Here is a 56,004-nt window from a genome sequence, read left to right on the forward strand (position 1 = left end):
GCTTCCTTGTCGGTGATGAACTTGATCTTGACCCCGGTCTTGGCCGTGTAGGCGTCGAACACCGGCTTGATCAGCTCATCGATGCGCGAGGAGTACACCACCACTTCGTCCGCCGCCTGCACGGTGCCGCCGAACAGGGTCAGGGCCAGGGCGGCCAGTAGGTGCTTGCGTGGCAACATCGGGTATTCCTCGCGGGTGATTGAGCTGCGAATGGTAGTGAATACCATTAAGCAGCTCACCCGCTGAGCAGTTACCAGATGTTGCAGTCAGGGCCGGGCCAATTCCGGCAGATCGCCAGACAAGCCCAGCGCCTGCCGCACGAACAGCGCCTTGGCCTCAGGCAACTGCTCGACCAGCTTCAAACCACTGTTGCGCAGCCAGCGCAGCGGCAACGGATTGGCCTGGAACAGCCGCTCGAAGCCCTCCATGGCCGCCATCAGCGCCAGGTTGTGCGGCATGCGCCGGCGCTCGTAGCGGCTCAGTACCTTCACATCCGCCAACCGCTCGCCGCGCTCGCAGGCCCGTACCAGTTCTTCGGCCAATACGGCGGCATCAAGAAAGCCCAGGTTGACGCCTTGCCCGGCCAGCGGGTGAATCACGTGGGCGGCATCGCCGATCAATGCCAGACCTTCAGCCACATAGCGCTTGGCGTGGCGCTGGCGCAGCGGCACGCAGACCCGAGGGTCAACCTCAAGGACCTGACCCAGACGCCCCTCAAAGGCGCGCTGCAGCGCCTCGGCGAAGACGGCATCATCATGCCTCATCAGTTGCTCGGCCTGCTCTGGGGTAGTCGACCAGACGATCGAGCACCACTGCTGGCCGCCATCACGCGCCAGCGGCAGAAAGGCCAGCGGCCCCTCGTCGGTGAAGCGCTGCCAGGCGGTGGCCTGGTGCGCCTCGCTGCAGCGCACGCTGGTGACGATGGCCTGGTGCAGGTAATCCCACTCGCGGGTCTCGCAGCCGGTCAGGTGGCGCACCGCCGAGTTGGCGCCATCGGCAGCGATGACCAGTGGCGCGCGCAGGCGACGGCCATCGGCCAGGGTCAGCAGCCACTCATCACCGGAGCGGCGCATCTGCTCCAGGCGGGCATTGGCCAGCAGGCCGATGTCGCTGTCGAGCAAGCGCTCCAGCAGGCCGTCCTGGACTACCCGGTTTTCGACGATGTGGCCCAGCAGGTCGGCGTGCACACTGGCCGCCGAGAAGTGGATCTGGCCGGTGCCGCTGCCGTCCCACACGTGCATGTCGGTGTACGGCGACAAGCGCCGGGCGACGATGCCATCCCAAGCGCCGAGGCGCTCGAGGATGCGCTGGCTGGCTGCCGACAAGGCACTGACCCGCGGCTCGAACGCGGCTTGCTGGTCAAACGGCTTGACCGACAATGGGCCGCCGTCGAGCAGGACAACTTGCAGGCCGCTGTGGCGCAATGCCAGGGCCAGGGCGCTGCCGACCATACCGGCACCGACAATCAGTACATCTGCGCGCGTTTCCATGCCTTACGCCTGCCTCACTTGCGGCTTGAGCCGTACATAAAGAGTTTTATCGACCCGCGCCACCAGTTCACCGGCACCGTCGCGGATGTCGACCTGCAGCCGCGGCAGGTACTTCTTGCCGCTGGCGGTCTGCTGGCGAATCTCGGCCAGCAGCGCGTCATCGACGTTGAACTCGGCATACACCGGGCCTTTGCCCGGCGAGATGAAATCGATGCTGGCGGCTTTGTCCCAGACAATGTACTCGCTGCCCAGACGCTCGATCAGCAACAGCATGTAGAACGGGTCGACCATCGAATACAGGCTGCCGCCGAACTGGGTGCCGACGTAGTTGCGGTTCCAGCGGGTGAGCTTCATGCACACTTTGATGTGGCTCATGTCGGGGCTGATCTGCTGCACCCGAATACCAGCACCCAGGTACGGCGGGTAGATATTCAGCAACCAGCGCAGCATGCGGGCCTTGCGCGCCAGCCGACGCGAATCGCTCACAGGCGGCCCCGCAGATCGCTGCGGGTGCCCAGGCCCATCGCCTGGCGGGCGAACCAGCGCTTGGCCGGTGGCAACAGATCAAGGCCAAGCAAACCCAGGTTGCGTCCGGTGGCCAGCAACGGCTGGCTGCTGCCGAACATCCGCGTGACCTGATCGGAGAAGCCGATGGTCAGGCTCTGGTCGAGTTGCTGCCGCTGCTGATAGGTCTGCAGGGTCGCCAGGTCGCCGGGGTGCTGCGGGCCGGCCAGCAAGCCTTCAGCCAGCGCCTGCACATCGCGTAGCGACAGGTTGAAGCCCTGCCCGGCAATCGGGTGCAGGCTGTGCGCGGCATTGCCGAGGACCACCAGATGCGGGCGCACCTGCTCGCTGGCAGCCACCAGCGCCAGCGGGTACAGATGCCGCGCGCCAACCTGGCGCAGTGCGCCGAGGCGGAAGCCAAAGACCTGCTGCAGCTCGGCGAGGAAGTTGCGCTCATCGATCTCGGCCAGGCGCTTGGCGTCCATCCCCTGGCGGGTCCAGACCAGCGCGCAGCGGTTGTCCGGCAATGGCAGCAAAGCCATAGGCCCCTGTTCGGTAAAGCGCTCGAAGGCCTGACCGCCGTGGGCCTCACCGGGGGTGATATTGGCGATCAAGGCACTCTGCTGATAAGGCCGGCGCTGCACATGGATGCCCAACTGCTCGCGCAAGCCCGAGCGACCACCGTCAGCCAGCACAGCCAGGTCACACTCAAGGCTGGTGTCGTCATCCAGCTGCAAGCGGTAACCGCCTTCGATCGGCTGCATCGCCTTGACCTCGGCCGGGCATCGCCAGCTCACCACTTCCGGGTCCAGACCCTGCCACAGGCACTGGCCGAGCCAGGCGTTTTCCACCACATAGCCCAGCGCCGGCACGCCTTCTTCGCTGGCGTTCAGGCGGGTGGCGCCAAAGCGACCGCGGTCGGACACGTGAATCTGCAGAATCGGCTCGGCGCGCTGGCTGATGGCCGGCCACAGGCCCAACTGCTGGTAGATCTGCCGGGTGCCGAACGACAACGCCGACGAGCGCGCATCGTAGCTTGGCTGAAACGCATCGCCAGGGGCGAACGGCTCGATCAGCAGGATTTTCCAGCCACGCGCCTTGGCCCCAGCCTGCAGCGCCAGCGCCAGGCTGGCGCCGACCAGGCCGCCGCCGATGATTGCCAGGTTGACCCGGCTCATGCCGCCTGCTCGCGGGCAGCGGCCATCAGCGCCTCGATCTCGGCAACCGTCCGCGGCACGCCGGAGGTAAGAATTTCACAGCCCTGCCTGGTAACCACCACGTCGTCCTCGATCCTGATGCCGATACCGCGCCACTTCTTGGCCACGGCCTGATTGTCGGCGCCGATGTAAATGCCGGGTTCGACGGTCAGCGCCATGCCCACTTCGAGCACCCGCCACTGGCCGCCGACCTTGTACTCGCCGACATCGTGCACATCCATCCCCAGCCAGTGCCCGGCGCGGTGCATGTAGAACGCGCGGTAGGCCTCGCTGTCGATCAGCGCCTGCACTTCGCCCTTGAGCAAGCCCAGCCGCACCAGGCCTGCGGTAATCACCCGCACCGTCGCCTCATGGGCGTGGTTCCAGTGCTTGCCTGGGGCGATCTCGGCAAAGGCCGCAGCCTGGGCTTCGAGCACCAGCTCGTAGATGGCTTTCTGCTCAGCAGAAAAACGCCCGCTGACCGGGAACGTGCGGGTGATGTCGCTGGCATAGCAGTCGATTTCACAGCCGGCATCGATCAGCACCAGGTCGCCGTCCTTGAGCACGGCGTCGTTCTGCTGATAGTGCAGGATGCAGCCATTACGCCCAGCAGCGACGATCGAGCCATAGGCCGGCATCTTCGCCCCGCCCTTGCGAAACTCGTAATCGAGCTCGGCCTCCAGGCTGTATTCGTAAAGCCCCGCCCGGCAGGCCTGCATCGCCCGCACATGGGCCCGTGCAGAAATCGCCGCAGCGGCGCGCATGACCTTCACTTCTGCTGCCGATTTATACAGGCGCATGTCGTGCAGCAGATGATCCAGCGCAACGAACTCGTTGGGCGGCTGCGCACCGAGGCGGGCCTTGGAGCGAATCAGGTTGATCCAGTCCATCAAGCGCCGGTCGAACTCAGGGTTGCTGCCCATCGCCGTGTACACCCGCTCGCGGCCTTCGATCAGGCCCGGCAGGATCTCGTCGATGTCGGTAATCGGAAATGCATCGTCCGCGCCATACTCGCGCAGGGCACCTTCCTGACCGGCACGCAAGCCGTCCCACAACTCGCGCTCCGGGTTGCGTTCACGGCAGAACAGCACGTATTCGCCATGCTCGCGACCGGGGATCAGAACAATGACCGCCTCAGGCTCGGGAAAGCCGCTGAGGTACTGGAAGTCACTGTCCTGACGGTACACGTGCTCGACATCACGGTTGCGAATGGCAACCGCAGCGGCGGGCAGGATGGCGATGCTGTTGGGGACCATCTGCGCCATCAGCGCCTTGCGCCGACGGGCATACTCGGCCTTGGGTATGTGGCTCATGGGCAGACGACCCCGATTGATCAGTGCAGCGATGGCTTGGGGGCAGGCGCAACTGGCGCGGCCAGCTCGGTGAACAGCAGCAGCGGCGCGACGCGCAGGTACTCGGTGACCTCCATGTAGTCGCTCTCGCCGTCCTCGGATTCTTCCAGGGCGTCTTGCACCTGCGAAATCGCCACCAGGTCCTGCAGCACTTCCTTGGCTTCGGTGGACAGGTCCTTGCCACCGGCGTTCAAGCCGAAGCCGGCGATGAAGCCCTGGCACCATTCGCCAAGGGCGGCGGCACGTTCGGTCAGCGGTTGTTCATCACCCGGCAGCAACAGCACCAGAGCGACGTCATCGCCGGTGAGTTCGGCCTTGACCATCTCCTGCAGGCCGATCAGGGCGTTGCGCACAGAGTCGTTCGGTTCGACCTCGAGGGCGTTGGCGGCGTCGGCCAACCAGGCCTCGGCATCGAAGCCTGCGCCGGCGCAGCTGCGGCCAATCAACAGGCCGTGCAGCTCGGCGGGGGAGACAGGGTGACCATTGCTCGAGAGCAGTGCGGCGAAAGCGGTGTACGGCGATTGAGTATTAGGCATGGGCTGCTAGGCGCCAGACGGCGCAATGTCTAGAATGAAGACCTTGTATCCTAGCACCGGCAGGCGCGCCAAGACCATCGGCACTGGCCGCCCAAGGCCCGGCACCGGCATCATGGCCAGGCCGTAAACGATGGAGCGAAACGAGTGCCCCCCATGCAAGACAACGACCTGCAAGCGCTGATGAGCCGTTTCGAGCTGCTGATCGAGCGCGTCGAGCAACTTAAACGGCAAAATGCACTCCTATTAGCGCAGGAAACTTCCTGGCGCGAAGAGCGCGCCCACCTCATTGAAAAAAATGAGATCGCAAGGCGTAAGGTCGAATCCATGATCTTGCGGCTCAAGGCCCTGGAGCAAGACTCATGAGTTCAAGCAATAGCGTCACCGTACAGATCCTCGACAAAGACTACTCGATCATCTGCCCGCCCGAAGAGCGCAGCAACCTGGTCAGCGCCGCGCGCTATCTGGATGGCAAGATGCGCGAGATCCGCAGCAGCGGCAAAGTCATCGGCGCCGATCGCATTGCGGTGATGGCGGCCTTGAACATTACCCACGAAATGCTCCACCGCCAGGAAACCCCTGAAGTGGCCAGCGGCGGTACTACCCGCGAGCAGGTGCGTGACCTGCTCGAGCGCGTCGACAGCGCATTGGCCGACGACACGGGTACCAAAAACGGCTGAGATCGGTATACTGGCGTCACTCCCTGGGAGATGCGCCAGTCGGTTATGTCCCTGAGCCGATACGCACAACCACGGGGGTTGCACGCTGGGGCCGGTGTGCATGTCCGCCCGACGGAAAGCCTTAACGCCCCCTGCAATCTCCACCTTGAACTTTCGGGTTCAAGGGCTACGCCGATAGCGGTCTTATCGGGGAGCCTGAATTCTGCATTGCTCGCCTGCTCTGGCGGGCAACTGGTCTGGCCGCCACGGCGGCCGACACCTCCGGGACCTCTGTGCCATGACCGACACCGCGCCCCTCACCCGCCCGCAACTTCGTCGCCAGCTGCGTAACGCACGCCGCGCCCTTACGCCTGCACAACAGCGTCAGGCGTCTCGCGGCCTGTACCGTCAGCTGGCCCAGCATCCGTTATTCCGCCGCGCCCGCCACATTGCCCTGTACCTGCCCAATGACGGCGAGATCGACCCGCGCCTGCTGCTGCGCGAGGGCCATCGGCGCGGCAAGCGGATCTACCTGCCGGTGCTGCACGCCTGGCCGGCCACACGCATGGTGTTTCAACGTTACGACCAGGGTGAGGTGCTCAAGCGCAATCGCTTTCGCATCCCGGAGCCGGTAATCGAGCGCAAGCGGCAACGGCCAATCTGGGCGCTGGATTTGATCCTGCTGCCGTTGGTCGGGTTTGACGAAGTGGGTGGCCGCTTGGGCATGGGGGGCGGGTTCTATGACCGCAGCCTGGCCTATCAAAGCCGGCGCAAGACCTGGAAGAAACCGCTGCTGCTGGGCCTGGCGCATGAATGCCAGAAGGTCGAGCGTCTGGCGCAGGCCAGTTGGGATGTACCGCTGCAAGGCACGGTCTCGGACCGCCACTGGTACCTGGCGCGCAATTGAGCGCGCAATGACTTCAGCGCTGCTGTGGCGCTTGCTCGACGGGGGTCTGGTAGGCGACGTCCATCTTTCGCTCCAGCAAACTCTGCGCATAACCGGTGGTAACGACCCCAAGACCGAAGATAAAGGCCAGGATCCACAGCAGGTCCGGTTTGCGTTTGTTCATTGATTGCCCCCTGGCAACTGATTCGGGCTTGCCAGCTTTTTCAGTGCTGACTGAGCATAGTGCTTAAAATCGGCGCATTTTCCGCCAACCGGAGCCGACACGCAAACGTTGACGTCAACCGGCTGTCGGTTTCATGCAACTAGTTATTTCAGACTTTGTTAGGAGCAGCGTCCATGGCCTATTGGCTGATGAAATCCGAGCCGGACGAATTGTCCATCGATGACCTCAAACGCCTCGGCGAAGCGCGCTGGGACGGGGTGCGCAACTACCAGGCGCGCAATTTCCTCAGGGCCATGGCGGTTGGCGACGAGTTTTTCTTCTATCACTCAAGCTGCCCGCAGCCGGGCATTGCCGGTATCGCCAAAATTGTTGCAGCGGCGTACCCCGACCCTACGGCACTTGACCCGCAGAGTCACTACCACGATGCCAAGGCCAGTGCCGACAAAAACCCCTGGAGCGCCGTCGATGTCGCCCATGTGCGCACCTTCAAGCCTTTGCTCGGGCTGGGCTTGCTCAAGCAGCAGGCAGCTCTGGAGGAGATGCCGCTGGTGCAAAAAGGCACGCGCCTGTCGGTGATGCCGGTGACCTTGAAGCAGTGGGCTGCGATCCTGACCTTGGCCAAGTAGTGGAAAGCAGAGGGGGCTGCTTTGCAGCCCTTCGCGGGTAAACCCGCTCCCACAGGGATCACAGCGGTTTTGAAACCGAATTTCGACAAACGCCGCTGAACCCTGTGGGAGCGGGTTCACCCGCGAAGGGCCGCAAAGCGGCCCCGGTTGGCTTTACTGCACGATCAGGTTATTGAACAGCAGGTCCTCGACGATCGGCTTGCCTTCCTCGTTCTCCATCACCTGCTGTACCTGCTTCAACGCTTCCTGACGCAGGCGCTCCTTGGCCTCGACGTTACTCATGCTGTCCACGGTCTGCTGGGTGAACAGCGCCACCAGCTGATTACGAATCAGCGGCTCGTGGTGCTTGACCGCCGCCGCAGCGGCATCGCCGGTCACGCGCAGGGCCACGTCAGCCTTGTACACGCGCAGCTTGCTGTTGCCATCCAGGGCGTAGTTGCCGACAAAGGGCGGGCTCAGGCTGATATAGGCAACCTTCGGCGCGCCTTCTGCGGCTTCCTCGGCCATAGCCGCCATTGGCAGCATCAGCGCCATAACCATCAAGATCCACGCTTTCACGAATTCGCTCCTCACATACAGTTGGCGCCAGCTTACCCAGCACGTCGCGCAAACCCAAGCCCGGGCTTATGCCGGACCATCAGGGCCGAGCATGCTCGTTGACCGGGCAAGCAGTCCTCCTACACTTATCGGCCATCACCTGCAAAGGAATAGCCCCGATGAAAGCCGTGTTGTGCAAAACCCTGGGCCCGGCGCGCGATCTTGTGCTTGCAGACGTCGCCAGCCCCCAGCCGAAGATCAACGAGGTCCTGCTCGACGTGCACGCCGCCGGGGTCAACTTCCCTGACACGCTGATCATCGAAGGCAAATACCAGTTCCAGCCACCGCTGCCGTTCTCGCCGGGTGGCGAAGCGGCCGGGGTGGTTGCGGCGGTGGGCGCCAAGGCCGGCGCGTTCGAGGTGGGCCAGCGGGTCATGGCGCTGACCGGCTGGGGCGCGTTTGCCGAGCAGGTCGCGGTGCCCTACTACAACGTGCTGCCAATCCCCGACAGCATGGACTTCACCACCGCCGCCGCGCTGGGCATGACCTACGGCACTTCGCTGCACGCACTGCGCCAGCGGGCCAACCTGCAGCCTGGAGAAACCCTGTTGGTGCTGGGCGCTTCCGGTGGCGTCGGCCTGGCCGCCGTGGAGATCGGCAAAGCCATGGGTGCCAAGGTGATCGCCGCAGCCAGCAGCGCCGACAAGCTGGCGGTAGCCAAGGCTGCCGGTGCAGATGAGCTGATTGACTACAGCACAAGCTCGCTCAAGGATGAAATCAAGCGCCTGACCGGCGGCCAGGGCGTCGACGTGATCTACGACCCGGTCGGCGGCGAGCTGTTCGACCAGGCGGTGCGCGGCCTAGCCTGGAACGGCCGGCTGCTGGTGGTGGGCTTTGCCAGCGGCGTGATCCCACAACTCCCGGTCAATCTGGCGCTGCTCAAGGGCGCGGCGGTAGTGGGAGTGTTCTGGGGTGCATTTGCCCAGCGTCAGCCACAGGACAACGCCGCCAACTTCCGTCAACTGTTCGCCTGGCACGCCGAGGGCAAGATCAAACCACTGGTGTCGAAAACCTACCCACTGGCCGAAGCCGGCAGCGCCATAGAGCAACTGGCGCAGCGCAAGGCGGTGGGCAAGCTGGTGGTACAGACCCGTTGAACGAAGCCTGCGCGGGGGTCAAACCTCGCGCAGGTTATGGCAGCGGCGAAAACGCGCTTCCAGATTGCGATCAGGCATCTGGTGGCTGCGCAGCGCGTTCAAGGTCTGCTCGACATAATCGCGGGTGGTGCCGAAGCGTCCGCTGGCGCTGGCCAGGATCTGGCTCAGCAGCCCATCCGGCAGGTCGCCGGCGTAACACGGCAAGTGCCGCTCCAGCACGAAACCCAAGGCTTGCACCTTGCTGCCATTGTCGAGCCGGCAGGTCAGCCAGTGCGGGCGATAGGCCGGGTACGGCATCTCCCGTTGCCACAGGGCCATCAGCGAGTCATCCAGATTGCTGTCGTCCAGCCGGTAGGCAAAGCCGCTGCACGAGCCGCCGCGATCCAGGCCAAACACCAGCCCCGGGCACTCCGGTGTGCCGCGATGCTCATGCGACCACAGGTACAGCCCGCGATGATAACCGTGCACGCGCGCGCGCTGACGTTCGACCGAGTTGCACTCCGGCCGCCAGATCAGCGAACCATAGGCAAACAACCACACTGGCCCGCCACGGTGACGCGACATGGTCGACTGCATAGAAACTGACAGTTGCTCGCGCGTGAGTTGCTGACCAAAGTCCAGCGACGGCGGATAGGAAACTTTCCAGGATAGACTTTCAAGTGCCGACATAAGCTGCCGCCATTATTCCCCGAGAACTTACAATGAGCGCCACTGTAACTCACTGGCGCTGCGCTGGACTTACCGTACGGCAGAAAGGCACCGTATTACAAGCCCTGACGCAGGCAGGAGCAGCCGCAACATGGGTACTGCAGGCGAATGTGCAGTGCTGTTGCGAGTATAGATAAAGTTATTGGCAAGGGCGGTAAGACTTACCGCCTTATAATCAAGTCGAACAACTTTGGTTATTAGCGATCAACCACGCGGGGCGTAGGCAAATACATCTGCGCGCATGCGATGGGCGTCCATACCGGCTTCGACCAGAGCATCCAGCGTGGCATAGACCATGTTGGGCGAGCCGCTGGCGTACACGTGAACGTCATTGAGGTCAGCGATATCTTCGCAAACCGCCTCGTGGAGCATGCCGCAGCGCCCTTCCCAACCACACAGGTCGCTGACCACCTTGTGCAGGAACAGGTTGGGCAAGCGCTGCCACTCGTCCCAGTGCTCGAGCGCGTAGAAGTCCTCAGGGCGACGCACGCCCCAGTACAGGTGCACCGGGTGCTTGAAGCCGTTGGCCCGGCAGTGCTCGATCAGGCTGTGCATCTGGCCCATGCCGGTGCCGGCGGCGATCAACACCAGCGGCCCATCCGGCAGCTCGGCCAGGTGGGTGTCGCCAAACGGCATCTGAATACGCGCCAGGCCGTCGCGCTGCAATTGCTCAATCAATGCCACCGAGCTGGGCTCGCGAGCCAGTACGTGCAGCTCCAGATCCCGCCCGGCATGCGGTGCCGAGGCCAGCGAGAAGGCAGCCTTGTCGGCGCCATCGCGCTCGATCATCAGGTATTGGCCGGCGTGGTAGCGCAGTGGCTTGCCGGCCGGGGCACGCAGGCGCACGCGCCAGACATCACCGCCAACCTCGATGCACTCGCTGACCGTGCAGGCCAGCGTGCGCAGCGGCAGCTCGCCCAGGGCCAGAACGCCGTCCCAGAGCAGCACGCAGTCTTCCAACGGCTCGGCAATGCAGGTGAACAGCTCGCCGTGATCGCGCACTTCACCGTCCTGGCGCACCCGGCCTTCGACCAGCAGTGCCGCGCAGACATGGCAGTTGCCATTGCGACAGCTGCTCGGGCAGTCATAGCCCAGGCGCCGCGCACCATCAAGAATCCTTTCACCGGGCTCCAGCGCCAGTACCGCCCCGGAGGGCTGCAACGTTACCTGCATCAATCTATTCCCAACTGATCCCACAGCTCATCGATACGGCGGGTGACGGCATCGTCCTTGACGATGACCCGGCCCCATTCGCGTGTTGTCTCGCCCGGCCACTTGTGTGTGGCGTCCAGGCCCATCTTCGAGCCAAGCCCCGACACCGGTGAGGCAAAATCCAGGTAGTCGATCGGCGTGTTGTCGATCATCACCGTATCACGCTTGGGGTCCATGCGCGTGGTGACGGCCCAGATCACGTCGTTCCAGTCGCGGGCGTTGATATCGTCGTCGGTGACAATAACGAACTTGGTGTACATGAACTGTCGCAGGAACGACCACACACCGAGCATTACCCGCTTGGCATGGCCTGGGTACTGCTTCTTGATGGTCACCACCGCCATACGGTACGAGCAGCCTTCCGGCGGCAGGTAGAAGTCGGTGATCTCCGGGAACTGCTTCTGCAGGATCGGCACGAACACTTCGTTCAGGGCCACACCCAGAATCGCCGGCTCATCCGGTGGCCGGCCGGTATAGGTGCTGTGATAGATCGGATTACGCCGATGGGTGATGCGCTCGATGGTGAACACCGGGAAGCTGTCGACTTCGTTGTAGTAGCCGGTGTGATCGCCATACGGGCCTTCCGGGGCCATCTCGCCAGGGTGGATAACCCCTTCAAGGATGATTTCCGCCGTGGCCGGCACCTGCAGGTCGCTGCCGCGGCACTTGACCAGCTCGGTACGGTTACCGCGTAGCAGGCCGGCAAAGGCGTACTCGGACAAGGTATCCGGCACCGGCGTGACCGCGCCAAGGATGGTCGCCGGGTCGGCGCCGAGCGCCACCGCCACCGGGAATGGCTGGCCCGGGTGCTTCTCGCACCACTCGCGATAGTCCAGCGCGCCGCCTCGATGGCTCAACCAGCGCATGATGACTTTGTTGCGGCCGATCACCTGCTGGCGATAGATGCCCAGGTTCTGCCGCTCTTTGTTCGGCCCGCGGGTGACGGTCAGGCCCCAGGTAATCAGCGGCGCAACGTCGCCCGGCCAGCAATGCTGAATCGGCAGCTGGCTGAGGTCGACGTCGTCGCCCTCGATCACCACCTCATGGCACACCGCGTCCTTGACCACCTTGGGCGCCATCGACACGACTTTCTTGAAGATCGGCAGCTTCGACCAGGCATCCTTGAGGCCCTTGGGCGGCTCGGGCTCCTTGAGGAAGGCCAGCAGCTTGCCGATCTCGCGCAGCTCTGCAACCGACTCGGCGCCCATGCCCATGGCGACCCGCTCCGGTGTGCCGAACAGGTTGCCCAGCACCGGGATGTCGAAACCGACAGGCTTTTCGAACAGCAACGCCGGGCCCTTGGCACGCAAGGTGCGATCGCAGACTTCGGTCATTTCCAGGACGGGTGAAATCGGAACCTGGATGCGCTTGAGTTCGCCGCGCTGCTCCAGGCCACGGATAAAGTCGCGCAAATCGCGATACTGCATGCGTAAGCCTCGTGTTGGCCGTATCGGTCGGGGTGCAGAGTGTAGCGCCGATCAGGCTTTTGTAGGATGCCAAAATGACTTGGGGCCGCTGCGCAGCCCTTCGCGGGTAAACCCGCTCCCACAAGGTTCGATGTAATCCCTGTGGGAGCGGATTTACCCGCGAAGGGGCGCGCAGCGGCCCCAAATCTTCAGCGTATTAAGCGCGAAGCTTACTTGCGCTTCATCGACAGGAAGAACTCGTCGTTGGTCTTGGTCTGCTTGAGCTTGTCGATCAAGAACTCGATAGCGGCGATCTCGTCCATCGGGTGCAGCAGCTTGCGCAGGATCCACATGCGCTGCAGCTCGTCATCAGCAGTCAGCAGCTCTTCACGACGCGTGCCCGACTTGTTGATGTTGATGGCCGGGAACACACGTTTCTCGGCGATACGACGGTCCAGAGGCAGTTCCATGTTACCGGTACCTTTGAACTCTTCGTAGATCACTTCATCCATCTTCGAGCCGGTTTCAACCAGCGCGGTGGCGATGATGGTCAGCGAGCCGCCTTCTTCGATGTTACGCGCAGCACCGAAGAAGCGCTTTGGCTTCTCGAGCGCATGGGCATCGACACCACCGGTCAGGACCTTGCCGGAGCTCGGGATGACGGTGTTGTAGGCACGAGCCAGACGGGTGATCGAGTCGAGCAGGATGACCACGTCTTTCTTGTGCTCAACCAGGCGCTTGGCCTTTTCGATGACCATTTCGGCAACCTGCACGTGGCGGGTTGGCGGCTCGTCGAAGGTCGAAGCAACCACTTCGCCGCGCACGGTGCGTTGCATCTCGGTAACTTCTTCCGGGCGCTCGTCGATCAGCAGAACGATCAGGTGGCACTCGGGATTGTTACGGGTGATGTTGGCAGCGATGTTCTGCAGCATGATCGTCTTGCCCGCTTTTGGCGGAGCGACGATCAGGCCACGCTGGCCCTTGCCGATCGGCGCGCACAGGTCGATCACACGCCCGGTCAAGTCCTCGGTGGAGCCGTTGCCGGCTTCCATCTTCAGGCGCTTGTTGGGGAACAACGGCGTCAGGTTCTCGAAGAGGATCTTGTTCTTCGCGTTTTCTGGACGGTCGTAGTTGATCGTGTCGACCTTGAGCAGCGCGAAGTAACGCTCCCCTTCCTTTGGCGGGCGAATCTTGCCAACGATGGTGTCACCGGTACGCAGGTTGAAGCGACGGATCTGGCTGGGCGAGACGTAGATATCGTCAGGGCCGGCCAGGTAGGACGCATCAGCCGACCGCAGGAAACCGAAACCATCCTGGAGAATCTCCAGCACGCCGTCACCCGAGATCTCTTCGCCGCTCTTAGCGTGTTTTTTCAACAGGGCGAAAATCACGTCCTGCTTGCGCGAACGGGCCATGTTTTCAATGCCCATCTGTTCGGCCATTTCTAGCAGATCAGTAATCGGCTTTTGCTTGAGTTCAGTCAGGTTCATAAGGGGAGTGGACGTAATCATGTAAGAAGGGAGAATTAAGCTTCTGGCTTAATGAAGCCGCGCCGCAAGAAGGCGACAGGATCGCGTACTGATTCGAATTGGGATGCTTCGGCGACGGCGTGCAGGGGGCACTTGAAGAAACAGTGCGAGGCCGAATGTAACACTTGCTTTTTTGCGCGTCTAGGGTTCGCAAAAAGAAAAGCCCCGGATTTACCGGGGCCTTTTCACATCACAGGTTGGCGTCGATGAACGCAGCCAGTTGTGATTTCGACAGCGCGCCGACCTTGGTTGCCTCGACGTTACCGTTCTTGAACAGCATCAGCGTCGGGATGCCACGCACGCCGTGCTTGGCCGGGGTTTCCTGGTTGTCGTCGATATTCAGCTTGGCGACGGTCAGTTTACCCTCGTAGGTAGTGGCGATGTCGTCCAGGACTGGAGCGATCATCTTGCATGGGCCGCACCATTCAGCCCAGTAGTCGACCAGCACCGGGCCTTCTGCCTTCAGGACTTCAGCCTCGAAGGTGGCGTCGGTGACATGTTTGATCAGGTCGTTGCTCATGGATATCTCCAGGTGGAAAGCAAAATCGTGGCCCATCATAGCTGCACCGGCTGGCTACAGGAAGTCGCGGACGATTGAGTGTAACTATAGTGGAGCAAGACACCCCGCATCGAAACTGTCACATAGGTGTCATACGATCCGTGCGCACCTTGCTTTGCATCAAACCTTGCCCAGCCACGCGTTGGCGTATGCCCGCGTTCGTGGCAGGATTGCCAGGTAACCGACCGAGAATCTCGAAAATCATGCCGCAGAACTCCGCGAAGAACCTATCCCTGATCGCCGCCATCGACCTGGGCTCCAACAGTTTCCACATGGTCGTGGCCAAGGCCCACCACACGGAAATCCGCATTCTTGAGCGGCAGGGCGAGAAGGTTCAGCTGGCCGCCGGTATCGACGAAGAGCGCCGCCTCAGCGAAGAAGCCATGCAGCGCGGCCTGGAGTGCCTCAAGCGCTTCGCCCAGCTGATCAACGGCATGCCCGATGGCGCCGTGCGCATCGTCGGCACCAACGCGCTGCGCGAAGCGCGCAACCGCAACGAATTCATCCAGCGCGCCGAAGCTATCCTCGGCCACCCGGTCGAGGTCATCTCCGGCCGTGAAGAAGCGCGCCTGATCTACCTCGGCGTGTCGCACACCCTGGCCGACAATCCGGGCAAGCGCCTGGTCGCCGACATTGGTGGCGGCAGCACCGAGTTCATCATTGGCCAGCGCTTCGAGCCGTTGCTGCGCGAGAGCCTGCAAATGGGCTGCGTCAGCTATACCCAGCGCTACTTCCGCGACGGCAAGATCACCCCGGCGCGCTACGCCCAGGCCTACACCGCTGCGCGCCTGGAGCTGATGAGCATCGAAACCGCCCTGCACCGGCTGACCTGGGACGAAGCGATCGGCTCGTCCGGGACCATTCGCGCCATCGGCGCGGCGATCAAGGCTGGCGGCCTGGGCAACGGTGAGGTCAATGCCGAAGGCCTGGCTTGGGTCAAACGCAAGCTGTTCAAGCTGGGCGACACCGACAAGATCGACTTCGAAGGGGTCAAGCCTGACCGCCGCACGATCTTCCCGGCCGGCCTGGCGATTCTCGAAGCCATTTTCGATGCACTCGAACTGCAACGCATGGACCACTGCGACGGCGCCCTGCGTGAAGGTGTGCTGTTCGACCTGCTTGGCCGCCATCACCACGAAGATGTGCGCGAGCGCACCCTCAATTCGTTGATGGAGCGCTACCACGTCGACCACGGCCAGGCCGCGCGGGTCGAACGCAAGGCGCTGCACGCGTTTGATCAAGTGGCCAAAGACTGGGATCTGGAAGAAGGTAACTGGCGCGACCTGCTGAGCTGGTCGGCCAAGGTCCATGAGGTGGGCCTGGACATCGCCCACTATCACTACCACAAGCACGGCGCCTACCTGATCGAGCACTCCGACCTGGCCGGTTTCTCGCGTGAAGACCAGCAAATGCTCGCGCTGCTGGTGCGCGGCCATCGCCGCAACATTCCCAAGGACAAATTCGCCGAGTTCGGCGATGAAGGCAGCCAGCTGATTCGCCTGTGCGTACTGCTGCGCTTTGCCATCCTCTTCCACCACATCCGCGGCACCCAAGAGATGCCCAAAGTGGTGCTGCAAGCCCACGAAAATAGCCTGGAAGTAGTATTCCCGGACGGTTGGCTGGAACAGCACCCGCTGACCCAGGCCGACTTCGCCAACGAGGCGGAGTGGCTGGCCCGGGTCGGCTTCGTCCTCAGCGTACGTTGAGGACCGGGTTGCTCAGGCGCTCCAGCAGGGTCGCCTGGGCACTGCGCGGGTTCTGGTTGCCGGTTGGCGTGCTGCGCACGTAGCGGCCGTCGGACTGCAGGATCCACGCCTGAGTGTTGTCGGTCAGGTAGCTTTCCAGCTCCTTCTTGACCCGCAGCAGGTGCTTCTTGCCCTCGACGGGGAAGCAGGTCTCGACGCGTTTATCGAGGTTGCGCTCCATCCAGTCGGCACTCGACAGGAAGATCTGCTCTTCGCCGCCATTGAGGAAGTAAAACACCCGCGTGTGCTCAAGGAAGCGGCCGATGATCGAGCGTACGTGAATATTGTGCGAAACCCCGGCGATGCCCGGGCGCAGGCAGCACATGCCACGCACCACCAGATCGATACGTACACCTGACTGGCTGGCCTTGTACAGCGCGCGGATGATCTTCGCGTCGGTCAGCGAGTTGAACTTGGCGATGATGTGCGCCGGCTTGCCGTCGAGCGCGCACTGGGTCTCGCGGGCAATCATGTCGAGCATGCCCTTCTTCAGCGTGAACGGCGCATGCAGGAGCTTTTTCATGCGCAGGGTCTTGCCCATGCCGATCAGCTGGCTGAACAGCTTGCCAACGTCTTCGCACAGCGCGTCATCCGAGGTCAGCAGGCTGTAGTCGGTATACAGACGGGCGTTGGCGGCGTGGTAGTTGCCGGTGCCGAGATGCGCGTAGCGGACGATTTCGCCCTGCTCGCGACGCAGGATCAGCATCATCTTGGCGTGGGTCTTGAAGCCGACTACGCCGTAGATCACCACCGCGCCGGCCGCCTGCAGGCGGCTGGCCATCTGCAAGTTGGACTCTTCGTCGAAGCGCGCGCGCAGCTCGATCACCGCAGTGACTTCCTTGCCGTTACGCGCTGCGTCGACCAGTGCGTCGACGATCTCCGAGTTGGCGCCGCTGCGGTACAGGGTCTGGCGCACGGCGAGCACGTGCGGGTCTTTGGCTGCCTGGCGCAGCAGGTCGACCACCGGGGTGAACGACTCGAAGGGGTGCATCAGCAGGATGTCCTGCTTGCTGACCACGCTGAAGATGTTTTCGGCGTTCTGCAGCAGCTTGGGGATCGCCGGGGTGAACGGCAGATACTGCAGTTCCGGGTGGCTTTCCAGGCCGGTGATGCTGAACAGCCGGGTCAGGTTGACCGGACCATTGACCTGATACAGCTCGTTCTCGCTCAGACTGAACTGCTTGAGCAGGTAGTCGGACAGATGCTTGGGGCAGGTGTCGGCGACTTCCAGGCGCACCGCATCGCCGTAGCGACGCGAGAACAGCTCACCACGCAGCGCGCGGGCAAGGTCGTCGACCTCTTCCGAGTCCAGCGCCAGGTCGGCGTTACGGGTCAGGCGGAACTGATAGCAACCCTTGACCTTCATGCCCTGGAACAAATCATCGGCGTGGGCGTGAATCATCGACGAGAGGAATACGTAGTTGGCACCGGTGCCGCCTACCTCCTCCGGTACGCGAATCACCCGAGGCAGCAAACGCGGCGCGGGGATGATCGCCAGGCCCGAATCGCGGCCGAATGCATCGACCCCTTCGAGCTCGACGATGAAGTTCAGGCTCTTGTTCACCAGCAACGGGAACGGGTGGGTCGGATCGAGGCCGATCGGGGTGATGATCGGCGCGATCTCGTCGCGGAAGAAACGCCGCACCCAGGTCTTGATCTTCGGCGTCCAGTTGCGCCGACGAATGAAGCGAATGTTGTGCTTTTCCATCTCTGGCAGCAGCACGTCGTTGAGGATCGCGTACTGGCGATCCACTTCGTGGTGCACCAGCTCGCTGATCCGGCTCAGGGCCTGATGTGGCTGCAGGCCGTCGGCGCCGGCCAGCTCACGGGCAAAATTGATCTGCTTCTTCAGGCCGGCGACGCGGATCTCGAAGAACTCGTCGAGGTTGCTGGAGAAGATCAGCAGGAACTTCAAGCGCTCGAGCAGCGGATACGACTCGTCCAGCGCCTGTTCCAGCACGCGGAAGTTGAACTGCAGCTGCGAGAGCTCGCGATGAATGTACAGGCTGCTGTCGTCCAGCCCAGGCACCGGGATCGCCGGCGCCGGCGCAGGGGTCGGCGCGGCGGTTTCGAGCGCAGCGTCGGCAACCGCTTCGACCACAGGCTCGGCCACCGGCTCAAGGTCTGGCGGCGTTTGCGTCAGCTCTTGCGGTAGCGCTTGAGCATCCTTGATGTCGACCGGGGATAGCACTTCGTTATTCATCTGACGTTCCTGAAGGGCGTTACTGCCCTCTCAACAATTGGGCGGCGCGAACGGCGAAATAAGTGAGAATGCCATCGGCGCCTGCACGTTTGAAAGCGGTTAGCGATTCGAGGATCACGGCCTCGCTCAGCCAGCCATTCTGAATTGCCGCCATGTGCATGGCGTACTCGCCGCTGACCTGATAGACAAAGGTCGGCACCTTGAACTCGGTTTTGACCCGGTAAACGATATCCAGGTACGGCATGCCTGGCTTGACCATGACCATATCGGCACCTTCGGCCAGGTCAGTGGCCACTTCGTGCAGGGCCTCGTCGCTGTTGGCCGGGTCCATCTGGTACGACGCTTTGTTGGCCTTGCCCAGGTTCAAAGCCGAGCCTACCGCATCGCGGAACGGGCCGTAGTAGGCACTGGCGTACTTGGCCGAGTAGGCCATGATGCGCACGTTGACGTGACCGGCGACTTCCAGCGCCTCGCGGATCGCGCCGAGGCGGCCGTCCATCATGTCAGAAGGCGCCACCACTTGCGCGCCAGCCTCGGCGTGGGACAGCGCCTGGCGCACCAGCGCATCGACGGTGATGTCGTTCTGCACGTAGCCGTCTTCGTCGAGGATGCCATCCTGGCCGTGGGTGGTAAACGGGTCGAGGGCAACGTCGGTGATCACCCCAAGCTCCGGGAAGCGTTCACGCAGGGCGCGGGTAGCGCGCTGGGCAATGCCATCCGGGTTCCACGCTTCGGCGCCATCCAGGGTCTTTTTCTCGACCGGGGTTACCGGGAACAGTGCCAAGGCCGGAATCCCCAGGTCCACCCAGGACTGCGCAGCTTCCAGCAGCAAGTCGATCGACAAGCGCTCGACACCTGGCATGGACGGCACTTCTTCCCGGCGGTTTTCACCATCCAGAACGAATACCGGCAAGATCAGGTCATCGACCGTCAGGGTGTTTTCACGCACCAGGCGACGGGAAAACTCGTCGCGGCGATTGCGACGCAGACGTGTGGCAGGAAACATACGGTTGGCGGGGGTAAAGCTCACGGCAGACTCCTGAGCCCGCGCAGGCGGGCAGCGCGACAGTTATAAGCGGCCATTATGACGCCTGTGTTACACCCTTGGGCAACCCTGCGACGTGTCGCCACAGGCAATCACCATGTAGGAATTGTTCACGTCGAGACACATTTGGACACTTTCCCCACGGCCCGCGAAGGGGTAGGCTGCGCGTTCATTTCGCCAGCACCCCAGAAGATGCTTCAACAATTCCTGCAGGATTTCGGCTACTTTGCCCTTTTTCTCGGCACATTTTTTGAAGGTGAGACCATCCTGGTGCTTGCGGGATTTCTTGCGTTCCGCGGTTACATGGACATCAACATGGTGTGCGTGGTGGCCTTCTTCGGCAGCTATGCCGGCGACCAGCTGTGGTACTTCATGGGCCGCCGCCATGGCCGCGCAATCCTGGCGCGCAGGCCGCGCTGGCAGGCCATGGGCGACCGTGCCCTGGACCATATCCGCCGCCACCCGGACATCTGGGTACTGAGCTTCCGCTTCGTCTATGGCCTGCGCACGGTGATGCCGGTAGCGATTGGCCTGTCGGGCTATCCGCCGCGCCGCTACCTGCTGCTCAACGGCATTGGCGCTGCGGTGTGGGCAGTGGCCCTGGGCGCTGCCGCCTACCACTTCGGGGCGATCCTCGAAGGCCTGCTTGGCAACGTCAAGAAGTACGAGCTGTGGGTACTTGGCGGCCTGCTGGTGCTGGGCCTGCTGCTGTGGCTGCGCCGGCGTTTTCGCACCCAGCGCGCCGAGCGCAAGGCGGCCGCCGACGCGGCTGCGACCGAGCAGCTGACGGACAAGCCAAGCCCACCGCAAGAATGAACATGCCGCTGTTGCCGTGATCCTAGTAAAGTGCCAAGCAACAATTGGCGCCTGGACTCTGGAGAAACAAGCATGACAAAAAAAGTGGCGGTGATTCTTTCCGGCTGTGGTGTCTACGATGGCGCTGAAATCCACGAAAGCGTGATCACGCTGCTGCGCCTGGACCAGCGCGGCGCGCAGGTGCAGTGCTTTGCACCAAACATCCCCCAACTGCATGTAATCGATCATCTGAGCGGTGAGCAAACCAGCGAGACCCGCAATGTGCTGGTCGAGTCGGCGCGGATTGCCCGCGGCCAGGTCAAGGACATTCGCGAAGCAGACGTCAGCGAGTTTGACGCGCTGATCGTGCCCGGCGGCTTTGGCGCTGCAAAAAACCTCTCCAACTTTGCCGTTGAAGGTGACAAGTGCACGGTTCAACCAGACGTACTGGCGCTGGCCGAGGCCTTCGCCGAAGCCGGCAAACCGGTCGGCCTGATGTGCATTTCGCCAGCTCTGGCAGCGAAGATCTACGGCCCAGGCGTGGTCTGCACCATCGGTAACGATGCCGGCACCAGCGCGGCGGTGGTGAAGATGGGCGGCACCCACGAAGAGTGCGATGTACATGACATCGTCGAAGACACCCAGCGCAAGCTGGTGACCACCCCGGCGTACATGCTCGCTACCTCGATCAGCGATGCGGCCAGCGGCATCTACAAACTGGTCGATCGGGTGCTGGAATTGACCCACGCCAACGACCACTGAGCTGCCCTGCAGCGCTGGCCCAGGCCGGCGCTGCGTGGTGCTGTGATCAACGTCGTAATCAGCCCCTCGCGAGGCGGGTCAGGATGCGATCGAGGGAGTTGGCGAACTCCTGCTTCTCTTTCTCGCCGTAAGGCCCCTGGCCACCACTGGCCTGGCCCTGTTCACGCAGCTCGGTGAACAAGTTACGCGTCGCCAACCGGTCGGCCATATTGCGCTCATCGAACTCACGGCCACGTGGGTCGAGCGCCGCCACGCCGTTTTTCACAAGGCGGTCGGCCAAGGGGATATCGCTGCAGATCACCAACTCGCCCGGTACGGCATTCTCGACCAGATAATCATCGGCGGCATCCGGTCCGCTCGGCACCACGATCAGCTTTACGCAGGCAAACGCCGGCTTGATCTGCGCTTGGCCAGCGACCATCACCACCTCAAGTTTGCGCTTGAGGGCAAACTTTACGATCAGGTCCTTGGCTGCCTTGGGGCAGGCGTCGGCATCGATCCATATACGCATTGCTGCATTCTCATCGGCTGTTAATCACTGCGTCCAGTGTGCCAGATCGCAGCTCAACTGGCCGCAGCGCGGCGCCGCTCGAGCAGCCACGAGCGGCCATACAGCAGCGCGATCGCGCTCAGTGCCAAGGCTTGTGCCGCCAGTGAGTAGGCATCGGCATGAATGCCCAGCCAGTCGAATTCAAAGAACGCCACCGGCCGCGTGCCGAGGATGCCTGCCTCTTGCAAGGCCTTGATGCCATGCCCGGCGAACACCACCGACAGTGCGCACAGCAGCGCGGCGTTGATGCTGAAGAACAGCGCCAACGGCAGCTTGGCCGAACCGCGCAGGATCACCCAGGCCAGGCCCACCAACAGCACCAGCGCGGTGGCACCACCGGCCAGCACAGCGTTGTGCCCGGCAGGCCCTGATTGCAGCCACAGGGTTTCGTAGAACAGGATCACCTCGAACAGCTCGCGGTACACCGAAAAGAACGCCAGCAAGGCAAAACCAAAGCGCCCGCCGCCGCCGACCAGGCTGCTTTTGATGTAGTCCTGCCAGGCCGCAGCGTGGCGCCGGTCGTGCATCCACACGCCGAGCCACAGCACCATCACGCTGGCAAACAGCGCGGTACAACCTTCGAGCAATTCGCGCTGAGCACCGCCAACGTCGATCAGATACGCCGCTACCGCCCAGGTGGCGAAGCCTGCGACCAGTGCCAGCGCCCAGCCAACGTTGACGCTGCGCACCGCAGATTGCTGGCCGGTATTGCGCAGGAAGGCCAGGATCGCGGCCAGCACCAGAATCGCCTCGAGGCCTTCGCGCAGCAGAATCAACAGCCCGGAGATGTAGCTCAGCGACCAGCTCAGGCCATCGCTGCCAAGCAGCTTGGCGGCGGCGTCGAGCTTGACCTTGGCCTCGCTCAGGCGCTGTTCGGCCTGGGCGACGGGCAGGCCGTCCTGCAACGACTGCCGATAGGCCATCAGGGCCTTCTCGGTGTCTTTGCGTACCTGGGCATCGATGTTGTCGAGGGAGCTTTCGACCAGCTCGAAACCTTCCAGATACGCCGCAACCGACAGGTCGTAGGCCTGGTCATGATCGCCGTCGCGATAGGCCGCCAGGCTCTTGTCGAGGGTGCTGGCGGTGTAGTCGAGCAACTGCGCCGGGCCGCGCTTGACCTGCGGCGGCTGTGCACGCTGGGCGCGAAACGCAGCTACGGCCTCGGCGCTGTGGCTGGCGGCGACTTCTGCAGGGGTCTGCCGGGCCAGATCAGCCAGGTTCCAGGCCGGGGCGCCAGCAGCGGCCTGCGGCTCGGCGCTGAAGCTGGCGACAAAGGCCGCTACGTCCCAGCGCTGACGCTCGTCGAGCTGGTCGGCAAACGAGGGCATTTCGGTGCCTTCGATGCCCAGGCCAAGGGTGTTGTAGAGGTCGAACAGGCTGAGCTGATCGAGCCGGGCGACGTCGCGCAGGTTGGCCGGCGCTGGCTCCAGACCGAGCCCGGCCGGGCCATCGCCGGCACCACTTTCACCGTGGCAGATCGAGCAGTTTTGCGTGTACAGCGCGGCGCCGCGGGCAGGATCAGGGGTGATTATCGGGGCCTGGCTGACCTCATAGGCAACCGCCAGACGGGCACCGAGCTGGCGCGCCTCGCGAGCAACGGTAGGGCCGTCCTGGCGCTGGTCGATGGCGGTGCGCAAGGCCTGTACGCCCTGTTCGAGGGCATCACGTTCGGCGTGCGCTGGCAGGTTTTTCACCAGTTCGGCGAGCACGCTGCTGAATTCCTGCTGCTCGCGGTACTCACCGTCATCGACCACCCTGCCCTCGCGCACCGTTGGCGGGTAATCCGCGCCAATGTAATCGAGCAGGTGCAAGGCCTTGGTCGCCTCTGCAGGGGCTTCGGCCATGGCCAGCGTGCTGCACAGCGCCAGCACTGGCCACAGCAGCCAGGCGAGTAAACGGGGACGGGAAGTCATGGCCGATCTCGAGGGGAATACGAAAGAGAACATTGTTCACTTCCACTCGCGCCTGCTCAAGGGCTACCGGCAGATTTCACGAAAAATCTTGTAACAGATTAGCGACAGGGGCCAGCGCAACCTAATTCAAGCCTCCATGCCAGCAAAACGCCACCTTGTGCTTATAATGTCGCGCCTTTGCCTTTGTTCCCCCGCAATCACGGGCCGCGCTGGCGCAGGACGCAGTCCATCCATTCAGGGAAGAACAACACCGATGGTCCCCCGCGCAGTACTTCTGGCAGCGCTTATCGCCGTCACGCAACTGACCGGCTGCGCTGTGTTTCGCAGTTACGACAGCGAGCTTCAGGAAACCAACCAGCAGCTTGTCGCCGGCAATGTCGACGCTGCCCTGGCTCTGCTCGAGAGCAACAACAAGAGCGACGTCAAAGACCTCCTCTACTACTTCGAAAAAGGCGAGCTGCTGCGTTCCAAAGGTGATCTGCAGGGTAGCCAGCAAGCCTGGCGCGTGGCCGACGGCGTGGTCTTCGAGTGGGAAGAAGCAGTCAAACTGGACACTGAAAAGTACCTCAGCCAGTTCGCCAGCTATCTGGTCAACGACAAGGTCCGCCGCTACCAGGGCTACGACTACGAAAAGGTCATGCTGACCACCCAGATGGCCCTGAACCTGCTGGCGCAGAACGATTTCGCCGGCGCCCGTACCGAAATCAAGAAGACCCACGAACGCGAAGCGGTCATCGCCGAGCTGCGTGACAAGCAGTACCTCAAGGGCGAGCAGGAAGCCGAACAACAAGGTGCCAGCACCGAGTTCAAAGATCTGAAGGGATATCCGGTGGCCAGCCTCGACGACCCTGAAGTGGTCAGTCTGAAAAACAGCTACCAGAGCGCGTTCAGCCATTACCTGTCCGGCTTCGTCTACGAGGCCCTTGGCGAGAAGGGCCTGGCCGCGCCGGGCTACCGCACTGCAGCCGAGCTACGGCCGAAGACGCCATTGCTCGAGCAAGCCCTGCTCAACCTGGATGGCAAGCAAGCCAAAGCCGGCGAGAGCGATGTGCTGATTGTGGTCCAGAGCGGCCTGGCACCGGCACGCGACTCGATGCGCATCCCGCTGCCACTGACGATCGACGGTAACCTGGTGATCACCACGCTGTCGTTCCCGGTGATAAGAGAAGACAACAGCACTGCGCGCTTTGGCGAGGTCTACCTGAACGACCAGGCTGTCAGCCTCACTTCACTCAACAACACCAGCGCCATGTCGCGCAGGGCCCTGCGTGACGACATGCCGGAGATCATCCTGCGCACCAGCGTGCGCGCGGTCAGCCGCACCCTGGCGCAAAAAAAGCTGAACGAGGTCGACCCGCTGGCAGCCCTGATCGTGGGCATTGCCGCGGCAGTGGTCGAAGGCGCCGACACCCGCACCTGGCGCACTCTGCCCAACCAGACCCAGGTCGCCCGCGTGCATCTGGCCCAAGGCGAACATCGCCTGAGCCTGCCGGCGATCCTCGGCAGCGGTACGCTCAAGGTCAAGATCGACCAACCCTACCAAGTGATCAGCCTGCGCGTGCTCGGCCATCAGGTGTTCGCCAGTGGCGCCGCCATACAACTGCCGCAGCCGGCCCAAGCGCCGGTGCTTGCCAACCTCAAATAATCTCAAGGATCGAACATGCGTTTAATCTGCATCGCTCTTGTCGCCGCCGCCCTCCTGGCAGGCTGCGCCAGTCCGCCCGAGCCAGGCAGCGCCGCCAGCAAGGTGGTGACCATGGGCCAGCTCGACGACTTTGACATTGGCCCGATGCGGGTGGCCCGCGAACGCGGATTTCTCACCGTCAAGGTCGCCATCAACAACACCAGCCGCAGCAACCAGACCCTTTACTACCGCTTCGCCTGGCTGGGCGACGACGGCTTCCCGGTAGGCGATGAAGAAAGCTGGAAGACCCTCACTCTGTACGGCAAGCAGGCCAGCTTCCTGCCCGCCATCGCCCCGGTTCCGCAGGCGCGCGACTTCCGCCTCGAAGTCCATACCCGGTAATCATTTTCAGGAGCACTTTTGATGTTTGCACGCATTACCCTCGCCGCCCTCACCCTCGCCTTGCTCAGCGGCTGCAGCACGCCGTCACCAGGCCTGGGCAGCAAGAACATCAGCTACGGCGACACCAAGGCAGTCGAGCTGATTACCAACGAATTCGGCTCCACCGACCTGCAGATGATCGCCGAGAGCATGACCCGCTCGCTGGCCCAGTCCGGCGTGCTGCAGGGCCGCCCGGTGGTGCAGGTGTATGACGTGAAGAACAAGACCAGCGAGTACATCGATACCCGCGAGATCACCACCACGATCAAGACCCAACTGCTCAAGACCGGCGTTGTCCGCTTTGCCAGCGACAACACCGACATGCAGAGCCAGGTCGACCAGCTCAAGTTGCAGAACCAAAGCGGCCTGTACAAAAAAGCCACCGTCGCCAAGACGGGCAACATGATCGCCGCGCAGTACCGCCTGGAAGGCTCGATCAGCTCCATCGTCAAACGCAGCAGCGATTACAAAGACGTGTTCTACAAGTTCAGCCTGCAGTTGGTCGACGTCGAAAGCGGCCTGGCTGAATGGATGGACGAAAAAGAAATCCGCAAGACCACGGAGCGCTAAGCGATGCGTACATGGATGGCAGTCATCGCTATGGCTTGCGCATTTTCTGCGCAGGCGGCGCCCAAGGTCGCAGTCACCGACCTTGCCTATCAGGCGCAGGTGGAGGAATACATCCACAGCGTCAGTGCGCACAACAGCGGCCAGGCGAGCCCGTACAGCGCCAGCCACTCGGCCAGCTATAGCGAGTACGAGAGCAGCAAGAGCTACATCGAGCAGACCGAGCTGCGCAATTTCGGTGGCGACATCAAGGGCGCAATCCTCAAGGGTGGGCTGTTCCAGCTGGTGCAGGGCAAGCCTTACACCAGCCGTTCCAACGACGATGTCTACGACGTGATCGCCCGGATCAAAGCCGGCTCGTTCCCAGGTGCCGACTACGTGCTGTTCGGCACCCTGTCGGATATCGACTTCCAGAGGGACATCAACGCACTCGACCACACCGACAGCTACTCGGCGGTACTGGCCCTGAGCGTGGTGGCTGATTTCAGCCTGATCAATACCCGCACCTACGAGATCACCTCGGCCTTCACCGCCATGGGCGAGGGCCAGGACACCAAGCTGGTAAAACGCCAGGATGCGCGCGTCACCCTCAACCGCCCGCGGGTGGTCCGCGAGGTGTCCAGGGAGCTGGGCATGGATGTAGCGCGGCAACTGGCCGAGCAGTTGGCCGGCGAAGTGTCGGCGGCGCCAGCGCGAGAAGGTGTGCAGAGCAACTTGCCGCCGGATGAACCGGCGCAGATTTTGCGCTGAGAGCTGGATACGCCCTGTTTAAAAGCGGGCGGGCCTTCACTGCCTGTCAGACATCACTGGCTCGCACTACCGCGTGCAAGGGCAACAAGCCGAGTGAGGAAAAAACAAGCGAATCTGGCAAAAGTGAGGATTTTCCGAGTAGAGTGAGAAAAATCTTGCCCGCACTAACCGAAGGAAGGATTTAGTGATCAACGCCGTAGGCTACTCGCTTTTGATCCAACAACTGGAGCTCACAGCAGTGCCTCTGCGCCGGGCAGCGATGGTGCAGCCCGTTACCCGCTTAAAGCTCATCGGTTCAGCATTAGCGGTACCTCCCGGCATGATGCCCACACGCGATGACTTGCTCGGCCACGTGCTATTTGCCTTGAAGCATGAGGGCATCAACCTGGCAGTACTGGCTCAGGCCCTGCCTAAGGTCACTGCCGAGACGCTTGAGCGGGCCTATCAAGAGGCGCCTAACGGTATCTACATCCGCAAAGCCTGCTACCTCTGGGAAGCCTTTACCGGCGCACAACTCACACAGCCAACCCCGGTACGAGTCCCCTACACGCCGCTGTTCGACCCAACGCGTTACATCACTCGTCCGGGCGAACGCAACTCGAAGTGGCGCGTTGAATTCAACGGTCTGGGTGATCTGAACTACTGCGCTACGGTCGAACGAACATCAGAAATAACCGAGCTGCTCGATCATGACGTTCTTGAGAGAGCGCGGGCCTTTATCGCTGGGTTACCACCCGTGATGATGGACCGCGCCATTAACTGGGCCTACCTGCATGAAACCAAAGATTCCTTTGCGATTGAGCGAGAAGCCCCCTCGGACGACAAGTCTCGGCGCTTCATCCAGTTACTTCGTCAGGCCCACGAACGCCAGCCGTTGACCGAGGACTATCTGGTCGCTTTACAGAATGCGACCGTATCTAACCCACTCGACCTGGCAGCGGCATTCAGGCATCAGCAAAATTATCTATCGGACGGTTCGCAGGGCGCCGCAGGGGTGACTTTTTTACCTCCCCCACCAGACCTTTGCCGGGAACTGATGGAAAGCCTGATGCGTTTCGCCAACGAAGCACCATCTCAAATAGATCCGCTAGTAGCTGCGGGAATCATTTCGTTTGGCTTTGTGCTTATACACCCGTTCATGGACGGGAACGGCCGCCTGTCGCGTTTCCTTATCCATCAAGCATTGTGCCGAGCCGGCGCATTGGACAACGGCCTGCTGCTACCCGTGTCGGTGGCAATGAAGCGTGAAGAACTGCGTTATCTAGAGGCGCTGCAGACCTTCTCTCGCCCTGTTCGGGACTTCTGGGAGGTGCAGTGGATTGACTTTGGCCAGTACGGATTCAAGTTCCGGGGCAACGATGCAGTTTACCGGTACTGGGATGCAACCCCGTGTGTGGCCTTCACCCTGGATATGGCCAGGATGGCGCTCGAAGCGGAGTTGCAAAAGGAAACAGCGTTTTTGGCATGCTACGACGCTGTCTACCGGGCCGTTGACGAGCGTTATGACTTGCGAGGGAGTGATCTCGCCAACCTGGTCATGATGTGCTTGAGCAACGACGGGGTGGTCTCGCGCAACCGCCGCAAGCAGTACCAGTACTCAGTCACGCCGCAAGCTTTTGATTTCATAGAGCAGACGGCGCAACACGTGCTCGCCGAGCAGCGAGCCGAAACAGCGCAGGATTGAGCGCAGCTCACTTGTTGGTGGGGATACCGGAGATTTGTGATCCCCTACCGGAGTAGTCGCCGACAGGTTTCGTGCAAACACTGTGGCAAGGGCTGGGCTGCAGCTCCTGCTCCCCTTGCCTCGCTTAGCGCAGCCGATTGACCCCGGTTTCCCTTCAGCTACGCAGCCGGGTCAATGCGTGTTCAACCAAGCTACGGGCCATGCGCGTGGCCTGGGCGGCGCTGGCCAGGGCGTTTGTGTCAGGTTGCTCAGCCGAGTCGCTGCACTGCTGGTCGAGGGTCTCGACCACGCCGCAGAGAAATTCATTGGCCAAGGCCAGGGAGTCAGCCGGGAGCATGTCGCTGTGGACAGAAAAATCTTCCGAAGGCCATCCAGCCTGAAGCGCTCAGCGTGAAGTTGGGAAGGTCTTACAAGGGCTCCGTGATGTCAGCAGGCCATATTCCACGGCAGCTCAAGCCCCGCAAGGCCTGCACAAAACAGCCTGGATTTGCCGTAATACTTTGTAATGTTTGCTCTGCGATTTTAGTTGTACGACGTCCTATCAGCATGTTGGACTGCGCCGGCTCTCACTACAAAAATAACGGAGACATCCAATGACCAGCCTACCTTCCGTTGAGGGCAAAGCTGCCGTGCCCTCGCAAAGCCGCCTCGCGCGCATCGCCAAGTTGCTCGGCCCAGGCATCATCGCCGTGCTGTCGTGGCTGGGCGCAGGTGATCTGATCACCTCTTCCGTGGCCGGCGCCAACTACGGTTACGCAATGATGTGGGTGCTGGCAGTTTCGCTGCTGCTGCGCTACCTGATCGTCAACATCATCGCCCGCTTCCAGCTGTGCAATAACCAGGGCATGACCATCCTTCAGGGCTACGCGCAACTGCACCCGGTGTTCGCCTGGTTCATGCTCGGCTACGCGCTGATCATGGGCCACCTGATGAACGCGTACATGATCAAGGGCGCCGGCGAATCACTGGCCATGCTGCTGCGCGTCGACTACCCGCTGCTTTGCTCGATGGCGGTGGTGCTGGCGGTGTGGATGCTGGTCGGGCGCAATATCTATTCGCTTATCGAAGGTGTGATGAAGGCATTGCTGGCGATCATGACCCTGGCGTTTCTGGCGCTGGCGGTGATGTCCGGGCCGGATGTGGCAGGCATCGTCAAAGGCACCATCGGCTTCAGCATCCCGCCTGACGAGGGCGTGCATGGCGCCATGCTGGTAGCGGTGTCGGTGATCGGCGCAGTGGCCGGTTCGGTGGCCAACTTCGTCCACCCCTACGTGATGCGCCAGAAGGGCTGGGTTGGCCCGCAGCACAAGCGTGTGCAACGCAACGACCTGCTGTTTGCAGTATTCGTCGGTATCGTCATCAACCTGGCGATCTGGATCGTCGGCGCAGAAATCCTGCGGCCCAACGGCATCGAAGTGAAAACCCTCGGCGATCTGGGCAAGGCGCTGGAAATCTTCTTCGGCCCGATCGGCTGGTATGTGTTCTTCATCGGCGTGTTCGCCACCCTGTTCGCCAGCATTTCCGGCAAGACCACAGCCTTCCCGATGCTGATCACCGACGCCCTGCAGCACGTGCAGCCCAAGCGTCGCGAGCGTTATGGCAAGGAGTTCCACAAGGACCCGGCGCACCGCTGGTTCATGCTGTTCATCCTGGTTACGCCACTGATCTGGTCGATTCCGGGCATGCCTGACTTCGTCACCCTGACCATCGGCGTCAGCGCGCTGAATATCATTGGTCTGCCGGTGATCTCGCTGGGCCTGTTGATCATGTCCAACCAGAAGTCGCTGCTGAGCAAGGAATACCGCAACAACCTGTTCGAGAACATCGCCCTGGCATTCGCCACCGGCCTGGCGCTGTGGGTGGCGTTCCAGCTGGGTGTGGAGCTGTTCAGCTAAGTCATCGTACAACGCTGCTGTAAACACTCTGCGGGGCAGTTCTTGAAAAGGGCTTGCCCCGTGTTTGTTTGCAGCCATTGTGCGTTGATTGTCGCCACTGAAATGACAATGTGTCTCTGCACAGGCGGATTGTCTGCACCCACCCTGCCCTTCACAATGCGCGACTAATCTGATCCCGCTGCCCTCTTCGCAGCTCATGGAGTTCGAGCGATGCCACACGAAGGCAGCCTGCTACAAACCGCGGTCATCTTCCTTCTCGCCGCAGTGATTGCCGTGCCATTGGCCAAGCGCCTGCAACTCGGCGCCGTCATCGGTTACCTGCTTGCCGGCGTAGCCATAGGCCCACAGGTTTTAGGCTTGATCCGCGACACCGAAAGCGTCGCGCACATTTCCGAGCTGGGCGTAGTCTTGCTGCTGTTCATCATCGGCCTGGAACTGTCACCGCGGCGGTTGTGGCTGATGCGCAAAGCGGTGTTCGGCGTGGGCCTGGCACAGGTGCTGCTGACCGGCGCGATACTCGGCGCCATCGCTCTGTTCGGTTTCGCCCAATCACTGCCCGCAGCGCTGGTGCTGGGTCTGGGCCTGGCCTTGTCGTCGACTGCATTTGGCTTGCAGACGCTGGCCGAAACCAAGCAATTGAATGCCCCGCACGGGCGTCTGGCGTTTGCCATTCTGCTATTCCAGGACATCGCCGCCATCCCGCTGATCGCACTGGTGCCGTTGCTCGCCGCCAGCGGCCCGGACACCAGCCATGGCGACAGCCTGCAACACGGCCTGACCATCTTTGCCAGCATCGCCGTGGTCATCGTCGGCGGCCGTTATCTGCTGCGCCCGGTGTTCCGCATCGTCGCCCGCACCGGCTTGCCGGAAGTGTCCACGGCCACCGCACTGCTGGTGGTGATCGGCACTGCCTGGCTGATGGAGCTGGCCGGAATCTCCATGGCCTTGGGCGCATTTCTCGCCGGCCTGTTGCTGGCCGACTCGGAATACCGGCACGAACTGGAGTCGCAGATCGAGCCGTTCAAAGGGCTGCTGCTGGGCCTGTTCTTCATCAGTGTCGGCATGGGCGCCAATCTCAGTCTGTTGTTCGACACGCCTTGGCTGTTGATCGGCCTGACTGCCCTGCTGATCGCAGTAAAGCTGCCGATGCTGATGCTGGTCGGGCGTCTGGGCGGCCTCAATACGGCCAATGCCCTGCGCCTCGGCGTGGTCTTGGCGGCTGGCGGCGAGTTCGCTTTTGTGGTGTTCAAGCTGGGCAAGGACCAAGGCCTGCTCGACAGCTACACCTACGACCTGCTGCTGATGACCATCACTTTATCGATGGCCGCCACGCCGCTGTTGCTGATGGCCTGCGCACGCCTGCTCAAGCGTCCGCCTGCCACGCGTGAAGTACCGGAACAGTACAAGGACATCCAGACCGATGCGCCGCGGGTGGTGATCGTCGGCATGGGCCGCATGGGCCAGATCGTCTCGCGCATCCTGCGTGCGCAGAAGATCCCGTTCATTGCCCTCGACACCTCGGTCGACGCCATCGAGATGACCCGCACCTTCGAGCAGGCGCCGGTGTTCTACGGCGACCCGATGCGCGCCGAAGTGCTGCACGCCGCCAAAGTCGGCGAGGCCGAATACCTCATCGTGACCACTGACGACCCCGAGATCACCACACGCACGGCAGAGCGGGTCAAACGTCTCTATCCACATCTGAAAGTGCTCGCCCGCGCGCGCAACCGCCAGCATGTGCACAAGCTGATGGACGTCGGCGCCGAGCCGATCCGCGAGACGTTCTATTCCAGCCTGGAAATGAGCCGACGCGCCTTGGTCGGCCTGGGTTTGTCGGATGATCAGGCCGCTGACCGCATCCAGCGCTTTGCCGAACATGACGAGCAGGTGCTCGAAGCCCAGGGCCGCATCCGCGACGACCGCGCCAAGGTCATGCAGAACGCCAAGGAAGCACGGGTGGAGCTGGCCCGGCTATTCGAGTCAGACGCCGACTGAGGCCAACTCAGGCCAACACCAGTCGACAGATAGGCGGATGCTCCCGCTGCGCGGCCTGCCATAGATCGTAGGCCGCCTGCTCCGCCAGATACTGCCGGGCCGCACCCAGGCCTGCCAGCTCAAGGCGATAAGCCAGGTCAGCCGAAAGCGCTGCGCGTCCATTGATGACGGCAGACAGCTGCCCGCGTGAGTAGCCAAGGTGGCGAGCCAGCGACGAGACGTTCATACCAATAGCGGGCAGGACATCTTCGCGCAGCGATTCGCCGGGGTGAGGCGGGTTGTGCATCGACATAAGCATTCAGCTCCTAGTGATAATCCAGATAGTCGACCAGCTCAACGTCGGTGCTGACAAAGTGGAATATCACCCGCCAGTTACCAGAGATGCTAACGGCCCAGAAACCGTCCAGGTTGCCTCGCAAGGGATGGAGCCGATAACCGGGTCGGTCCATATCGGCAGGCGATTGTGCGACTGCGAGTGACGCGAGAAGCCGGCGCAGGCGTGCTACTTGATCAGCTCGGACACCGGATGTATCTCCCCGCTGATAGAGTGCCCTCAGGCCTTGTGCCTGAAACTCCTGATCATTGACGCTGAAGTGTAAGGCCAGGCCTTACACTTTTCAAGTAGACCATGGCTCGTTGCATGGAGACACTCCTGAGAATTTCCGGGAGTGCAGTTTGTTCTTTGCCAGCTTCAAAGACGCCGTGATGGCGTCAGCCAAGCACGTGGGAAATTTCCTAAGCAGCTGTCCATCCGTCAGGTCACCTCCACCCCGCGACCACAAAAAATCCCCCGCCCCCTCCACCCCGGGCCTGTTACGCTCCGTCTCGCTCGAGTCGCAAACACTCCGGCGCAGCAGCAAGCGACTGACCAGGAGACCCGCTTGGAAGACCTCAACTCGCTGTACTTCTTCACTCAGGTAGTCGAGCACGGTGGCTTTGCCCCTGCCGGGCGGGCGCTGGACATGCCCAAATCGAAGCTCAGCCGGCGCATCGCCGACCTCGAAGAAAGGCTCGGCGTGCGCCTACTGCACCGCACCAGCCGGCATTGCTCACTGACCGAAATCGGCCAGGAGTATTACCGCCGCTGCCTGGCCATGCGGGTCGAGGCCGAGAGCGCTGCCGAGGTGATCGAGCGCAACCGCAGCGAGCCGCGCGGGCTGGTGCGCATGAGCTGCCCGACCACCCTGCTCAACTCCTGGGTCGGGCCGATGCTGACGCGCTATATGCTCAAGTATCCGCGGGTCGAGTTGTTCATCGAGAGCACCAACCGCCGCGTCGACTTGCTGCACGAGGGCTTCGATGTGGCGCTGCGGGTGCGCTTTCCGCCGCTGGAAAACACCGACATGGTGATGAAGGTACTGAGCAACAGCACCCAGTGTCTGGTCGGTCGGCCGGCGTTTCTTGAGCAACTGCCGGCGGGCTTCGATCCGCAGCAGCTCAGCCAGCTGCCGAGCCTGCACTGGGGCGGCGCGCAGCGTGAGTATCAGTGGGAGCTGTTTCAGGGCGAGGATATGAGCCGCAGCATCGTCATCCCGCATACGCCGCGGATGGTCACCGATGACCTGTTTGCGCTGCGCCATTTCGTGCTGGCGGGGATCGGTATAGCGCACTTGCCGAAGGTGGCCGTGCGTGAGGATCTGGCCAGCGGGCACCTGGTAGAAGTGCTGCCGGGCTGGAATCCGCGCTGCGGTATCGTCCATGCGATCTTCCCATCGCGGCGTGGCCTGCTGCCGTCGGTACGCTCCCTGATCGATCACCTGGCGGAAGAGTTCGTGACCTGCGACATGGCTTGAATGGGTTAAAGCTACATCTGTCCCGAAGCCTAATCTTGAGGTTTGACGCGATCCCTGTAGGAGCGGCCTTGTGTCGCGAAAGGCGCGCGTAGCGGGCCCAGGATCTGTGCAGCACCAGAGATCGTCGGGGCCGCTGCGCGGCCCTTTCGCGACACAAGGCCGCTCCTACAGAGATCGCGTCGAGGCGGCCGCCTCGGATCAGATCAGAACGCGAAACACGAACAGCCCAGCGATCCCCAGAAGCCCTGGAAGTCACTCACCGGCACACTCGATTTGCGCGCCTTGTCATGGCTGTGAGCATGCACCCCACACGGCCCGGAACACTGATGCGGCATCGCTGCCAGCGACGGTGTGCCCGCCCGCCAGTGCCCCGGCACCTTGGCCACCGGCGACCATTCAGGCAGTACCGGCACCTGCACCGGGCCCAGCTTGTCGAACTCGGCGGCGCCGTACACGACCTTGCCATCGACAATGGTCAGCACCGACTCGATGCTCTTGATCGCCTCCTCACTGACGCTGAAGAAGTCCAGCGACAGCGCTGCCAGGTCAGCCAGCTGGCCGACCTTGAGCTGGCCTTTCTTGCCCTGCTCGCTGGAGAACCAGGCGCTGCCCTGGGTGAACAACTGCAGCGCGGTATCGCGGCTCAGGCCTTCGGGGTACAGCTCCATGCCGCCGACGGTCTTGCCGCTGACCATCCAGTACAGCGAGGTCCACGGGTTGTAGCTGGAAACCCGAGTGGCGTCGGTACCGGCACCGACCGGCACGCCCATTTCCAGCATGCGCTTGATCGGCGGGGTCTGTTCGGCCGCCTTGGCGCCGTAACGGTCGACGAAGTACTCACCCTGGAAGGCCATGCGGTCCTGAATGGCGATACCGCCGCCCAGGGCACGCACGCGCTCGATGTTCTGCGGGGTGATGGTTTCGGCGTGGTCGAAGAACCACGGCAGGCCGTTGAACGGGATGTCGCGGTTGACCTTCTCGAACACGTCGAGCATGCGCGTGATCGACTCGTTGTAGGTGGCGTGCAGGCGGAACGGCCAGCGCTGCTCGACCAGATGGCGGACCACCGGTTCCAGCTCTTCTTCCATGGTCTGCGGCAAGTCAGGGCGCGGCTCGAGGAAGTCCTCGAAGTCGGCGGCGGAGAACACCAGCATCTCGCCGGCGCCGTTGTGCCGGAGGAAGTCGGTGCCGCTGTGCAGCTTGACGCTGGAGGTCCACTTGCGGAAGTCGTCGAGCTCTTCCTTGGGTTTTTGCGTGAACAGGTTGTAGGCGATGCGCACGGTCAGTTGGTTGTTGTCGGCCAGCTCCTGGATTACCGAGTAATCGTCGGGGAAGTTCTGGTAGCCACCACCGGCATCGATCGCGCTGGTCAGGCCGAGGCGGTTGAGTTCACGCATGAACTGGCGGGTCGAGTTGACCTGATACTCCAAGGGCAGCTTCGGCCCTTTGGCCAGGGTCGCGTAGAGAATCATCGCGTTGGGGCGGGCGATGAGCATGCCGGTCGGGTTGCCGAACTTGTCGCGCTGGATCTCGCCACCTGCTGGGTTGGGCGTGTCCTTGTTGTAGCCGACGGCTTTGAGCGCGGCGCGGTTGAGCAGCGCGCGGTCGTACAGGTGCAGCAGGAACACCGGGGTATCGGGCGCGGCCTGGTTGATCTCTTCAAGGGTCGGCATGCGTTTTTCGGCGAACTGGAATTCGTTCCAGCCACCGACTACCCGTACCCACTGCGGAGTTGGCGTGCGCGCCGCCTGGTCCTTGAGCATGCGCAGGGCATCGGCTACCGAAGGCACGCCTTCCCAGCGCAGTTCCAGGTTGTAGTTGAGGCCGCCGCGGATCAGGTGCAGGTGCGAGTCGTTGAGGCCGGGGATCACCGTGCGCTGCTTGAGGTCGATGATTTGCGTGCTGTCACCGCGCAAGGCCATGGCCTCGGCGTCGCTGCCCACGGCGAGAAAACGCCCGTCCTTGATGGCCACGGCGGTGGCGGTTGGGTTTTCACGGTCGACGGTGTGCAGCTTGCCGTTGAACAGGATCAGGTCGGCGGTCATGGGCAAATCCTCGGATAGGGGGCGGGAGCAGCGCGGAGTGAACCGCGCCGCCTCGGTGGCTTACTTGGCCAGGAACGCCAGCAGGTCTTCGTTCAACTGCTGCGCATGGGTGACCGCAAAGCCGTGCGGCGCGCCGCTGTATACCTTGAACTCAGCGCCCTTGATCATTTCTGCTGCGCGCTTGCCGGTGGTTTCCATCGGTACGATCTGGTCGGCGTCGCCATGAATGACCAGGGTCGGCACATCGACTTTGGCCATGTCTGGACGGAAGTCGGTGGCAGAGAAGGCGCTGACGCAATCCAGAGTCGCTTTCAATGACGCCAGCAGGGCGATATTGAGGGTCTGCGCCTGCACTCCGGTGGAGACCGCCTGGCCTTTGTTGATGCCGTAGAACGGGGTGGCGAAGTCGGCCAGGAACTGTGCACGGTCGGCTCTGAGGCCCGCCTGGATACCTTCGAACACCGAAGCATCGACGCCATCCGGGTTGCTCTCGGACTTGCCGAACACCGGCGTTACTGCGCCGAGCAACACCAGCTTGGCCACCCGCTCGCTGCCATGCCGACCGATGTAGCGGCTAACGTCACCGCCACCCATGGAGAAGCCGACCAAGGTCACGTCGCGCAGATCGAGGTGTTCGATCAGCTGGGCGATGTCGTCGGCGAAGGTGTCGTAGTCATAACCGGTCCACGGTTGGTCGGAGCGACCGAAGCCACGCCGGTCAAAGGCGATGGCGCGGTAGCCGCGGCTGGCGAGAAACTCCATCTGGGTGTCCCACATGTCCGCATCCAGCGGCCAGCCATGGCTGAACAGCACGGGCTTGCCGCTGCCCCAGTCCTTGAAGTAGATCGAAGTGCCATCGCGGGTTACGAACGTGCTCATATCGGTATCTCCAGAAATTAGGTAGGGGCTTGCACAGCGTAGCGTCAGAAATGTTTCAACCACGTAGCCAGTTGGCGCAGCGGCGGGTTACCCACGGCATGATGAAAAACACCACCGGCAGGATCACCAGCAGGTTGCCGATCAGGTTGCCAATGACCGGCCCGGCCAGTTGCGGCACGCGAGTGAACAGCGGTGCCAGCACGATCGGTACCAGCATGGTCAACGGGCAGATCACCAGGTAGGTCAGCACGGCCTGCTTCCAGCGCGGCGGCGCTGGGGTGTTGCTGCTGGCCGGGGTGAACCAGAACTCCGGGTCGTCATGCACATGGGTGTGGTCGCCGTCTTCAAGCAGCGGCAGCACCTCGCTGACCAGTGCCTGGCGTTCAGCCGAATTGACCCATGCCTGCAACAGTTCAGCATCGGCAAAACGCACCACGGTGGTGAAGTGGCAACCACCGCCATCGGGGCGGATCACATTGACGTCGAGGTGGCCCGGCTGCTGGCGGGCAGTGGTTACCGCGCGCTTGAGCCATGCCTCGTACTGCGCCAGCGCGGCAGCCCGCGCCTTGTGCTGGATGACCAGGGTCACCACGTTGCGGTTATCGACGGTTGCACTGTTCATGGGTGTTCCCTGGGCAAAGGCGGCTGGCCATGGCCCACGCTGTTGCTGTGGGCCGGCGCTGGGTTGAGGGCGCGGCTTATTTGCCGGCGGCGGTCAGGGCGCTGTAGGTGGTCATCAGGTTGCGGTAGTCCGGGATGTGGTTGGAGCACAGCGCGCCGAGGCCTTCGATGTCGTTCCTCCAGTCGCGGTGCAGTTCACAGGCCACGCCGAACCAGTTCATCAGTTGTGCACCAGCGCTGCTCATGCGGTTCCAGGCGGCGTCACGAGTGATCTCGTTGAAAGTGCCGGACGCATCGGTAACCACGAACACATCGAACTCTTCTTCCAGCGCCGACAGTGCCGGGAACGCCACACAAACCTCGGTCACCACACCAGCGATGATCAGCTGCTTCTTGCCAGTCGCCTTGACCGCCTTGACGAAGTCTTCGTTGTCCCAGGCATTGATCTGGCCAGGGCGAGCGATGTACGGCGCATCCGGGAACAGCGCTTTCAGCTCGGGGATCAGCGGGCCGTTGGGGCCTTGCTCGAAGCTGGTGGTAAGGATGGTTGGCAGGTTGAAGAACTTGGCCAGGTCAGCCAGGGCCAACACATTGTTCTTGAACTTGTCCGGCTCGATGTCACGCACCAGCGACAGCAGGCCAGCTTGATGGTCGACCAGCAGGACTACGGCGTCGTCTTTGTTCAGGCGGTTGTATTTGAAGTTGTTCATGGCTTGGTGCTCCGCAAGGGTCTTGGTTTCGAGTGAGTTGGGTGTTTCGCGTTGATGAGTAAAGGTTAAAACCAAGACCTTTGTGCGACTAGATAGCTAAATTTGTCTTTAGCGTTCTATTTTATGAACGATGGTGATTATGGCCTGTTGTTGCGACTACGGCCCAGTTGCTTGTCCCCCTCACCTACTCTTTACTACCCATCAGCCCTCCCCCGCACCGAGACCGTCATGCTGGCGTTCATCCAGTCCTACCCGCTGTTGCTCGGCACCTGTTTGATCCTGCTCGATGTGCTGCTCTGGCAATTGATCACGCTGCAGCGCCAGCCGTGGCGGATCGCTGCGCGTCTGGCGATCTTCCTGTTGTTCAGCGCGGTGTTGGTGGCGGCGGGGATGAGCCCGTTGCAGCCGCCGCCGTGGGTCGATGATGTGGCGCGCAATCTGTTGGCGACGGTGCTGGCGATTGGCTGGTGGCTGTTTGCGGCGCGGACGGTGACGGTGGTGTTCGGCGTGCTGCTGGTGGCGCGCGGCAGCCATGGCGGGCGTTTGTTGCAGGACGTGCTCGGGGCATTGATTTTTCTGGTGGCGGTGGTGGCTGCGGCGGCCTATGTGCTGCAGTTGCCGGTCAAGGGGCTGTTGGCGACGTCAGGGGTAATGGCGATCGTGATCGGCCTGGCGTTGCAGAGCACCTTGAGCGATGTGTTCTCGGGGATCGTTCTGAATACCACGCGGCCGTATCAGATCGGCGATTCGATTTCGATCGATGGCACCGAAGGCAAGGTGGTCGATATCGACTGGCGGGCGACGCGGATGATCACTGCCAGCGGCAGCCTGGCGGTGGTGCCCAACTCGGTGGCAGCCAAGGCCAAGCTGCTCAATCACAGCCGCCCGGCGGACCGGCATGGGCTGAGCATCACCGTGGTGGTGCCGGCCAAAGTGCGCCCGAAGCGGGTGTTCGATGCGCTGGAAAAGGCCCTGCAAGGCACCTCTGCGCTACTCGCCACGCCTGCACCGAAGGTCTCGGTAAAAGCCTCAAGCCTGGAGTCGGTGGAATATGAAGCCAGTGGTTTCATCACCGACATGGCGCGCAAGGGCGAGGTGCGCAATCAGTTGTTCGACCTGGCCCATCGGCACCTGGAAGCCAGCGGCGTGATCTGGAATGCCGACCTGGCTTCGGCGCCACGCAGCCGTCAGCGCGAGCTGCTGGATGAGGTGCGCCTGTTCCGCTCGCTGAGCGGCGACGAGCGCGATGAGCTGAGCCAGCACATGACGACGGTGGAGTACCTGGTCGATCAGGTGATCCTTGGCATCGGCGAGCGCTCGCAGCATGTGTTGGTGATTGCCAGCGGGGTAGTGTCGGCGTCGGTGCGCGATGGCGAGCGGCTGGTCGAGGCCGGGCGCATGGGGCCGGGCGAGCTGCTGGCCATTGAAGGTTTGGTCGATGAAGAAGAGTCGGCGGTGGAGTTCCGTACCCTGAGCGGCTGCTTGCTGTACCGGATCGACAAGGAGCAGCTGCGCAGTTGCCTGGACCAGCGCAGCGATGTGCAGATGGCCTTGACCAAGCTGCAGCGGTTCCGCCGGCAGAGCCGCGATTCACTGTTGATGCAGAAACCGGTGCTGGTCAAGAAAGGCGGCTTTCTCAGCTGGCTGCGGTAGGAGCGGCCTTGTGTCGCGAAAGGGCCGCGTAGCGGCCCCAGATTTCAGCTTCGCCGCGGGTATCGCCGGGCCAGCTACGCTGGCCTTTCGCGACACAAGGCCGCTCCTACAGGACCACGCGCAGGCACTGGCCGGCGTGGTACAGCGAGAAGCCTGACTCATAGAACGCAGTACGCAACGACGGCGCGCTGACGGCTTTCATCGGCGAGAACGGCACCGGCAGGCGCTCGGGGTCATCCTTGAGCAGAAACTCGGCAAAGGCTCGGCCAATCACGGTGCCGGTGGTATTGCCGCGACCGTTGTAGCCGGTCACCGCGACCAACCCCGGTGCAGGTTCGAACAGGCGCATCAGGTGATCGGGGGTGAAGTCGATGCAGCCGGTCCAGTGCATTTCCCAGTCGACCTTGCCCAGCTCCGGGTAGTAGTGGCTCTGAATGCGGTCGGCCCAGCGCCGTACGAACCATGCCGGCTTGTTGTCGACCCGACCGAGGCTGCCGAGCAGCAGGCGGCCTTGGTCATCGCGGCGGATGCTGCTGAGTACGGTACGGGTGTCCCACGAGCCTTGGCCATGGGGCAGCACCTTGTCGGCGGCTGCGCCGTGCAGCGGTGCCGAGGCAACCTGGTAGTAATAGCCACGGAAGAAGTGCTTTTGCAGGTTGCTCCAGTCGCCCTCGGTGTAGGCGCCGGTGGAGATCACCACCTTGTCGGCACGGACCACGCCTTTGCCGGTGTTGACCTGCCAGCCAGCGCCATCGCGCTGCAGGCCTTCGACCGAGGATTGCTGGAACAGCTTGCCGCCCAGCCGCTCTACTGCAGCAGCCAGGCCTTGGGTGTAAGCCATCGGGTTGATGGTGCCGGCGCGATGGTCAAGCAGCGCGGCGGAAATCTTGTCGGTACCGCAGTATTCCTGGCACTGCGCGCCGGTCAGCAGTTCGACATTGGCGCCGCGCCGGCTCCATTGCTGATGGCGCGCCTCCAGGTCAGCCAGGCCAGTGGCGTTGTGCGCCATGTGCAGAGTGCCTTTGTGCTGGGCCTGGCAGTCGATGCCCAGGCGCTCGATCATGGCGAACACCTCGGCGGGGGCCTCGCCCAAGGCCTTGTTCAAGCGGCTGCCCTGTTGTTGACCGAGGGTCGCCTCGACATCGTCGGGGCGAATCCAGGTGCCGGCGTTGACCAGGCCAACGTTGCGCCCGGAGCCGCCGTGGCCGATTTTCCAGGCTTCGACAACGATCACTGACTTGCCCTGTTCGAGCAGATGGATCGCTGCCGACAGACCGGTGATACCGCCACCGATGACGCAGACGTCGGCCCTGTGCTCGCCCGCCAGGGCCTGCACGGCGACGCTCGCGGGAGTGACGTGTTCCCAGAGACATTGTTGACGCAATTCGGGCATGACCGGCCTCAGCTTATTTTTCTTGTTACGGTGTGGCCGCCAGGCGGCCGCTCGCGGCACACGGCCGCGAAAGGGGGCCGAGGCCCCCGCCTGCGATCATCAGTCGAACACGATGCCCTGCGCCAGCGGCAATTCGCGTGAGTAGTTGACGGTGTTGGTCTGGCGCCGCATGTAGCCTTTCCAGGCATCCGAACCCGACTCGCGACCGCCGCCGGTTTCTTTCTCGCCGCCGAACGCGCCACCGATCTCTGCACCGCTGGTGCCGATGTTGACGTTGGCGATGCCGCAGTCGCTGCCGGCTGCGCTCTGGAAGCGCTCGGCTTCACGCAGGTCGGTGGTGAAGATGCACGACGACAGGCCTTGTGGCACTTCGTTATTCAGGCGCAAGGCCTCCTCGAAGTCGTCATAAGCCAGCACGTACAGGATCGGTGCGAAGGTCTCGTGGCGGACCACTTCGCTCTGCGCAGGCATCTCGGCGATTGCCGGGGTCACGTAGTAGCCGTTCGGATACTGGCTGGCCAGCTGACGCTCACCACCAAACACCTGGCCACCTTCGTCACGGGCCTTGGCCAGTGCGCCTTGCATGGCGTCGAACGACTGCTTGTCGATCAGCGGGCCGACCAGGTTGTTCTCGCGCGGGTCGCCGATGCGCACTTTGCCGTAGGCGGCTTTGACGCGGGCAACCACTTCGTCCTTGATCGAACGGTGCACGATCAACCGACGCAGGGTGGTGCAGCGCTGGCCAGCGGTGCCGACGGCGGAGAACAGAATGCCGCGCACAGCCAGATCAAGATCGGCACTCGGCGCGAGGATCATGGCGTTGTTGCCGCCCAGTTCGAGGATGCTGCGGCCAAAGCGTGCGGCAACCCGTGGGCCGACTTCACGGCCCATGCGGGTGCTGCCGGTGGCGCTGACCAGCGGTACACGTGGGTCGTCGACCAGCGCTTCGCCGGCTTCACGGCCGCCGATCACCAGCTGGGCCAGGCCGGCCGGTGCATCACCGAAGGCCAGCAGGGCTTTTTCGAACAGCGCCTGGCAGGCCAGTGCGGTCAGCGGGGTCTTCTCGGACGGTTTCCAGACCACGGCGTTACCGGCTACCAGCGCCAGCGCGGTGTTCCACGCCCACACCGCCACCGGGAAGTTGAAGGCGCTGATCACGCCAACCACGCCCAGCGGATGCCACGACTCACGCATGTGATGGCCGGGGCGCTCGGAGGCGATGGTCAGGCCGTACAGCTGACGCGACAGGCCGACGGCGAAGTCGCAGATGTCGATCATTTCCTGCACTTCGCCCAGGCCTTCCTGGGTGATCTTGCCGGCTTCGATCGAGACCAGCTCACCGAGCTCGGCCTTGTGCTGACGCAGGACTTCGCCAAACAGCCGCACCAGCTCGCCGCGACGCGGGGCCGGTACAGTGCGCCAGGCTTCGAAGGCGGCGTGGGCCTGGTCGATGCAGGCGGTGGTCTCGGCCTTGCCGAGCAGTTTCACCGTGGCGATCTGGCTACCGTCGATCGGGGTGTGAACAGGGTAGTCGCCCTGGGTGTAGGCCTGGGCGGCGACGCCAAGGCGCTCGAGCAATGCAGCAACCATCGTGCTTCTCCTAAATCGGCTGAAGGGTGGTAAATATGATGTGGATCAGTATTAATCCGATCACAGCAGTGCAACAAACGACCTTTATTCCGCATATCATTCCGTCAGGTCATGATCCCCTTGCATAGAGACTGCCATGTCGAAACGTCTGGTACCGTCGATGACGGCCCTGCAGTGCTTTGAAGCCGCAGCCCGTCACTTGAGCTTCACCCGCGCTGCCGAAGAGCTGCACCTGACCCAAAGTGCGGTCAGCAAACAGGTCGCGCAGCTTGAAGACATGCTCCACCACCACCTGTTCCTGCGCATTCGCCGGCGCTTGCAACTGACGCCTGCGGGCAGCCTGTACCTGGCCGAGGTGAACAAGATCCTCACCCAGGTCGACATGTCCAGCCGCTACATCCTGACGTACGGCGAGCAGACCGAGATATTGAAGGTAGCTACTCAACCGAGTTTTGGCGTGCGCTGGTTGATCCCGCACCTCAAGGGTTTTGGCAAACGCTACCCGAATATCCACCTGGATATCCGCAACGAGATGGAGCCGTTCTCGCTGTTGCAGGGCTCGGCCGACGTGGTGTTCTTCTTTGGCCAGGGCACCTGGCCGGGGGCAACCTGCGTGCAGTTGTTCGACGAGGAAGTGGTGCCGGTGTGCGCGCCTGAGCTGCTGCAAGGGCGCGAATTGAGCGATGCCAGCGCGCTGGCCGAACTGGTGTTGATGCAGAGCACTTCACGGCCGGAGGCCTGGCACGAGTGGTTCCTGGAGCAGGGCCTGCACACCGACAACAGCTACCACGGGCCACGCTTCGACACCTTTTATATGGCCTTGAGTGCGGCTCAGGCGGGCTGCGGCGTGGCGCTGGTGCCACGTTATCTGGCGGAGAAGGAACTGGCCGAGGGCAGTTTGGTGATTGCCTGGCAGCATGCTATGCGCAGTAATGGCGCGCATTATCTGGCGTATGCCGAGCATGCGGCCGAAGTGCCGAAGGTGCGGGCGTTGGTGGAGTGGATCAAAACTCAGCTTGGGGGCTGATAGTGTCGGGGCGACATCAATCATAAAGGGAATGACACCTCTACTTTTTTTCGCTTGTGGCGGCAGTCCATTCCCAGTTTTCATGTAACGGTCCCATTAACCACCAGGAAGCTTGCGATGCCCGCCCATGATTTCGTCAGCCCAGACAGCATCCGTGCGCAGTTCTCTGCCGCCATGTCGCTCATGTACAAACAGGAAGTGCCGCTGTACGGCACGCTGCTGGAGCTGGTCAGCGAAATCAACCAGCAGGTCATGCAGCAACAGCCGCAGGTCGCTGAAGCGCTGCGCTGGACCGGCGAAATCGAGCGTCTCGACCACGAACGCCATGGCGCCATCCGCGTTGGCACCGCCGCCGAGCTGGCCACCATCGCCCGCCTGTTCGCGGTGATGGGCATGCAGCCGGTGGGTTACTACGACCTGAGCTCGGCGGGCGTGCCGGTGCACTCGACGGCGTTTCGCGCAGTGCATGAGCAGTCGCTGCACGTCAGCCCTTTCCGCGTGTTCACCTCGCTGCTGCGCCTGGAGCTGATCGACAACCCGCAACTGCGCGAGCTGGCTGCGAGCATTCTGGCCAAGCGGCAGATCTTCACCCCGCGGGTGCTGGAACTGATCGCCCAATGTGAGCGCAACAACGGCCTCAACGCAGCCGACGCCGAGGCCTTTGTGCAGGAGGCGCTGCACACCTTCCGCTGGCACCAGCAGGCGACGGTGACTGCCGAGCAGTACCAGCAACTGCATGACCAGCACCGGCTGATTGCCGATGTGGTGGCGTTCAAAGGCCCGCACATCAATCACCTGACCCCGCGCACGCTGGACATCGATGCGATTCAGCTGGGCATGCCGGCCAAGGGCATTCCCCCCAAGGCAGTGGTCGAAGGCCCGCCAACCCGGCGTCACCCGATCCTGCTGCGTCAGACCAGCTTCAAGGCCCTGCAAGAGAAGGTCGCCTTCACCGATCAGGCCGGCAGCGAAGGCAGCCATACTGCGCGCTTCGGCGAAATCGAACAGCGTGGAGCAGCGCTGACGCCCAAGGGCCGGTCGCTGTACGACACCCTGCTCGATGCGACCCGCGCAGCACTCGGCGGGGTTCCGGCCGAGGCCAATGCCGAGCGCTACCAGCAGTTGCTCCAGGCGCAGTTCGCCGAGTTCCCCGATGACCTGGCGCAGATGCGCGAGCAGGGCCTGGCCTACTTCCGTTACTTCGCCACCGACAAGGGCCTGGCAGCGCGCAACGAAGCTGGCCGGCCGAGCACCTTGCAGGGCCTGATCGACGCCGGGCATGTGCATTTCGAGGCGCTGGTTTACGAAGACTTCCTGCCGGTCAGTGCGGCGGGGATCTTCCAGTCCAACCTGGGCGACGATGCCCAGGCCAACTACGGCAGCAATGCCAACCGCGAAGCGTTCGAGGCGGCGCTGGGGTTGGCGGTGCAGGACGAGCTGGCGCTATACGCGCAGAGCGAACAGCGCTCGCTGCAGGCCTGTGCGCAGGCACTGAACCTGAGCGCGCTGTAACCCTCGCCTGATTGCAGCCGCTACGCAGGCCGATCTGCGGGGCGGCTACCGCTGTCAGCGGACGCGGAAGCGATCCACTTCCTGGCGCAACTGCGCCGCCAGGCCTTCCAGCTCACGTGCGGTGGTGGCCAGTTCATTGGCCACATCGTGCTGCTCGCTGTTGGCCTGGGCGATGCTCTGCAGGTTGCGGCTGAGCAAGGTCGCAGTGCTGCTCTGCTCCTGAGTGGCAGCGCTGATCGCGGCAAACTGCTCACCGGCGTCGCGGCTCTGCTGGTCAATCTGAGCCAGCGCATCAGCCACTTTGACGTTGCGTTCAAGGCCTTCCTGCATCAGCCGGTTGCCCTGCTGCAGGGTGCTGATGGCGTGCCCGGTCTGCTGCTGGATACTGCCGATCATTCCGGAAATCTCGTCGGTTGCCGAACGGGTCCGCGCCGCCAGGCCGCGCACCTCATCGGCCACCACGGCAAAGCCACGGCCCTGCTCACCGGCGCGAGCGGCCTCGATTGCCGCGTTGAGCGCGAGCAGGTTGGTTTGCTCGGCGATGGCGGTGATCACCCCGACGATGCCGCCGATTTCCTGCGAGCGGGCGCCAAGGGTGTCCATGACCTCAGCAGTGCCGCCGAGGGCATCGGCGATCTGGCGTAGCGAGGCTGACGCTTCGTTCATCGCGCTGCGGCCAACCCGGGTGTGCTCGGCATTGTCGCGGGCCATGCGTTCGGTGCCGGCCATATTGTCGGCAATGTTCATCGAGGTGGCGCTGAACTCTTCGACGGCGCCAGCCATGCTGGTGATTTCGCCAGACTGCTGCTCCATGCCTTCGCAGGCACCGGACGACAGCCCGGCCAGCGAACGAGCACGGCCGCTGACCTGCTCGGAGGCGCTGCGAATGTGCGCAACCATGGTCGACAGTGCTTCACCCATCTGGTTGAAGCTGCGCGCCAACTGGCCAATCTCGTCGTTGCTGCTGACCGTCAGACGCGCGCTCAGATCACCCGCACCCAGGGCTTCGGCCTGACGCAGCAGGTCGCTCAGTGGGCGCAGCTTGCGCCGCAGCAGGAACAGCGTCGCCGCCACCGCCAGCAGCATGGCCAGCAGGCTGCCGATCGCCAGGCGCAGGCCGACACTCCAGGTCACGTCGCGAATCTCGGCTTCGGGCATGCTCGCAACAACTGTCCACGGGCCTTCGGCAAACGGCATGGCAACGCTGAAAATCTGCTGGTCGGCGTTGTCCCAGAAGCTGCCAGTACCCGGCTCTGCAGCGAGGTTCTTGACGGCTTGCGCGGCCGCCTCGGCATTGCCCACATCAGCCGGCGGCACCAGCCACTTGCCCTGCTCGTCGAGCAGCGCCAGCGAGCCGGTGTGACCGATGCGGAAGCGCTTGAGGTTGGCGAGCTGGGCGTTCTGCGCATCGGTGTAGTCGAAGCCGACGAACAACACCGCAATGACTCGGCCGCTGTCATCGCGCACCGGCACGTAGCGGGTCATGTAGTTGCGCTCGAACAGCACGGCACGGCCAACGTAGTTTTGCCCGGCCATCAACTTGGCATAGGCCGGGTGCTGGCGGTCGAGCTGGGTGCCGATGGCGCGGCTGCCATCCTGCTTGGTCAGCGAGGTGCTGATGCGGATGAAGTCATCGCCACTGCGCACGAACACGGTGGCGACGCCAGCAGTCATCTGCTTGAACTCGTCGACCTGCTGGAAATCGTTGTTGAGCAGGTGTTCCCCCAGATACAGCGCCGGCGTGGCCTGGCCGGCGACAGTGGCGCTTTCGCCGGCATGCAGGCTCAGACCCGAGGCGAAACGGCGCTCGAACAGGCCGCTGAGGCGCTGGGTGTTGTCCTTCAGCGAACCATGGAAGGTATCCAGCTGGTCAGCCAGCAGCCGCGCTTCACTGGCCAGGTGTTCCTGGCGGGTGGCGAGGTTGGCGTTGTCCAGCGAGCGCAGGGCAAACAGGGTACTGCCGGTGATCACCAGCGCCAGCACGATGGCGAGGGCGATCCCGAGCTGTGAGGCAATCCGGGCACGGGGTTGAGGCATGTGCAAGCTCCTGGCAAGGGGCCGGGATCATCCTGATCGCGCTGACCGCCCGCTGCTTTCGACGGGTAATCGCGTCCTCTTGCGGGACGCTGGTGCCACTAAATCGGCGTCGCGGACGAATACTTGAGTGCCGGACCGGGACATTCGCAAACGTTTTACTACGCAAGCGCTGGCAGGATTTGCACCGCTGGCAAGTCCATTGCCGCCGCCTCTTCCTGAAGAAACCCGCTCAAGCGACGCAGGCGCTCCGAGCCGGGCCTGGTGCGTGGCCAGACCAGGTAATAGTCCATGCCGCTGGCCACTGCGGTCGGCCACGGCAGGCTCAGCCGGCCTTGAGCGACGTCTTCGGCCACCATCAACAGATCGCCCATGGAGATCCCGTAGCCACGCGCCGCAGCGATCATGCCCAGTTCAAGCGTGTCGAAAACCTGCCCACCCTTGAGCGAAACCTTGTCAGCCAGGCCCATGCGCGCCAGCCAGCTACGCCAGTCACGTTTGTCCGGGGTCGGATGCAGCAGTTCGATGTCAGCCAGGCGCTGCTCATCCCAAGGCCCCTCGTCGATCAGCTGCGCAGCGCCGACCGGGATCAGCAACTCGGAGAACAACCGCCGCACCTCCCAGTCGACCGGGAACTGGCCATCGCTGAGCAATACCGCGCAGTCGAACGGCTCGTGATTGAAATCGACATGGTCGACGTCCATCCAGGCGCTGGTCAGTTGCACTTCGTTGCCCGGTTGCAGATGGCGAAAGCGGCTCAGCCGCGCCAGCAGCCAGCGCATGGTCAGGGTCGACGGGGCTTTCATGCGCAGGATGTCATCTTCGCCGCGCAAGGTATCGCAGGCGCGCTCCAGCGAAGCGAAGCCATCGCGCACGCCGGGCAGCAGCATCCGCGCCGCCTCGGTCAGCTGCAGGCTGCGGCCGCTGCGCACGAACAGGCGGCAGGCGAAGTGCTCCTCCAGCGTGCGGATGTGCCGGCTGACGGCGCTTTGCGTAATCGACAACTCCTCGCCGGCGCGAGTGAACGAGGAATGCCGTGCAGCCGCCTCGAATGCGCGCAGCGCATAGAGCGGAGGGAGTTGTCTGGACATGGGGCACCTGCAATACGGGGGGCACGAACGAGCAAGGCAAATCATACATACATGAGTTCAACTCATGGGAGCGATCGCATTTATCCTTTTGTGGAAAGTTGACCCAGGCCTCAGAATCCACCTCCTGTTCATCCCCCAGCATCAAGGACTCTCACCATGCACGTCGCGCCCACCGTTGAACTCAAGGCTCTGCTGCGCCTGGCCGGGCCGCTGATTGCCTCGCAGTTGGCGCATATGCTGATGGTGCTGACCGACACCTTGATGATGGCGCGGATCAGCCCGCAGGCCCTGGCCGGTGGCGGCCTGGGCGCGGCGAGCTATTCGTTCGTGTCGATCTTCTGCCTGGGCGTGATTGCCGCCGTCGGCACGCTGGTGGCGATCCGCAAGGGTGCCGGGGATATCGCCGGCGCCACCCGCCTCGCTCAGGCCGGCATCTGGCTGGCCTGGGCTTTGGCGCTGGGCGCCGCGCTGGCATTGTGGAACCTCGGCCCGGTGCTGCTGATGTTTGGTCAGCAGCCGGAAAACGTCGAGGCGGCCATGGCCTTCCTCACCCTGTTGCCACTGGCACTACCCAGCTACCTGACGTTTATGGCCTTGCGCGGCTTCACCAGCGCCCTTGGCCGGTCGACGCCGGTGATGGTCATCAGCCTGGTCGGCACGGTGCTCAACTACCTGCTCAACCATGCGCTGATCGAGGGCATGTTCGGTTTGCCCAAACTCGGCCTGGTCGGCATTGGCCTGGTCACCGCGCTGGTCTCGCTGGGCATGGCCATCGCCCTGGCGCTGTATATCCGCTGGCACCGCTTCTACGACGCCTACCCGCTGCGCAAGGGCCTGGCGCGGCCATCGCTGTCGGCGTTGCGCGAGCTGTGGCGGCTGGGCCTGCCGATTGGCGGCACGTACATGGTCGAAGTCGGCTTGTTCGCCTTCGCCGCGCTGTGCATGGGTGTGCTCGGCAGCACCGAGCTGGCGGCGCATCAGATCGCCCTGCAGATCGTCTCGACCGCGTTCATGGTGCCGACCGGGTTGTCTTATGCGGTGACCATGCGGGTCGGCCTGTATTACGGCGGCGGCAACCTGCTTGCAGCGCGCAGTGCCGGGCGGGTCGGTATTTGCTTTGGTGCGCTGTTGATGTTTGCCTTCGCCGCGCTGTTCCTGTTGCTGCCCGAGCAGTTGGTGGGATTGTTCATCGACCGCAATGACCCTGCCTTTGCCGGCATCTTCCAGCTGGCAGTGGGGCTGGTGATGGTGGCGGCGTGGTTTGAGTTGTTCGATGGTGTGCAGACCATCGCCATGGGTTCGATCCGCGGCCTGCAAGACGCCAAGACCACCTTCCTGATCGGTCTGGGCTGTTATTGGCTGATCGGCGCGCCAAGTGCGTGGCTGTTTGCCTTCAACCTCGACGGCGGTGCACTCGGCATCTGGTGGGGCCTGGCGCTGGGCCTGGCCTGCTCCTCGGTGGCGCTGACCTTCGCCTTCGAATGGCGGATGCGGCGGATGCTGCGCAAGGTTGCCGTGGGGGGGTGACGGTCGGGAATGCAGGGGGCGCTTTGCGCCCCTTTCGCGACACAAGGCCGCTCCTACAGGTACCGCGCAATGCCCAGACGACATGGTTCCTGTAGGAGCGGCCTTGGGTCGCGAAAGGGCTGCAAAGCAGCCCCGGCGCACTCAGACAGCGCGGATCGCACTGACCGGCACCTGCTGCAGGTAGGTCACCAGCTCATCCACCGGCAGCGGCTGGCTGACCAGAAAACCCTGCACCTGGTCGCAGCCAAAGCCGCGCAGCAGCGCCATCTGCTCTTCGCTTTCGACACCCTCGGCGACCACTTCGAGGTTGAGGTTGTGCGCCAGGTTGATCATCGCGTGGACCAGCTTGCGGTTTTCTTCGCGCAGCTCCATACCACCGACAAAACTGCGGTCGACCTTGAGCAAGGTGATCGGCAGGCTGTTCAGGTGCACGAACGACGAAAAACCGGTGCCAAAGTCATCCAGCGAGAAGCGCACGCCCAGGCGGCCCAGGGCGTCCATGGTCTGGCGCACCAGCTCGTTGCGGCGCATCACCGCGGTTTCGGTCAGTTCGAACTCAAGCCACCGGGCATCGACGCCATGCTCAATGATCAGCCGGCTCAGGGTCGCCAGCAGCTGGCTGTCCTGAAACTGGCGAAAGCTCAGGTTGACCGCCATGTGCAGCGGCGCAATGCCGTGCTCACGCAGGCCCTGCATGTCGCGCAGGGCACGGGAGATGACCCAGTAGCCGAGCGGCACGATCAGGCCGCTCTGCTCGGCCAGCGGCACGAATTCGCTCGGCGGCAGCAGGCCGCGTTCGGGGTGGTTCCAGCGTACCAGTGCTTCGAGGCCAACGATGCGGCCGTCGACGAGGTTCAGCCGTGGCTGGTAATGCAGTTCCAGCTCGTCGCGGCGCAGGGCGCGGCGCAGTTCGCCTTCAAGGTCAGCCAGGCTGCGTGCGTTGCGGTTGATCCGCTCGTTGAACACATGAAAGCTGCAACCCTGCACGCTCTTGGCCTGGCGCATGGCGATGTGCGCGTGCCACATCAGTGGGTCGGCGCCGGCCTGCGCGCGAGCATGGGCCAGACCCAGGCTGCAGCCCACCAACAGGCTTTCGCCATCGACCCAGTACGGCTCACCCAGCGCTTCGACGATGCGCTCGGCCACCCATTCGGCGCGGTTCGGCTCGCGACGGGTGTCGATCAGCAGGGCGAATTCGTCGCTGCCCAGCCGGGCCAGCTGATCGCCCGCCTCCAGCTGCAACTTGAGCCGGGTCACCACCTGCAGGATCAGCCGGTCGCCGCCCTGATGGCCGAGCGCATCGTTGACGTGGCGAAAGTTGTCCAGATCCAGATGGCCAAGAGCAACGCCACGGCCGTCGTGTTCGGCCAGGCGCGTGGTCAGCAGGGCCTGAAAGCCCTGACGGTTGGCGATGCCGGTCAGCGGGTCCTGTTCGGCCAGGCGCTGCAGGGTGGCGACCAGCACGCCGCGCTCGCGCACATGACGCAGCGAGCGGCGCAGGCTGTCACTGCTCAGTTGCGCCAGCACCAGCCAGTCACTGACGCCGGCAGGCGGCGCCTCGGGCTCGTCGTCGAGCAGGACAATGGTCGGCAACTCGCAGCGGCCCGGGGTCGGCAGCAGCGCAGGCGTTGCCAGCACCACCGCCTGACGGTCATGGGCAAACAGGCTGTTGACCGCCTCCCAGTTGGGCGCGGTCAGCAGCACGGCGCTGCCAGCCAAAGGCTGCAGGCAGTCGCGCAAGCTGGCGGCCCACTCCGGCTCATCGGCCAACAGCAGCAAACGCAAGGGTTCGACAGGCGTGGACAAGCGCGCTCCTTAGGCGAGGTCGTTAACCGTGACGGGGGTATCCTACCTCAAGAGCCAAATGATATTCACTCTTATTAACACCCATCCCGGGGCTGCACTCCGTCGTATTCTGTCGCGCATCCTGCTCCAAAAGTCGTACAACCGGCAAATCTGATTTGAGTAATAGCTCGATTGTGGCGGCAAGGCCATGATCCACTCCCGCCAGGTAGGGCACCGGACGTCACAAAAGTCTGACTCCGGCGTCAGACGGTCGCGCCACAAGCGTGACTTGCCTGTTAGAATGCGCGGCTATTTTCTGGCGACCCCGGTTCTAGCATGTCCCGACTCAATCCCCGGCAACAAGAAGCCTGTGACTATGTCGGCGGCCCTCTTTTGGTGCTCGCCGGTGCTGGCTCCGGCAAGACCAGCGTGATCACCCGCAAGATCGCCCACCTGATCCAGAACTGCGGCATCCGTGCCCAGTACATCGTCGCCATGACCTTCACCAACAAGGCCGCGCGCGAGATGAAGGAGCGGGTCGCCACCCTGCTGCGCGCAGGTGAGGGGCGCGGCCTGACCGTCTGCACCTTCCACAACCTGGGCTTGAACATCATCCGCAAGGAGCACAAGCACCTGGGCTACAAGCCGGGCTTCTCGATCTTCGACGAGGCCGACATCAAGGCTTTGCTGTCGGACATCATGCAGAAGGAGTACTCCGGCGACGACGGCATCGACGAGATCAAGAACATGATCGGTGCCTGGAAGAACGAGCTGATCATGCCCGCCGAGGCGTTGGAAAAAGCCCGCAATCCGCGCGAGCAGACCGCCGCCATCGTCTACACCCACTATCAGCGCACGCTCAAGGCGTACAACGCGGTGGACTTCGACGACCTGATCCTGCTGCCGGTCAAACTGTTCCAGGAGCACCCCGAGGTGCTTGAGCGCTGGCAGAACAAGGTGCGCTACCTGCTGGTCGACGAATACCAGGACACCAACGCCAGTCAGTACCTGCTGGTGAAGATGCTGATCGGCATGCGCAACCAGTTCACCGTGGTCGGCGACGATGACCAGTCGATCTACGCCTGGCGCGGTGCCCGCCCGGAAAACCTCATGCTGTTGAAAGAGGACTATCCGTCGCTGAAGGTGGTCATGCTCGAGCAGAACTACCGCTCGACCAGCCGCATCCTGCGTTGCGCCAACGTGCTGATCGCCAACAACCCGCATGATTTCGAAAAGCAGCTGTGGAGCGAGATGGGCCACGGTGACGAAATCCGCGTGATCCGCTGCAAGAACGAGGAAACCGAGGCCGAGCGTGTGGCCATGGAAATCCTCACCTTGCACCTGCGCACCGACCGTCCCTACAGCGACTTTGCCATCCTCTACCGCGGCAACTACCAGGCCAAGCTGATCGAATTGAAGCTGCAGCACCACCAGGTGCCGTATCGCCTGTCGGGCGGCAACAGCTTCTTCGGGCGCCAGGAGGTCAAGGACCTGATGGCCTACCTGCGCCTGCTGGTCAATCCGGATGACGACAACGCCTACCTGCGCGTGATCAACGTGCCGCGCCGGGAAATCGGCTCGACCACCTTGGAAAAGCTCGGCAACTATTCCACCGAGCGTGGCGTGTCGATGTACGCCGCCAGCGACGAAATTGGCCTCGGCGAGCACCTCGATGCGCGCTACACCGAGCGCTTGCAGCGCTTCAAGCACTGGCTCGACGGCGTTCGCCACAAGGTCGCGCTGGATGACCCGATCGCAGCGCTGCACGAGATGGTCCGCGACATCGACTACGAAAACTGGATCCGCCAGAACACCGCCAGTGACAAGGCGGCGGATTTCCGGATCAGCAACGTCTGGTTCCTGATCGATGCCTTGAAAAACACCCTCGAGAAAGACGAAGAGGGTGACATGACCATCGAGGACGCCATCGGCAAACTGGTCCTGCGCGACATGCTCGAGCGCCAGCAGGAAGAAGAGGAAAACGCCGAAGGCGTGCAGATGATGACCTTGCACGCCTCCAAAGGCCTGGAATTCCCCTACGTGTTCATCATGGGCATGGAAGAGGAAATCCTCCCGCACCGCTCCAGCATCGAGGCCGACACCATCGAAGAAGAGCGGCGCCTGGCCTACGTGGGCATCACCCGCGCACGCCAGACCCTGGCCTTCACCTTCGCTGCCAAGCGCAAGCAGTACGGCGAAATCATCGATTGCACGCCCAGCCGCTTCCTTGACGAACTACCGCCGGATGATCTGTGCTGGGAAGGTCTGGACGATGCGCCGGTTGAAGTCAAAGCCGCGCGCGGCAACAACGCCTTGGCCGATATACGGGCAATGCTCAAGCGCTGAACCCTTTTACACTTTTGTCACGGCAGCCAGCCGTGGCCACTTTTTGCTACATCGAGGAATACCACAGTGGAAGCACTGCAGCAGAAGATTCGCGAAGAAGGCATCGTGCTTTCCGACCAGGTTCTCAAAGTCGACGCGTTTCTCAACCACCAGATCGATCCTGCCCTGATGCAGCTGATCGGTGACGAATTCGCCCGCCTGTACGCAGACTCCGGCGTGACCAAGATCGTTACCATCGAAGCCTCGGGCATCGCTCCGGCGATCATGACCGGCCTGAAACTCGGTGTACCGGTGCTGTTCGCCCGCAAGCACCAGTCGCTGACCCTGACCGAAAACCTGCTGACTGCCTCGGTGTATTCGTTCACCAAGCAGACCGAGAACACCGTGGCGATTTCGCCGCGTCATCTCAACAGCAGCGACCGCGTGCTGGTTATCGACGACTTCCTCGCCAACGGCAAGGCCTCGCAGGCGCTGATCTCGATCATCAAGCAGGCTGGCGCTACCGTTGCCGGGCTGGGCATCGTCATCGAGAAGTCGTTCCAGGGCGGCCGTGCCGAGCTCGACAGCCAGGGTTACCGGGTTGAGTCGCTAGCGCGGGTCAAGTCGCTTGCAGGCGGCGTGGTCACCTTCATCGAGTGACGCTCACCGGGTTGCCTGCAACCCGGCCAGCAGCAGGCGCTGATACAGCTCTTGTTTCAGCCCCTGCGGCTGCTCCAGGCCCATCCGCGCCAGCTGCGCCGGATAGGCTTCGGGCGGCGGTGCATCGAGCGCCGCCTTGCCCAGCTCGAGCACCTCGCTCAGCTTGAACTTGCTCTTGAGCCAGTTCAGCGCCCTGAACAAATCACGCTCCTCGGCGGTGAAGTCCGTGCCCAGCGGATACTCCGGGAACAACCGTGGATGCCGCTCACGCAGCGCTTCGAGGCGCTCCGGGGTGTTGTCGCAAAAGCGCTGATCCAGCACGAAGTCCTTGGCCAGTTTGCCGGCGGCCTTGGCCTGCTCGAGCAACTCGCCCTGAAAACGTGAATCGCTGATCGCCAGCAGCCGGGCGATGACTTCGCTGTCGGTCTGCCCGCGCAGGTCGGCGATGCCGTATTCGGTGACGACGATATCGCGCAGGTGCCGCGGGATGGTGCAGTGGCCATAGGTCCAGTACAGGTTGGAGCTGACCTCGCCACCGGCCTCGCGCCAGCTGCGCAGCAGCAGCACCGAGCGGCCGCCTTGCAACGCGTGGCCCTGGGCGACGAAATTGTACTGCCCGCCTACCCCGCTCAGAACGCGACCGTCTTCCAGCTGGTCGGCGACGCCGGCGCCGAGCAGGGTCATGGCGAATACGGTGTTGATGAAGCGTGCATCGCGGCGCTGGCGGCGTTTCAATTCTTCCTGGCCATACAGCTCGTTGATGTAGCTGATGGCGGTCATTGCGTAGCGCTGGCGCTGCTCCAGCGGCATCTCGCGCAGACGCTGGTAGAACGCCTGTGGGCCGAGAAAGAA

Annotated in this window: 51 protein-coding genes, 1 other RNA gene and 2 pseudogenes (2 of these 54 cut by a window edge); 23 read left to right on the top strand and 31 right to left on the bottom strand. The window is 62.9% G+C overall.

Going from position 1 to position 56,004, the window contains the following annotated elements:
- The 6 genes from M2396_RS11040 to M2396_RS11065 form a co-directional block, all read right to left on the bottom strand.
- Window positions 1–179: the beginning of an extracellular solute-binding protein gene (locus tag M2396_RS11040; RefSeq protein WP_101315285.1), read on the bottom strand. It extends 823 nt beyond the left edge of the window; only the first 179 of its 1,002 coding nucleotides appear in the window; the start codon lies at window positions 177–179; the stop codon falls past the left edge of the window.
- 87 nt (window positions 180–266) lie between these two features.
- A complete protein-coding gene (locus M2396_RS11045) occupies window positions 267–1,490 on the bottom strand; it encodes a 2-octaprenyl-3-methyl-6-methoxy-1,4-benzoquinol hydroxylase (RefSeq protein WP_259074736.1) in 1,224 nt (407 codons plus the stop codon).
- A 3-nt stretch (window positions 1,491–1,493) separates the two neighbouring features.
- The gene (locus M2396_RS11050; RefSeq protein WP_259074738.1) at window positions 1,494–1,976 is read right to left on the bottom strand and encodes a DUF4442 domain-containing protein; all 483 of its coding nucleotides are present in this window, start codon (window positions 1,974–1,976) and stop codon (window positions 1,494–1,496) included.
- Window positions 1,973–3,172, bottom strand: coding sequence for a 2-octaprenyl-6-methoxyphenyl hydroxylase (gene ubiH / locus M2396_RS11055; protein WP_259074740.1), 1,200 nt, complete (start codon window positions 3,170–3,172; stop codon window positions 1,973–1,975). Before ubiH ends, M2396_RS11050 begins: the two co-directional genes overlap by 4 nt.
- Window positions 3,169–4,503 (bottom strand): Xaa-Pro aminopeptidase, encoded by a 1,335-nt coding sequence (gene pepP / locus M2396_RS11060; RefSeq protein WP_150570424.1) that lies wholly within the window; start codon window positions 4,501–4,503, stop codon window positions 3,169–3,171. The genes ubiH and pepP overlap by 4 nt, the downstream gene beginning before the upstream one ends.
- Before the next feature lie 20 nt (window positions 4,504–4,523).
- Entirely contained in the window at window positions 4,524–5,078 is a 555-nt protein-coding gene (locus M2396_RS11065) for a YecA family protein (protein WP_101315275.1), read from the bottom strand.
- A 153-nt stretch (window positions 5,079–5,231) separates the two neighbouring features.
- Here M2396_RS11065 and M2396_RS11070 point away from each other — a divergent pair, with 153 nt between their 5' ends.
- The 4 genes from M2396_RS11070 to M2396_RS11085 all read left to right on the top strand — a co-directional run bounded on the left by M2396_RS11070 (window position 5,232) and on the right by M2396_RS11085 (window position 6,641).
- Window positions 5,232–5,441, top strand: coding sequence for a TIGR02449 family protein (locus M2396_RS11070; protein ID WP_101315273.1), 210 nt, complete (start codon window positions 5,232–5,234; stop codon window positions 5,439–5,441).
- Window positions 5,438–5,755, top strand: a complete 318-nt coding sequence (locus M2396_RS11075) for a cell division protein ZapA (RefSeq protein WP_101315271.1) — start codon at window positions 5,438–5,440, stop codon at window positions 5,753–5,755. The genes M2396_RS11070 and M2396_RS11075 overlap by 4 nt, the downstream gene beginning before the upstream one ends.
- Window positions 5,756–5,772: 17 nt before the next feature.
- Window positions 5,773–5,952: non-coding RNA, 6S RNA (ssrS, locus tag M2396_RS11080), on the top strand.
- An 80-nt stretch (window positions 5,953–6,032) separates the two neighbouring features.
- On the top strand, window positions 6,033–6,641 hold the full coding sequence (locus tag M2396_RS11085) for a 5-formyltetrahydrofolate cyclo-ligase (protein ID WP_101315269.1): 609 nt from the start codon (window positions 6,033–6,035) through the stop codon (window positions 6,639–6,641).
- Window positions 6,642–6,654: 13 nt separating this feature from the next.
- Here the strand turns inward: M2396_RS11085 and M2396_RS11090 are convergent, their stop codons facing one another.
- The gene (locus M2396_RS11090; protein WP_178080737.1) at window positions 6,655–6,804 is read right to left on the bottom strand and encodes a hypothetical protein; all 150 of its coding nucleotides are present in this window, start codon (window positions 6,802–6,804) and stop codon (window positions 6,655–6,657) included.
- A gap of 173 nt (window positions 6,805–6,977) precedes the next feature.
- Between M2396_RS11090 and M2396_RS11095 the strand changes: the two genes are divergently transcribed.
- Window positions 6,978–7,430, top strand: a complete 453-nt coding sequence (locus M2396_RS11095; RefSeq protein WP_101315267.1) for an EVE domain-containing protein — start codon at window positions 6,978–6,980, stop codon at window positions 7,428–7,430.
- 153 nt (window positions 7,431–7,583) lie between these two features.
- On the opposite strand, the gene M2396_RS11100 is transcribed toward M2396_RS11095, so the two are convergent.
- Complete coding sequence (locus tag M2396_RS11100) at window positions 7,584–7,988, bottom strand: flagellar basal body-associated protein FliL (protein ID WP_101315265.1); 405 nt, start codon at window positions 7,986–7,988, stop codon at window positions 7,584–7,586.
- A gap of 158 nt (window positions 7,989–8,146) precedes the next feature.
- Here M2396_RS11100 and M2396_RS11105 point away from each other — a divergent pair, with 158 nt between their 5' ends.
- Window positions 8,147–9,124: an NADPH:quinone oxidoreductase family protein gene (locus M2396_RS11105; RefSeq protein ID WP_101315263.1), complete on the top strand. Its 978-nt coding sequence runs from the start codon at window positions 8,147–8,149 to the stop codon at window positions 9,122–9,124.
- Between the two features lie 18 nt (window positions 9,125–9,142).
- On the opposite strand, the gene M2396_RS11110 is transcribed toward M2396_RS11105, so the two are convergent.
- The 5 genes from M2396_RS11110 to trxA all read right to left on the bottom strand — a co-directional run bounded on the left by M2396_RS11110 (window position 9,143) and on the right by trxA (window position 14,499).
- Window positions 9,143–9,793, bottom strand: a complete 651-nt coding sequence (locus M2396_RS11110; protein WP_101315261.1) for a gamma-glutamylcyclotransferase — start codon at window positions 9,791–9,793, stop codon at window positions 9,143–9,145.
- A gap of 243 nt (window positions 9,794–10,036) precedes the next feature.
- Entirely contained in the window at window positions 10,037–11,005 is a 969-nt protein-coding gene (locus M2396_RS11115) for a CDP-6-deoxy-delta-3,4-glucoseen reductase (RefSeq protein WP_101315259.1), read from the bottom strand.
- Window positions 11,005–12,471 (bottom strand): 4-hydroxy-3-polyprenylbenzoate decarboxylase, encoded by a 1,467-nt coding sequence (gene ubiD, locus M2396_RS11120; protein ID WP_101315257.1) that lies wholly within the window; start codon window positions 12,469–12,471, stop codon window positions 11,005–11,007. Before ubiD ends, M2396_RS11115 begins: the two co-directional genes overlap by 1 nt.
- Before the next feature lie 209 nt (window positions 12,472–12,680).
- Window positions 12,681–13,940, bottom strand: a complete 1,260-nt coding sequence (gene rho, locus M2396_RS11125; protein WP_101315255.1) for a transcription termination factor Rho — start codon at window positions 13,938–13,940, stop codon at window positions 12,681–12,683.
- Window positions 13,941–14,169: 229 nt separating this feature from the next.
- Window positions 14,170–14,499: a thioredoxin TrxA gene (gene trxA / locus M2396_RS11130; protein ID WP_101315253.1), complete on the bottom strand. Its 330-nt coding sequence runs from the start codon at window positions 14,497–14,499 to the stop codon at window positions 14,170–14,172.
- Window positions 14,500–14,741: 242 nt separating this feature from the next.
- Here trxA and ppx point away from each other — a divergent pair, with 242 nt between their 5' ends.
- A complete protein-coding gene (gene ppx / locus M2396_RS11135) occupies window positions 14,742–16,244 on the top strand; it encodes an exopolyphosphatase (protein ID WP_101315251.1) in 1,503 nt (500 codons plus the stop codon).
- Here ppx and ppk1 read toward each other — a convergent pair.
- Window positions 16,231–18,486: a polyphosphate kinase 1 gene (gene ppk1, locus M2396_RS11140; RefSeq protein WP_101315249.1), complete on the bottom strand. Its 2,256-nt coding sequence runs from the start codon at window positions 18,484–18,486 to the stop codon at window positions 16,231–16,233. The two genes, ppx and ppk1, sit on opposite strands and share 14 nt — an antisense overlap.
- 19 nt (window positions 18,487–18,505) lie before the next feature.
- A complete protein-coding gene (hemB, locus tag M2396_RS11145) occupies window positions 18,506–19,516 on the bottom strand; it encodes a porphobilinogen synthase (RefSeq protein ID WP_101315247.1) in 1,011 nt (336 codons plus the stop codon).
- A 207-nt stretch (window positions 19,517–19,723) separates the two neighbouring features.
- Between hemB and M2396_RS11150 the strand changes: the two genes are divergently transcribed.
- Window positions 19,724–20,347 (top strand): DedA family protein, encoded by a 624-nt coding sequence (locus tag M2396_RS11150; protein ID WP_101315245.1) that lies wholly within the window; start codon window positions 19,724–19,726, stop codon window positions 20,345–20,347.
- A 72-nt stretch (window positions 20,348–20,419) separates the two neighbouring features.
- Window positions 20,420–21,088 carry an isoprenoid biosynthesis glyoxalase ElbB gene (gene elbB, locus M2396_RS11155; protein ID WP_259074765.1) on the top strand — a complete coding sequence of 223 codons (669 nt, stop codon included), beginning with the start codon at window positions 20,420–20,422 and terminating at the stop codon, window positions 21,086–21,088.
- A gap of 58 nt (window positions 21,089–21,146) precedes the next feature.
- Here the strand turns inward: elbB and M2396_RS11160 are convergent, their stop codons facing one another.
- Window positions 21,147–21,599 (bottom strand): YaiI/YqxD family protein, encoded by a 453-nt coding sequence (locus M2396_RS11160; RefSeq protein ID WP_150570429.1) that lies wholly within the window; start codon window positions 21,597–21,599, stop codon window positions 21,147–21,149.
- 53 nt (window positions 21,600–21,652) lie between these two features.
- A complete protein-coding gene (locus M2396_RS11165) occupies window positions 21,653–23,584 on the bottom strand; it encodes a cytochrome c/FTR1 family iron permease (RefSeq protein ID WP_259074767.1) in 1,932 nt (643 codons plus the stop codon).
- A gap of 220 nt (window positions 23,585–23,804) precedes the next feature.
- Here M2396_RS11165 and M2396_RS11170 point away from each other — a divergent pair, with 220 nt between their 5' ends.
- From M2396_RS11170 to M2396_RS11190, 5 genes are all read left to right on the top strand, one after another.
- On the top strand, window positions 23,805–25,196 hold the full coding sequence (locus M2396_RS11170) for a COG3014 family protein (protein ID WP_150570431.1): 1,392 nt from the start codon (window positions 23,805–23,807) through the stop codon (window positions 25,194–25,196).
- A gap of 15 nt (window positions 25,197–25,211) precedes the next feature.
- On the top strand, window positions 25,212–25,577 hold the full coding sequence (locus tag M2396_RS11175) for a YcfL family protein (RefSeq protein WP_150572512.1): 366 nt from the start codon (window positions 25,212–25,214) through the stop codon (window positions 25,575–25,577).
- A gap of 21 nt (window positions 25,578–25,598) precedes the next feature.
- Window positions 25,599–26,186 (top strand): penicillin-binding protein activator LpoB, encoded by a 588-nt coding sequence (gene lpoB, locus M2396_RS11180; protein WP_259074771.1) that lies wholly within the window; start codon window positions 25,599–25,601, stop codon window positions 26,184–26,186.
- Between the two features lie 3 nt (window positions 26,187–26,189).
- Window positions 26,190–26,933 (top strand): penicillin-binding protein activator LpoB, encoded by a 744-nt coding sequence (locus M2396_RS11185; protein WP_259074774.1) that lies wholly within the window; start codon window positions 26,190–26,192, stop codon window positions 26,931–26,933.
- Between the two features lie 187 nt (window positions 26,934–27,120).
- Window positions 27,121–28,617 (top strand): Fic family protein, encoded by a 1,497-nt coding sequence (locus M2396_RS11190; protein WP_259075247.1) that lies wholly within the window; start codon window positions 27,121–27,123, stop codon window positions 28,615–28,617.
- Between the two features lie 154 nt (window positions 28,618–28,771).
- On the opposite strand, the gene M2396_RS11195 is transcribed toward M2396_RS11190, so the two are convergent.
- Window positions 28,772–28,954, bottom strand: a complete 183-nt coding sequence (locus M2396_RS11195) for a hypothetical protein (RefSeq protein ID WP_259074777.1) — start codon at window positions 28,952–28,954, stop codon at window positions 28,772–28,774.
- 256 nt (window positions 28,955–29,210) lie between these two features.
- On the opposite strand from M2396_RS11195, the gene M2396_RS11200 reads away from it, so the two are divergent.
- Window positions 29,211–30,512 carry an Nramp family divalent metal transporter gene (locus M2396_RS11200; RefSeq protein WP_101315222.1) on the top strand — a complete coding sequence of 434 codons (1,302 nt, stop codon included), beginning with the start codon at window positions 29,211–29,213 and terminating at the stop codon, window positions 30,510–30,512.
- 210 nt (window positions 30,513–30,722) lie between these two features.
- Window positions 30,723–32,507 (top strand): monovalent cation:proton antiporter-2 (CPA2) family protein, encoded by a 1,785-nt coding sequence (locus tag M2396_RS11205; protein ID WP_259074780.1) that lies wholly within the window; start codon window positions 30,723–30,725, stop codon window positions 32,505–32,507.
- 7 nt (window positions 32,508–32,514) lie between these two features.
- On the opposite strand, the gene M2396_RS11210 is transcribed toward M2396_RS11205, so the two are convergent.
- A complete protein-coding gene (locus M2396_RS11210) occupies window positions 32,515–32,799 on the bottom strand; it encodes a HigA family addiction module antitoxin (protein WP_103435589.1) in 285 nt (94 codons plus the stop codon).
- 13 nt (window positions 32,800–32,812) lie between these two features.
- Window positions 32,813–33,090 (bottom strand): annotated as a pseudogene (locus M2396_RS11215) (type II toxin-antitoxin system RelE/ParE family toxin).
- A 298-nt stretch (window positions 33,091–33,388) separates the two neighbouring features.
- Between M2396_RS11215 and M2396_RS11220 the strand changes: the two are divergent.
- On the top strand, window positions 33,389–34,300 hold the full coding sequence (locus M2396_RS11220) for a LysR substrate-binding domain-containing protein (RefSeq protein WP_220632868.1): 912 nt from the start codon (window positions 33,389–33,391) through the stop codon (window positions 34,298–34,300).
- 203 nt (window positions 34,301–34,503) lie between these two features.
- Here M2396_RS11220 and M2396_RS11225 read toward each other — a convergent pair whose 3' ends face one another.
- From M2396_RS11225 to ycaC, 4 genes are all read right to left on the bottom strand, one after another.
- Window positions 34,504–36,345: an amidohydrolase gene (locus M2396_RS11225; protein WP_259074783.1), complete on the bottom strand. Its 1,842-nt coding sequence runs from the start codon at window positions 36,343–36,345 to the stop codon at window positions 34,504–34,506.
- 60 nt (window positions 36,346–36,405) lie between these two features.
- Entirely contained in the window at window positions 36,406–37,224 is an 819-nt protein-coding gene (locus tag M2396_RS11230) for an alpha/beta fold hydrolase (protein WP_150572509.1), read from the bottom strand.
- A gap of 55 nt (window positions 37,225–37,279) precedes the next feature.
- Window positions 37,280–37,846 (bottom strand): antibiotic biosynthesis monooxygenase, encoded by a 567-nt coding sequence (locus M2396_RS11235; RefSeq protein WP_150570438.1) that lies wholly within the window; start codon window positions 37,844–37,846, stop codon window positions 37,280–37,282.
- Between the two features lie 76 nt (window positions 37,847–37,922).
- Window positions 37,923–38,555, bottom strand: a complete 633-nt coding sequence (ycaC, locus tag M2396_RS11240; protein ID WP_101322920.1) for an isochorismate family cysteine hydrolase YcaC — start codon at window positions 38,553–38,555, stop codon at window positions 37,923–37,925.
- Between the two features lie 228 nt (window positions 38,556–38,783).
- On the opposite strand from ycaC, the gene M2396_RS11245 reads away from it, so the two are divergent.
- Window positions 38,784–40,208 (top strand): mechanosensitive ion channel family protein, encoded by a 1,425-nt coding sequence (locus M2396_RS11245; protein ID WP_259074786.1) that lies wholly within the window; start codon window positions 38,784–38,786, stop codon window positions 40,206–40,208.
- Window positions 40,209–40,314: 106 nt separating this feature from the next.
- On the opposite strand, the gene M2396_RS11250 is transcribed toward M2396_RS11245, so the two are convergent.
- Together M2396_RS11250 and M2396_RS11255 are read right to left on the bottom strand one after the other, a co-directional pair.
- Complete coding sequence (locus tag M2396_RS11250) at window positions 40,315–41,601, bottom strand: FAD-binding oxidoreductase (RefSeq protein ID WP_101322918.1); 1,287 nt, start codon at window positions 41,599–41,601, stop codon at window positions 40,315–40,317.
- A 99-nt stretch (window positions 41,602–41,700) separates the two neighbouring features.
- Window positions 41,701–43,191 (bottom strand): aldehyde dehydrogenase family protein, encoded by a 1,491-nt coding sequence (locus M2396_RS11255; RefSeq protein ID WP_103435578.1) that lies wholly within the window; start codon window positions 43,189–43,191, stop codon window positions 41,701–41,703.
- A 136-nt stretch (window positions 43,192–43,327) separates the two neighbouring features.
- On the opposite strand from M2396_RS11255, the gene gcvA reads away from it, so the two are divergent.
- Window positions 43,328–44,218 carry a transcriptional regulator GcvA gene (gene gcvA / locus M2396_RS11260; protein ID WP_259074790.1) on the top strand — a complete coding sequence of 297 codons (891 nt, stop codon included), beginning with the start codon at window positions 43,328–43,330 and terminating at the stop codon, window positions 44,216–44,218.
- 117 nt (window positions 44,219–44,335) lie between these two features.
- Window positions 44,336–45,730 (top strand): VOC family protein, encoded by a 1,395-nt coding sequence (locus M2396_RS11265; protein ID WP_150570443.1) that lies wholly within the window; start codon window positions 44,336–44,338, stop codon window positions 45,728–45,730.
- Window positions 45,731–45,784: 54 nt separating this feature from the next.
- Here the strand turns inward: M2396_RS11265 and M2396_RS24350 are convergent, their stop codons facing one another.
- The 3 genes and pseudogenes from M2396_RS24350 to M2396_RS11275 form a co-directional block, all read right to left on the bottom strand.
- Window positions 45,785–46,651 carry a methyl-accepting chemotaxis protein gene (locus M2396_RS24350; protein ID WP_375140266.1) on the bottom strand — a complete coding sequence of 289 codons (867 nt, stop codon included), beginning with the start codon at window positions 46,649–46,651 and terminating at the stop codon, window positions 45,785–45,787.
- A pseudogene (locus M2396_RS24355) lies at window positions 46,646–47,767 on the bottom strand (Cache 3/Cache 2 fusion domain-containing protein); the annotation flags it as partial. The gene M2396_RS24350 and the pseudogene M2396_RS24355, both read right to left, overlap by 6 nt.
- Window positions 47,768–47,925: 158 nt before the next feature.
- Entirely contained in the window at window positions 47,926–48,855 is a 930-nt protein-coding gene (locus M2396_RS11275) for a LysR substrate-binding domain-containing protein (protein ID WP_150570445.1), read from the bottom strand.
- A 156-nt stretch (window positions 48,856–49,011) separates the two neighbouring features.
- Here M2396_RS11275 and M2396_RS11280 point away from each other — a divergent pair, with 156 nt between their 5' ends.
- Window positions 49,012–50,382: a NorM family multidrug efflux MATE transporter gene (locus M2396_RS11280; protein ID WP_150570446.1), complete on the top strand. Its 1,371-nt coding sequence runs from the start codon at window positions 49,012–49,014 to the stop codon at window positions 50,380–50,382.
- A 141-nt stretch (window positions 50,383–50,523) separates the two neighbouring features.
- Here the strand turns inward: M2396_RS11280 and M2396_RS11285 are convergent, their stop codons facing one another.
- Window positions 50,524–52,188 (bottom strand): bifunctional diguanylate cyclase/phosphodiesterase, encoded by a 1,665-nt coding sequence (locus M2396_RS11285; protein WP_101322911.1) that lies wholly within the window; start codon window positions 52,186–52,188, stop codon window positions 50,524–50,526.
- Window positions 52,189–52,503: 315 nt separating this feature from the next.
- On the opposite strand from M2396_RS11285, the gene rep reads away from it, so the two are divergent.
- Both rep and xpt read left to right on the top strand, forming a co-directional pair.
- The gene (gene rep, locus M2396_RS11290) at window positions 52,504–54,513 is read left to right on the top strand and encodes a DNA helicase Rep (RefSeq protein ID WP_101322910.1); all 2,010 of its coding nucleotides are present in this window, start codon (window positions 52,504–52,506) and stop codon (window positions 54,511–54,513) included.
- Window positions 54,514–54,579: 66 nt separating this feature from the next.
- The gene (gene xpt / locus M2396_RS11295; protein WP_101322909.1) at window positions 54,580–55,152 is read left to right on the top strand and encodes a xanthine phosphoribosyltransferase; all 573 of its coding nucleotides are present in this window, start codon (window positions 54,580–54,582) and stop codon (window positions 55,150–55,152) included.
- A gap of 3 nt (window positions 55,153–55,155) precedes the next feature.
- Here xpt and M2396_RS11300 read toward each other — a convergent pair whose 3' ends face one another.
- Window positions 55,156–56,004, bottom strand: the 3' end of a protein-coding gene (locus tag M2396_RS11300; protein WP_259074800.1) for an acetyl-CoA hydrolase/transferase C-terminal domain-containing protein. The gene runs 1,014 nt beyond the window's last position; only the last 849 of its 1,863 coding nucleotides appear in the window; its start codon lies off the right edge, out of view; its stop codon occupies window positions 55,156–55,158.

Origin of the sequence: Pseudomonas sp. BIGb0278, assembly GCF_024809895.1 — a bacterium.
Classification (GTDB): Bacteria; Pseudomonadota; Gammaproteobacteria; order Pseudomonadales; family Pseudomonadaceae; genus Aquipseudomonas; species Aquipseudomonas shirazensis.

Excerpts from the sequence above, each read along its gene's own strand:
- M2396_RS11070 (WP_101315273.1), top strand. The coding sequence starts at position 5,232 with ATGCAAGACAACGACCTGCAAGCGCTGATGAGCCGTTTCGAGCTGCTG.
- ppx (WP_101315251.1), top strand. The coding sequence starts at position 14,742 with ATGCCGCAGAACTCCGCGAAGAACCTATCCCTGATCGCCGCCATCGAC.
- M2396_RS11195 (WP_259074777.1), bottom strand. The coding sequence starts at position 28,954 with ATGCTCCCGGCTGACTCCCTGGCCTTGGCCAATGAATTTCTCTGCGGC.
- M2396_RS11085 (WP_101315269.1), top strand. The coding sequence starts at position 6,033 with ATGACCGACACCGCGCCCCTCACCCGCCCGCAACTTCGTCGCCAGCTG.
- M2396_RS11095 (WP_101315267.1), top strand. The coding sequence starts at position 6,978 with ATGGCCTATTGGCTGATGAAATCCGAGCCGGACGAATTGTCCATCGAT.
- M2396_RS11185 (WP_259074774.1), top strand. The coding sequence starts at position 26,190 with ATGCGTACATGGATGGCAGTCATCGCTATGGCTTGCGCATTTTCTGCG.
- M2396_RS11105 (WP_101315263.1), top strand. The coding sequence starts at position 8,147 with ATGAAAGCCGTGTTGTGCAAAACCCTGGGCCCGGCGCGCGATCTTGTG.
- lpoB (WP_259074771.1), top strand. The coding sequence starts at position 25,599 with ATGTTTGCACGCATTACCCTCGCCGCCCTCACCCTCGCCTTGCTCAGC.
- M2396_RS11250 (WP_101322918.1), bottom strand. The coding sequence starts at position 41,601 with ATGCCCGAATTGCGTCAACAATGTCTCTGGGAACACGTCACTCCCGCG.
- M2396_RS11165 (WP_259074767.1), bottom strand. The coding sequence starts at position 23,584 with ATGTTCTCTTTCGTATTCCCCTCGAGATCGGCCATGACTTCCCGTCCC.
- M2396_RS11210 (WP_103435589.1), bottom strand. The coding sequence starts at position 32,799 with ATGTCGATGCACAACCCGCCTCACCCCGGCGAATCGCTGCGCGAAGAT.
- M2396_RS11230 (WP_150572509.1), bottom strand. The coding sequence starts at position 37,224 with ATGAGCACGTTCGTAACCCGCGATGGCACTTCGATCTACTTCAAGGAC.
- ppk1 (WP_101315249.1), bottom strand. The coding sequence starts at position 18,486 with ATGAATAACGAAGTGCTATCCCCGGTCGACATCAAGGATGCTCAAGCG.
- M2396_RS11245 (WP_259074786.1), top strand. The coding sequence starts at position 38,784 with ATGCTGGCGTTCATCCAGTCCTACCCGCTGTTGCTCGGCACCTGTTTG.
- M2396_RS11115 (WP_101315259.1), bottom strand. The coding sequence starts at position 11,005 with ATGCAGGTAACGTTGCAGCCCTCCGGGGCGGTACTGGCGCTGGAGCCC.
- M2396_RS11150 (WP_101315245.1), top strand. The coding sequence starts at position 19,724 with ATGCTTCAACAATTCCTGCAGGATTTCGGCTACTTTGCCCTTTTTCTC.
- M2396_RS11200 (WP_101315222.1), top strand. The coding sequence starts at position 29,211 with ATGACCAGCCTACCTTCCGTTGAGGGCAAAGCTGCCGTGCCCTCGCAA.
- trxA (WP_101315253.1), bottom strand. The coding sequence starts at position 14,499 with ATGAGCAACGACCTGATCAAACATGTCACCGACGCCACCTTCGAGGCT.
- M2396_RS11075 (WP_101315271.1), top strand. The coding sequence starts at position 5,438 with ATGAGTTCAAGCAATAGCGTCACCGTACAGATCCTCGACAAAGACTAC.
- M2396_RS11045 (WP_259074736.1), bottom strand. The coding sequence starts at position 1,490 with ATGGAAACGCGCGCAGATGTACTGATTGTCGGTGCCGGTATGGTCGGC.
- M2396_RS11280 (WP_150570446.1), top strand. The coding sequence starts at position 49,012 with ATGCACGTCGCGCCCACCGTTGAACTCAAGGCTCTGCTGCGCCTGGCC.
- M2396_RS11160 (WP_150570429.1), bottom strand. The coding sequence starts at position 21,599 with ATGCGTATATGGATCGATGCCGACGCCTGCCCCAAGGCAGCCAAGGAC.
- pepP (WP_150570424.1), bottom strand. The coding sequence starts at position 4,503 with ATGAGCCACATACCCAAGGCCGAGTATGCCCGTCGGCGCAAGGCGCTG.
- M2396_RS11225 (WP_259074783.1), bottom strand. The coding sequence starts at position 36,345 with ATGACCGCCGACCTGATCCTGTTCAACGGCAAGCTGCACACCGTCGAC.
- elbB (WP_259074765.1), top strand. The coding sequence starts at position 20,420 with ATGACAAAAAAAGTGGCGGTGATTCTTTCCGGCTGTGGTGTCTACGAT.
- gcvA (WP_259074790.1), top strand. The coding sequence starts at position 43,328 with ATGTCGAAACGTCTGGTACCGTCGATGACGGCCCTGCAGTGCTTTGAA.
- rep (WP_101322910.1), top strand. The coding sequence starts at position 52,504 with ATGTCCCGACTCAATCCCCGGCAACAAGAAGCCTGTGACTATGTCGGC.
- ycaC (WP_101322920.1), bottom strand. The coding sequence starts at position 38,555 with ATGAACAACTTCAAATACAACCGCCTGAACAAAGACGACGCCGTAGTC.
- M2396_RS24350 (WP_375140266.1), bottom strand. The coding sequence starts at position 46,651 with ATGGGTGAAGCACTGTCGACCATGGTTGCGCACATTCGCAGCGCCTCC.
- M2396_RS11065 (WP_101315275.1), bottom strand. The coding sequence starts at position 5,078 with ATGCCTAATACTCAATCGCCGTACACCGCTTTCGCCGCACTGCTCTCG.
- M2396_RS11110 (WP_101315261.1), bottom strand. The coding sequence starts at position 9,793 with ATGTCGGCACTTGAAAGTCTATCCTGGAAAGTTTCCTATCCGCCGTCG.
- ubiH (WP_259074740.1), bottom strand. The coding sequence starts at position 3,172 with ATGAGCCGGGTCAACCTGGCAATCATCGGCGGCGGCCTGGTCGGCGCC.
- M2396_RS11235 (WP_150570438.1), bottom strand. The coding sequence starts at position 37,846 with ATGAACAGTGCAACCGTCGATAACCGCAACGTGGTGACCCTGGTCATC.
- M2396_RS11205 (WP_259074780.1), top strand. The coding sequence starts at position 30,723 with ATGCCACACGAAGGCAGCCTGCTACAAACCGCGGTCATCTTCCTTCTC.
- M2396_RS11090 (WP_178080737.1), bottom strand. The coding sequence starts at position 6,804 with ATGAACAAACGCAAACCGGACCTGCTGTGGATCCTGGCCTTTATCTTC.
- M2396_RS11175 (WP_150572512.1), top strand. The coding sequence starts at position 25,212 with ATGCGTTTAATCTGCATCGCTCTTGTCGCCGCCGCCCTCCTGGCAGGC.
- M2396_RS11170 (WP_150570431.1), top strand. The coding sequence starts at position 23,805 with ATGGTCCCCCGCGCAGTACTTCTGGCAGCGCTTATCGCCGTCACGCAA.
- rho (WP_101315255.1), bottom strand. The coding sequence starts at position 13,940 with ATGAACCTGACTGAACTCAAGCAAAAGCCGATTACTGATCTGCTAGAA.
- M2396_RS11265 (WP_150570443.1), top strand. The coding sequence starts at position 44,336 with ATGCCCGCCCATGATTTCGTCAGCCCAGACAGCATCCGTGCGCAGTTC.
- M2396_RS11255 (WP_103435578.1), bottom strand. The coding sequence starts at position 43,191 with ATGGTTGCTGCATTGCTCGAGCGCCTTGGCGTCGCCGCCCAGGCCTAC.
- ubiD (WP_101315257.1), bottom strand. The coding sequence starts at position 12,471 with ATGCAGTATCGCGATTTGCGCGACTTTATCCGTGGCCTGGAGCAGCGC.
- M2396_RS11275 (WP_150570445.1), bottom strand. The coding sequence starts at position 48,855 with ATGTCCAGACAACTCCCTCCGCTCTATGCGCTGCGCGCATTCGAGGCG.